Below are 57,001 nucleotides of genomic sequence, written 5' to 3' on the forward strand. Positions count from 1 at the left end.
AGCTAAGCCTGACAGCGCCGATGGTACTGCAACCGAAGGGTTGTGGGAGAGTAGGACACCGCCGGACTAACTTTAAAGAAAAGGGCTCGGGCCCCGGTCGAGAACCATGAGTTCTCCCGGGGCCCGAGCCTTTTTATACCCGGGAACTCCGCAAGTAGGAGACTACTTGCGGAGGCGGGCCGCAAGTAGGTGACTAGTTGCGGGCGGGGGCGGGACGGCGCAGGTGGTAGATGTCCATGATCCAGCCCTTGCGGGACCGCGCCGAAGCGCGGACGGAGCGGATCTCCGCGGCGAGGGCGGCGGTAAGAGGGCCGGAGAGCAAGAGCTCGTCGGGCGTCCCGAGGTACGCGCCCCAGTAGATCTCCAGACCCGTGTCCACGAACCGCGAGAACGTGCACCCCGCGTCCAGCATCACGAACACGTCGTCCACGTCCGCGGGCCAGCCCGCATCGAGGCGGCGGCCGGTGGTCACGAGCACCGGCCGCCCGATCTGGTTCATCGTGGTCCGGTGCCGGGACGTCAGCGCGGCCACGCTGCTGATCCCGGGAACGACGTCGTACTCGAACTCGACGTTCCCCCTGGCGAGCACGGCGTCCAGCAACGCACACGTCGAGTCGTACAGCGCCGGGTCACCCCAGACGAGGAACGCGCCCCGCTCGTCCGGTCCGAGGGAAGCGATCATGGTCTCGTAGACGTCGGTCCGGAGCCGGTGCCAGTCGGCGACGGCCTTCCGGTAGTCGTCCGGAGTACGGTCGCGTTCGGGGTCCGGTGCCCGTACGACGCGGTAGCCGGGCCGTTCGACGAACCGGTCGAGGATCTCCTGGCGCAGACCCACCAGATCCTGTTTCTCCGAGCCCTTGTCGAGGACGAAGAAGACATCGGTCTCGTTCAGCCGCCGGACGGCCTGGACGGTCAGGTGTTCCGGGTCGCCGGCGCCGATGCCGATGGCGGAGATCTTCCTCATTTCCGCAGTCTGCCCACACCCTCCGTGCATGCCCCTACCCCCACGGGGTATAAAGGAAGTGATCGCTTCGCCTGTCCTGTAGAGGAGTTCGTACCGATGGCCGAAACCACCTACACCGTCAAGGGCATGTCCTGCGGGCACTGCGCCTCCTCCGTCACCGAGGAGGTCAGCGGGATCGCGGGTGTCAGCGCCGTGAACGTGGACGTCGCCAGCGGCAAGGTCACCGTCACCAGCGAGTCGCCCCTTGACGTCCAAGCCGTGGACGCGGCCGTCACCGAGGCCGGTTACCAGCTCGTCTCGTGAGCACCGCCGTCAAGGTGTCGGCGTTCGCCGCGGCTCTGGTCGCGGTGTTCGCCGTCGCCTGGGCGATCGGCTCCGCCGTCGGGCCGCTGGACGAGGCACCGGCCCCGCCGGCGCCGACCGGCGTGCACGAGGGGCATCACGAAGGCCACTCGGGAGGTACGCCGTGAGTGCCGGGACATTCCAGCGTGTCGAACTGGCCATCGGCGGGATGACCTGCGCGTCCTGTGCCGCGCGGGTCGAACGCAAGCTGAACAAGGTCGACGGCGTCTCCGCCACGGTCAACTACGCCACCGAGAAGGCGCAGGTCGACTTCCCCGCCGCGCTCTCGGTCGACGACCTCGTCGGCGTCGTCGAGTCCGCGGGCTACACGGCCCAGCCTCCCAAGCCCGACGAGGACGAAGACCAGACCGGGGCGCTTCGAACACGTCTCGTGGTTTCCGCCGTGCTCGCCGTGCCGGTGATCGTGACGGCGATGGTGCCGGCCTGGCAGTTCACCTACTGGCAGTGGGTCTCGCTGGTCCTGGCCGCACCGGTCGTCACCTGGGGCGCGTGGCCGTTCCACCGCCCCGCCTGGACGAACCTTCGCCATGGCGCCGCCACCATGGACACCCTGATCTCGCTCGGCGTCGCCGCCGCCACGCTCTGGTCGCTGTACGCGCTGCTGTTCGGCACCGCCGGGGTGCCCGGTATGCGGCACGGCTTCGAACTGACCATGGAACGCGGGTCCGGCGCGGGCAACCTCTACCTCGAGGTCGCCGCCGGGGTGACCACGTTCCTCCTCGCGGGCCGCTATTTCGAGGCCCGGTCCAAGCGCCGCTCCGGCGCCGCGCTGCGGGCGCTGCTCGAACTCGGCGCGAAGGACGTCGCGGTCCTCAGAGACGGTGTGGAGAGTCGTGTCCCGATCGGCGAGCTGAAGACGGGCGACGAGTTCGTCGTGCGGCCGGGGGAGAAGATCGCCACCGACGGTGTCGTGACCGACGGTGGGTCGGCCGTCGACCTGAGCATGCTGACGGGTGAAGCCGTCCCGGTCGAGGTGACCGCCGGGGACGCCGTCGCCGGCGGGACGGTCAACGCGGGCGGACGGCTCGTCGTCCGTGCCACCCGGATCGGCGCCGACACCCAGCTCGCGCGGATGGCACGGCTGGTCGAGGACGCGCAGAACGGCAAGGCGCGGGTCCAGCGGCTCGCCGACCGGGTGTCGGCCGTGTTCGTCCCGGTGGTGATCGCGCTCGCGGTCGGCACGCTCGGCTTCTGGCTCGGGGCGGGCAGCGGCGCCGACGCCGCCTTCACCGCCGCCGTCGCGGTCCTGATCATCGCCTGCCCGTGCGCGCTCGGCCTGGCCACGCCGACGGCGCTGCTGGTCGGCACCGGCCGAGGCGCGCAACTGGGCATCCTCATCAAGGGCCCCGAGGTGCTCGAGTCCACTCGCGCGGTCGACACCGTCGTCCTGGACAAGACCGGCACGGTGACCGCCGGGAAGATGAGCCTCACCGACCTCCATGGCGCCACTTACAAGGATGCGGCCAAAAGCGGTCCCGACGAGAACAATGCAGCTGAGACCGAGGTCCTGCGGCTGGCGGCGGCGGTCGAACACGCTTCCGAGCATCCGATCGCCCGCGCGATCGTCGCGGCCGCCGAGGAGCGACTGGGCAAGTTGCCTCCGGTCGACGGGTTCCGCAACGTCGAGGGCCTCGGCGTCCTCGGCGAGGTCGAGGGCAAGACCGTCCTGGCCGGGCGGCCGGCTCTCCTCGACCAGCACGGCATCACCGTCGGCGACGAGTTCACCCAGGTCAAGACGGCCGCCGAAGACCTTGGCGCGACCGCGGTCGTCGTCGCCTGGGACGGCGAGGCGCGGGGTGTGGTCGTCGTCGCGGACACGGTCAAGCCGACGTCGGCCAAAGCCGTGGCGGAATTGAAGGCGCTCGGGCTCCGCCCTGTCCTGCTGACCGGCGACAACACCGGTTCCGCGAAGGCCGTCGCCGCCGAAGTGGGGATCGACGAGGTCGTCGCGGAGGTGCTGCCCGCCGACAAGGTCGACGTCGTCAAACGGCTACAGGCCGAAGGTCGCGTGGTCGCCATGGTCGGCGACGGCGTGAACGACGCGGCCGCGCTCGCACAGGCGGACCTCGGCCTCTCGATGGGGACGGGGACGGACGCCGCGATCGAAGCGGGCGACCTGACGCTGGTGCGTGGTGACCTGCGCGCGGCCGTGGACGCCATCCGGCTCTCGCGCCGCACGCTCGGCACGATCAAGGGCAACCTGTTCTGGGCGTTCGCCTACAACGTCGCCGCGCTGCCACTGGCCGCGCTCGGCCTGCTCAACCCCATGATCGCCGGAGCCGCGATGGCGTTCTCCTCGGTTTTCGTCGTCACCAACAGCCTGCGGCTGCGACGCTTCCGTGGGGTGGCCTGATCAGGACCGGACCAGCCGGGCGATGGCGTCGGAGGCCTCCCGGACCTTGAGGTCGGCCTCTTCACCGCCCGCGGCGGCGGCGTGGACCACGCAGGTGGCGAGGTGCTCGTCCAGCAGTTCGAGGGAGAACGACTGCAGCGCCTTGGTGGCCGCGGACACCTGGGTCAGGATGTCGATGCAGTACTTGTCCTCTTCCACCATCCGCTGCAAGCCGCGGATCTGTCCTTCGATCCGGCGCAGGCGCTTGAGATAGGCCTCCCGCTCGGTGCCGTAGCCCGTCATTCCGCACCCGTTCTCTCGTCGTTACCGGTCATCGACCACTATACCCTCCCCGCGTATATGTCCGGGGAAGTGAAATTCGCGGGTGCCAGGATGTCGAGGACGCTCCGGCGGCTCCGACTCCTGTGTGAGCGGTCGGGCACCGGCCGGATGACCAGGAGGAACACCGATGAAGTACATGATCATGATCACGATGAACCCCACCGCCTGGGACGCCCTCCCCGAAGAGGAGCGCAACGAGGTGGTCGCCCGCATCGACCCTTTCATGAAGAAGCTGACCGAGAGCGGCGAACTGCTCGGGACGCAGGCGCTGGGGGAGCCGAAGGAGAGCACGGTGGTCCGGGTGCGTGACGGCGTCCCGGTCGTCACCGACGGCCCGTACGCGGAGTCGAAGGAGTACCTGGCCGGCTTCTACCTGGTCGAATGCGACAGCAAGGAGCGGGCGATCGAGATCGCGGGCCAGATCCCGGACGCGCACATCAACGCGATGGAGATCCGGCCGGTGGTCTATTCCTCGGGGGTGTGATTCAACCAGCCGGGCGCAGCCTGTCCGTTGAGGGTGGCGGCGGGGCGGGGCCCGGGCTAGGTGGCGGCCGCTTCGGTGCCGGTGCGGGCTTCGGGCCTGCTCCGGCGCTGAACGGGCACTTCCGGTTCCGGTGAGTCGGGCACGGCCAGTACCGACCCGGCTTCGGTGAGCAGTTCGCGGCAGCCGACCAGTTGTTTCAGCACGTCATCGCGCAGGCGGAGAGCCACGTCGGCTTTCTGCCGCGCCTCGGCGACGAGCCGCTCGCCCTCCGCGGCGGCGTCGTCGAGCAGTTTCCGCGCCCGCGCCTGCGCGGCTTCGTCCCGTGCGGCGAGCGCGCGCATCGCCTCCGCGCGGCGCAGTGACATGGCGCGCTCGAAGTCCTCGGCGATCCGCTTCCGTTCCGCCTCGGCCTTGGCTGCCTCTTCGGCGGCGCGCGCGGTGATGTCTTCGGCTTCCTCGCGGGTGAGTTCGAGCATCCGGCGCGATCGCTCCTGTAACGCGTCCGGCGCGATCGGCACGCGGCTGATCCGGTCGACGCTGGCCTTCAGTTCGCGATTTTCCTCTTGTGTGGCGGCGAGCTTCGCGGCGAGAGCCTCCCCGTGGCGGCGGGCTTCGTCGCGTTCGGCTGCCACTCGTCGTAGTTCGGCTTCCACCTCGCGAACGAATTCCCGGACCTGCGCGCGATTGAAACCACGCCACGCCAGATCGAAGCCGGGCATCTCCATTGGTCACCTCCACAGTGGTCGATGTGTCGCCGTTGGGCGGTTTCCTTTATCACACAGGGACTTTGCCACACGGGGCTTTCAACGACCAGTGTGCCTGAAGCCGCGACGACACGCGTCACGGGTGGGTGGTCTGTGCGCCGAACGGTCCGCGCAAGCGGGAAGAAGGGTGAAGCCCCCCGGCGATGGGAGAATGGACGACCATCGCTTACCCCTGAGGAGGTGGCTGCGTGACGAGCAGCCGAATTCGGGTCCCTGGCTGGAATACGGCGACAGCGGCCGAAGGATATCGGCAGGTCAGGGAGAACATCGCGATCTTGCTCACGGATCACGCGGGCGCGGACGGGCGGGTCGTACCGGCTTGTCCACAGTGGACCGTGCGCGAGCTGATCGCGCATCTGACCGAGATCTGCGACCGGGTGATCACCCGGTTCGGTGGCGAGGCCTGCCCGGTTCCGGAGAGCGCGTCGGCCGCCGAATTGCTGAAGCTCTGGATCGAACGCGGTCCCGAGGCCGACACCCTCCTCGCCGCCGACGGCGACGGGAAGAGCCGCGGCGACATCATGGTGATGGACGCCTTCACCCACGAACTCGATCTCCGCTACGCGCTCGGCGCCCCGCCGCCCGAGGCGCACGCGGCCTGGCTGCGCGGCTTCGAAGTGCTCGTCAGCGGGCTCGGTGCCTCGCTGGGCAGGCACGGACTGCCCGGGATGCGGATCGAGACCGAGGGCGCGACCTGGATCGCCGGCACCGAGCCGGTCGCCGCGGTGCTTTCGGGCGCGCCCGTGGACCTGTACCGGACGCTCGCCGGGCGCCGGAGCCCGGCCCAGATCGCCGCCATGGACTGGCTGGGTGATCCCGGGCCGTGGATCCGGGCCTTCACCTGGGGACCGTTCGCCCCGCCGGACGAGGCGATCGAGCGGTGATCAGCCGGTGGGGGACATCGAGGACAGTGCCGCGGCGAGCGCGAGCACCGCGGCCACGATCAGCACCTCGACCCCGACGCTGACCCGCAGTTTCCGCAGGTCGGCGGTCACCACGCCGGTGCCGCCGCGACCGGTGATCCCGCGGCGTACCGCGTTGCGGCTCATGTTCGCCACCAGCAGCAACGCGGCGAACCCGGTCAGCTTCAGCAGGAAGACGATGCCGTAGGCCGACGTCCAGAGCGCCTCCACCGACGGGACGAGCCGGAAGCCCAGGTAGGCGCCGCTGACCACCATGATCACGATCGACCAGGTGGCGATCGGGTGGAACCGCGCCAGCGCGGGCTCGGCCTCCGACGCGGAGTACCTGCCGCGCAGGAGCACGGCCAGCTGGATCAGCCCGCCCACCCAGACGGCCATCGCGCCGAAGTGCGCCAGGTCGGCGCTGACCGAGAGGAACATGATCTTGTCGGCCACCGCGTGCCCGGTCGCGGAGAAGCTCAGCATCACGATGAACCCGGCCGCGATGCCGAGGTTCTCGTAGCGCGACCGCAGCCGATCCGGCAGGTCGCCCGCGAGCAGCCGTCGCACGATCACGGCGAGCGCGCCGATCGCGGCCAGGCGCAGGAGCAGGAGCTTCCCGTACGCCACCCGCAGGGTCGCCTCGATCAGAGCCGGGTCGAAGATCGCGCCCGCCCCGCGGCCCGCGACGTACGGGCCTTGCAGCAGGAACCCGGCCACGGCCGTGACGCCCGAGAGCCACAGGCCCGCGGTGATCGGCTTCCGTGCCGCCGGATCGGTCCGGCCCCCCGGGCGGCAGACCAGCATGAACACCAGGCCGCCCAGCAGCGCGACACCGCCGAAGGAACCCCAGCGGAAGGTGGTGAACAGCGCGTCGGTCACCGGATCTGTCCCGGTGGAGGCGGACACCGCGCCCGCCGAGGTGATCAGGGGACCGGTGCCGATCACGAAGGCGATCGTGCCCCGCACCGGATGCGAGTCGGTCGAGACGAAGGCGTACTCGACGAGATAGCTGCCGTCGGGGAGATCGGGTTCGAGTTTGACGGCGACCTCTTCGGCCACCTCGCCCGGCTGGAACACCGGACCGGACACCACGTCGGTGCCGTGGGCGTCGACGACCTTGATCGAGTTCGGCTGGATGCCGATGTTCTCCGACAGGGTGATCGAGACCTGCGCCGGCGCCGAGGTGAGCCGGGCGCCGTCGGCGGGGTTCGAGGAGAGGAGTTCGACATGGGCCGACGCCGGGGCCGCGGCGAGCACCGCGACCCCGAGCCACGCCGCCACCAGGGCCAGGAGCGCGAAGAGCCTCCTGGTCACGACGCCGCGGTCGCCAGCTCACGCCGGCTTTCGGGCGAGCACGTGCAGCCGGTCAGCTCCCGTTCGGCGGCGGAGGCCTTCCGGTGCACGATCATCGCGATGATCATCGGGATGGTGACGATCGTGTTGTAGAACAGGTGCAGTTCCACGCGCGGGATGAACAGCTGGATGATGCTGCTCGGCGCGGTGCCGCCGCCGAGGCGCCAGCCGGTCTGCGCCTGGATCAGCAGGAGCAGATGTTCGATGTGGTGCCAGAACTGCAGGCCGAGCGCCAGGTTCCACCACTGCCGCGAGCGGCCGGCGAAGCCCTTGCGCAGGGCGAACAGCGCGATCAGCATGACGATGGCGTAGCCGTAGTGCAGCCATTCGGAGCTGATCAGCTTGGGGAAGGGGATGCCGAGCACGCCGCGGGCGTCCGCGGTCTTCCAGCCGAGGGCGTAGATCTGGAACGCCTGCACCAGGTGTTCAGTCCAGTGGGCCACCACGACCACCGCGAAGACGGCGAGCGACGCGCGGTGGTACTTCCCGTTGAGCGAGGCGAGCAGACCCGGACGATGGGGATCGAGTGCGGCCATGAAGGGCTCCTAGGGCGAAAGACCGGCCGGTGACGGATGTCGACGATAACCCGCCCGCGGGCCGTTTCCTTACTCCAGATTGCTGATCCGACCAGCGGTATTACGCCGTATGGCTCAGCGGACGACGATTCCGTCGGACACCTTGGGCGCCGAGGGAATGTGGAACAATTCCGTGAACAGTTCCAGATATTCGAAAGCGCCTTCGATGCGGACTTTCCCGGTTCGCGTCGCTTCGGCGGCGGTGAGGTCCCCGCTCAGCAGATCCTTGAAGAACGGGCCGAGCGGTTCGATGATCGCGTCGGCGCCGGGGTGCGTGCCGCCCGCGACCTTGAGCGCGCCGTCTTCGACGATCGCGTGCAAGACCATTTCGCCCGGGTAGTGCAGTTCGTAGGTGACCTGGACGCCCTTGGCCTTTTCGCTCCGGAAGGTCGTGTACAGCGAGAGGATCGCCGAGTCCAGGGTGAGGACGTCCTCGGGGGCCTGCCGTCCGAGTGACCGGGCGCCCCAGAGGCCGAGGTCCAGCACGATCTGATCGAGTTCGCTGCCGTACTCGGTGAGTTCGTAGACCACCGCGGCGTCGAGCTGGGGGAGCAGGCGGCGGCGGAGCACCCCGGACTGCTCGAGTTCGTTGAGCCGCGCGGACAGCGTGCTCGGCGGGATCTTGGGCAGACCCGCCTGCAGTTCGGTGAACCGCTTCGGGCCGAGGACGAGGTCACGGACGATCAGCAGCGACCAGCGTTCACCGATGATCTCCAGCGCGCGGGCCAGACCGCAGAACTGTCCATAGGTACGACTGCTCATCCGTCGATCCTCACTTTCGTTTCCGTGGCGGGAGTGGGTTTCACGCGGGTTCACCCTCGGAAAGCAGGCCGTGGTGCAGTACCTGCAGTTCGTCACAGGGTTCCACGCCCAGTTCGTTGTTGAGCCTCGCTCGCACCTGACGGTACGTGGCGAGTGCGTCGGAGCGCCGCCCGCTGCGTCCGAGCACGCGGATCAGCTGCCCGTGCAAGGCCTCGTCCAGCGGGTTCGCGGTGACCAGGGAACGCAGTTCGCCGATCAGCTCGTGCCGCATCCCGGCCGCGATGTCCGCCTCGATCCGCAGGTGCAGGGTGCTGCGCCGCTGTTCGACGAGGTCGACCGCGTACGCCGACAGCACTGGTCCACAGTGGACGTTCGCGAGCGGCGGCCCGGACCAAAGGTCGAGCGCGGACCGGAAGGCCTTCGCCGCTTCGGCGTGCTCGCCCCGCAGTTGAAGCTCCCGGCCCTTCTGCTGCAGCTTCTGGAACTCGAAGACGTCCACCTGCTCAGGGGCGATCCGGAACACGTACCCCGGCGGTTTCGTCGCCAGCATGGTCTCGCCGTACGGGGCCAGCTCGTTCTCTTCGATGCACTTGCGCAGCTGGTAGACGTAGGTGTGCATGGTGGTGCGGACGCTGCGCGGCGGGTCGTTGGCCCACAGTTCCTGCACGATCGTGTCGATGTGCACGATCTTCCCGGGGCTCATCACCAGCATGGCGAGCACCTGCAGCAGCTTCGGCGTCGTCGGCGCGTAGTCGATCCCCTCCCGCACGAGTTCGAGCGGGCCGAGGAGGGTGAAACGGACGGGGCTTGCGGGCAGGGCTGGAATCGGGTTAGGTGCCGAGCCGTGGTGCGTGTCCGCTACTCGTGATCCGGTGTACATCGCAAGCGCCCTCCGGCTCGATACGCGTCGTGACCTGATTCCCAGTACGTCGACAGTGACAGAGCGGCCGGTCAAGGGCCAGTGAGCCGTCCACCAGGTGCCGCGTGCGTGCGTCCCGGAAGAACATGGGTTTTTCACGCCCGGAGCGTGAATCGCACACTGGCCGGTGCGGGGCTTCGCCCAGCAGGATTCGAGAATCGAATCGACCTACTGGGGGTCTTCATGCGCGAGGCATCGTCCACGTCAGGCTCGATCGGCGGCGGTCTGGGATTCAAGCGGCATCTGCGTGCGGAGATCAGCGAGGGCAACGGTGCCTACCTGTTCTCGGAACAGGGGGTCATCGCGATGCGCGGCGCGCAGGTCGCGTCGGTGGCCGCCCTGCTCGACGGCACCCGTGACCTCGACGGACTCCTGTCCGCCTGCCCGGAGGGGATGAACCCCGAGCAGGTCACCGGGGTGCTGGCCCGGCTGGTCGAGGCCGGTCTGGTCACCGTCCGTGTCCCGGACGAGTTCAGCGGGGACGAACGCGCGCTCGCGTACTGGGACGCGTGCGGTCTCGACGCGTCCGCGGTGGCCTGCCGTCAGAAGCCGGCGACGGCGAGCCTGACCGCGATCGGCCGCGGCGTCGACACCTCGCAGGTGGCGAGCGCGCTGGCCGCGAGCGGCATCGAAGTGGTCGAGACGGCGTCCGAGCTGGCCATCGTGCTGTGCGACGACTACCTCGACCCTCGGCTGGCCGAAATCGACGCCGAGCACCGGCGCACCGGGCGGCCCTGGCTGCTGGCCCGGCCTTCGGGTTCGCAGGTGTGGATCGGCCCGATCATGCAGCCCGGCCGGTCCGGCTGCTGGCACTGCCTGACGAACCGGCTCTGGGGGCACCGGCACGCCGAGGCCTGTGTGCAGGAGGTCCTCGGACACGACGGCCCCGCCTCGTTCCCGATGCCCGCCGTGCCGCCGCTGACCGCGGCCGCGTCGCACCTGATCTCCCTCGAAGCGTCCAAATGGCTGGCGGGACACCGGTACCCGGGGCAGCAGGCCGTGTGGATCCTGGACACCCTCGACCTGCAGGGACGGCTGCACGAACTGCGGCGCCGCCCGCAATGCCCCGAATGCGGTGACGAAGCGATCGTCGCCGCGCGGACGGCCGAGCCGATCGTGCTGCGGGAGGCCAAGAAGGCGACGTCGGGCGGCGGCGGGCACCGGACGCTCACCCCGGTCGAGGTGCTCGACCGCTACGGACACCTGGTCAGCCCGGTCACCGGCATCGTCAAGGAGATCGCCCGCGACCCGAGGGCGCCTGCCTTCGTGAACGCGTACCGCTCCGGGCTGAACGTCGCGCGCCGCGTGCGCGGTGAGGCGGGGCTGCAGGCCGGGCTGCGCGGGGACAACGGCGGCAAGGGCGCGAGCCCGATCGACGCCGAGGTCGGCGCGCTGTGCGAGGCGATCGAACGGTTCTCGGCGAACTACCAGGGCGACGAACTGCGGATCCGCGACACCTTCCGCGCGCTCGGCGACGACGCCGTCCACCCGAACTCGTGCATGCTCTTCGACGAGCGCCAGTACGCCACCCGCGTCGAGTGGAACGCCAAGCACGCGAACTTCCAGTACGTCCCCGGACGGTTCGACACCGAGGCCGCCGTCGACTGGACGCCGCTGTGGTCGCTCTCGCAGCAGCGCCGGAAGCTGATGCCGACGGCGTACCTCTACTACGGTGTGCCGCCGGAGTGCGGGCTCACCGGGATGCGCGCGGACTCCAACGGCTGCGCGGCCGGAAGCAGCATCGAAGACGCGATCCTGCAAGGGCTGCTCGAACTCGTCGAACGCGACGCCGTCGCGATGTGGTGGTACAACCGGCTTCCCGTGCCCGGCGTCGACATCGCGTCGTTCGACGACCCGTGGGCCGAGGAGATGGTCGGCCAGTACGCCAGGGCGGGCCGGGAACTGTGGGTGCTCGACCTGACCGCGGATCTCGGTGTGCCGGTGATGGTCGCGCTGTCCAGGAGTATCGCCGGGCCGCGCGAGAACGTCATGATGGGCTTCGGCGCCCACCTGGATCCCAGGACGGCGCTGCGGAGGGCGGTCAGCGAGCTCAACCAGATGATCCCGGCGGTGCTCGCGAACGATGTCGAACTCGACGATCCCGACGCGTCGCAGTGGCTTCGGTACGCCACGGTCGCGAACCAGCCGTATCTGCTGCCGGCGCCGGGGCGGTCGGCGAAACGCGCCGCGGACTTCAAGTTCGTCCGGCGGCCCGATGTCCGTGACGACGTGGAGTGCTTGGTACGCAAGCTTTCCGCGCTGGGAATGGAGACGCTCGTGCTGGACCAGACCCGACCAGACATCGACCTCCCGGTGGTCCGGGTGGTCGTTCCGGGGCTGCGCCCGTTCTGGAGCCGCTTCGCCCCCGGACGGCTGTTCGACGTGCCGGTGCGGCTGGGCAGACTCGCCGAACCGACCCCCTACGACCGGCTGAACCCTTTCCCCATGTTCTTGTAGATCAAGCTGGAGCAGCAGTTGACGACAGATCCCCCCGGCGGTGTGGCCGAAACGATCCCCTTGTGGTCGCTCACCGACGACAGCCTTGTCGAAATCGGTGAGGACGGGTCGCTGGTGGTCGTCACCCGCTGGGGCGAGTACGAATTCGATCACGCGGAACCGCTGGTCCGGGAATCGTTGCGGCGGATGGCCCTGGGGCCGGTCTCACTGGCGAACGTGACGTCTTCGTGGGAGCCCGTCGAGCGGGAGCCCGATCTCGAAGGCGAGCTCAGCTGGACGGCCGAGGGCGCCGACGCGTTGCGGCAGGCGCTCAAGGAACTCGGCGGTTCCGTGGTGCGCTCGCTCGGTCTCGCCGACGGCCGGGGACCGCTGCTGTCGGTGATCCCGGTCGCGCTCGCGCCGGTGTTCTCGCCGGTGGAGATCCCGGCCACGCGCCCGATCCGGTTGTCCCGCTTCAGCTCCCTGCGTTCCGACGCCGACGGGATGGGGCTGGAGTCGCCGTCCGCGTGCTATCGCGTCGTGCTGGTCCAGCCGTGGGCGGTGCACGTCGCGGCGACACTGGCGACGGCGAAATCGGTCGGGGACATCGTGTCCACGACCGGGATCGATCCTGGGGTGGTCGGCGGGATCGTGTCCTATCTGGTCGCCGCGGGTGTCGTCCAGGTCGCCGGGGAGCACGGCCGGTTCGCCGAGGACGACGATCCCGAGCTGGGCGTGTGGTCCCCGGACGAACTGTCGTTCCACACCACGAGCCGGACCTGGCGCCCGGGCGGCCCGGCCGACCTGCCGGGGCTCGGGAAACCGCCGGTGGTCAAGGCCGCCACCGGCGAGGGGCCGCTCCACCAGCTGTACCGGCCGGATCTGGCCGACCGCGCGGAGACCGATCCGACGTTGACGGCGTTGCTGGAGAAGGACCACACCTGCCCCGAATTCACCGAAGGCGTGCTGTCGGCCGAACAGATCGGCGAGTTCCTGTTCCGCGGTGCGCGGATCCGGTCGATCGGGCCCGCGCACCTGCCGAACGGGCCGGCGCACAGCGCCTCGCAGCGGCCGTACTTCAGCGTCGCCTGCCTGTACGAACTCGAGTTGTACGTCTCGATCAACCGCTGCTCGGGGCTGGACCGCGGGATCTACCACTACGACCCGCTGGAGCACCGGCTCGGCCTGGTCAACGCCGACGAGGCCGATCTCGGCGCGATGCTCGACATGGCCATGATCGGCGGCGGGAACCATCGGCGGCCTTCGGCGCTGATCACCGTGACCGCGCGGATGCCGCGGATGGCGTCCGTGCTCGGCGGTGGCGCGTACGCCACGACCCTGGCGCATGTCGGCGCGCTGCAGCAGACGCTGTACCTCGTCGCCCGCGCCATGGGGCTGGCCGCGCACGCCGTCCCGGTGGACGCCGGCGACCGCGTCGACCGCGCCCTCAAGCTCGACTGGCCCGCCGAAGTGAGCGTCGGCGAGTGCGTGCTCGATCTCCCCGTCTGAACCTCGTGGAACTGGTCGACATGTCGTGACTCGCGTGCTCGGACACGTGACTCACGTGCTCGGACACGTGACTCGCGTGCTTGGGCGCGGAACTCGGTGATCGGCGTCTGAGCACACGAGATCCGCCGTTGAGCACGCGAGTCACGTCTTCGGGCACGCGAGTGCGGCCTTGCGGTCGCCTGCTCGGCCGCCTCTCGATCGCTCGTCGAGCATGCTGAAATCGACAACGCGTTTGCTGACGTACAGAGGAAAAGCGACAGCGAATCCGAGGTTGGTCTGATGCAGCTACGAACAGTCGCCATGGCGGCGAACGAGAAAGGCGTCACCGAACCCGGTCGGCTCCCCGAGCCGGCGTCCCCCCTGCAACCCGCGGTGCTGCAGGCCATCTCATCGATGCACGCGAGGTACTTCGACCCGATCACCTTGGGCGACCTGGCATCGGAAGTCTTCGTCAGCCCGTTCCACTTCTCGCGGATCTTCACCAAGGCGACCGGTGTCACCCCCGGCCGGTACCTCACCGCGATCCGGCTCTTCGAAGCGAAACGACTGCTGCTGACGACATCGCTGACGGTGTCGGACATCGTGTGCAGTGTCGGCTACAGCAGTGTCGGCACGTTCACCAGCCGCTTCACCCGTGCGGTCGGGATGACCCCGACCCAGTACCGCGATCCCGAGGTCGGCGAACTGCTCGTCGCGCTGGCCCCGCACTTCCAGCGGCTCCCGACCCTGGAAGCGTTGCACAGCGCCGGAATGGGCAGCGCCACGATGCGCAGTGGCACCGGCACGATCAGCGTGCGCGTCGAGACCCCGCGCGGGGCCGGCCCGGCGAGTGTCCTCATCGGACTGTTCGCCGAGTCGATCCCGCAGTGCGGGCCGGTCGCCTTCGGTGGCAGGGCGAACGTCCTGTCGGCGGACATCGAGATCCAGAACGTCCCCGAGGGCCGGTGGACCGTCATCGGGGTGGCCGAGCACGCCGCGGGGACCGCGGCTTCCTCGTTCTCCGTGGGCACCCTGCCCGGCCGCGTCGACATCACCCGGTACGGCAGGGTCCACCTTCGGATGCCGATGCGCGCCCCCCGGCCGACCGACGCGCCGATGGCGATCACCCTCGCCGGCGGCCCGGCGTCCGCCGGGAACCGGATGACCATGCCCGCTCCCGAGTATCTCCGCGCGGTCGCCTGACCGAGGCTATTCCCTCGTTCTCCCGGTCTCGCAAACCGGGAGAACCGCGGCGCAACCGCGGAGTAGCCGCGTCATCGCCACGCGTGTGAGCCTTTAAGCAATCCGGAATTCGAATCCACCCGTTAGGGGGAGAGTGCGTTGGGCAATGGTTGGCGCACGATCAGACGTCGCATGATCACGCCGGACGTCTCCGAGACGTCACTGGACAAGCGTGGTTTCCACAAGAAGAGCCCGGCCGCTCAAGAATTGCTGGAGACCGTCGGTGAGAAATTCCTGCTCGGCTACGCGCACGCGGTCGAAGCGCGCTCCGTCGATCAGGCGGAGGAATGGCTCGAACGTATTCCGGTGAAATACCGCGGCTTCGCCTACGAGGGTGCGGGAATGGGTTATGGAATGCTGGACGGGCTGCCGGGCGGCGGGCGCCGTCACATCGAGAGGTTCCTCGACGGCCCCGGCGAGAAGCACGACTACATCATCTACGTCGGTGTCGGCTGGGCGATGGCGCGGCTGCCGCGCTTCCGCTGGCCGTCCGCCGAGGACTTCGACCCCTTGCTGCGCTGGCTGGTGCTCGACGGCTACGGCTTCCACCAGGCGTATTTCAAGACGGCGAAGTACATCGACGGGCAGTTCCAGGACCCGGACTTCTCCTGGCCGCCCGGCAACGACGGGTACGCGCTGCGGGCGATCGACCAGGGCATCGGGCGGGCGCTGTGGTTCATCTGCGGTACCGACGTCGATCTGGTCGCCGACACGATCGCGCGATTCCCCGAGCGGCGGCACGGAGACCTCTACGCCGGCATCGGGCTCGCCTCGACCTACGCGTGCGGTGTCACCGGCGACGAACTGCTGAAGCTGGCCGAGTTCGCCGGTGAGCACCGCGGGAATCTGGCCCAGGGCAGTGCTTTCGCAGCCGAGGCCCGCGTCCGCGCCGGGCTGTTGATTCCCGAGACCGAGGTCGCCACGCAGGCGATCTGCGGGCTGCCGGCCGAGCGCGCCGCGGCCATCACCCAGGAGGTCCGCCCGGCTGTGGTGGTCGACGGCGAACTCCCGGCTTTCGAAACCTGGCGACAGCGCATCGCCACCGAGGTACTCACTTCGGGACAGATAGCGGAGCAGCCAACGGAAGGCGTAAGCGCGCCACTGGCCGAAGGCCCCGCTATCGCGGCGGCAGGGCGCCAGCCGTCGAACCCTCAGGATCAACCAGAAAGAGCGCCCTGGCGACGTGATCGCGGTAGCGCGCTTACCAAGAAACACGGAGGTGCAGGGAAATGACCGCGACCTTGGGCTGGCTCCGCAAGCAGCTTGCGGGCATCGTGGCGCTGTTGCTGATGGCGGGACTGTTCGTGGTGGCGCAGCTGCCCACCGTCTCGACCGCCGAGGCCGACACCATGGCCTCGAAGTACGCGTTCGAACCGTTGACGATCGCCCTGCCGGAAGCGGCGAAAAGCCAGTCGATCCGGACGGTGAACAAGGAGTACGAGCACATCCGCGCCTGGATCTCCTCGGTCGGCGCCGCGATCGCGGTCAACGACCTCGACGGCGACAAGCTCGCCAACGACCTGTGCTTCGTGGACCCGCGCAGCGACCAGCTGGTGATCACCCCGACGCCGGGCAAGGGAGGGGACCGGTACGCGCCGTTCGCGCTCGACGCGGCGCCGCTGCCGATGGGCAAGTACATCGCGCCCATGGGCTGCGTGCCCGCGGACTACAACGAGGACGGCCGCGTCGACCTGCTGGCCTACTACTGGGGCCGCACCCCGATCCTGTTCCTCTCGAAGCCGGGCGCCACGAAGCTGGAGCCGAAGGCCTACGAGCCGGTGGAACTGGTGCCGGGCAACAACTCCAAGAACGGTGAGTACGCCGGTCCACTGTGGAACACCAACGCCGCGACGGTCGGTGACTTCGACGGCGACGGTCACCAGGACATCTTCATCGGCAACTACTTCCCCGACAGCGCGGTGCTGGACGACCGCGTCGACGGCGGGGTCGAGATGAACAAGTCGATGTCGCACGCCGACAACAGCGGCGGCAAGTACATCCTGCGGTTCACCGGCGCCACCCAGGGCGCGAAGCCGAGCGCGACGTTCGCCCTCGACGACAAAGCCATCCCGGCCGACGCCCGCGGCGGCTGGTCGCTGGCGGCCAGCGCGACCGACGTCGACGGGGACAACCTGCCGGAGCTCTACATCGGCAACGACTTCGGTCACGACCGCCTGCTGTACAACAAGTCCCGCCCCGGCCACGTCGAATTCGCCGAGGTGAAGGGTATTCGCGGGCCCAACGAGCCGAAGTCCAAGGTGCTCGGCAACGACTCCTTCAAGGGCATGGGCGTCGACTTCGCCGACCTCGACCACGACGGTCTCTACGACCTGTACGTCAGCAACATCACGACGTCCTGGGGTATCGAGGAAAGCCACTTCCAGTTCATGAACACCGCCAAGGACACCGCGGATCTGCGCGGTCGCCTGCAGGGCGGCGAGGCGCCTTGGGTGGACCGCAGCGCACAGGCCGGCACCGCGTGGTCCGGCTGGGGCTGGGACGTCAAGATCGCCGACTACAACAACAGCGGTGAATCGGTGATCACGCAGGCGACCGGGTTCGTCAAGGGCGACGTCAACCGCTGGCCGCAGCTGCAGGAGCTGGCGACGTCGAACGACGAACTGCTGAAGCACCCGTACTTCTGGCCGAACATGCGTGCCGGTGACGACGTCGGTGGCGACCACACCCTGCACTTCTGGGCCAAGAGCCCCGACGGCCGCTACACCGACCTGGCCCCGCGCCTCGGTCTCGCGGTCCCGGTGCCCACCCGCGGTATCGCCACCGGCGACGCCGACGGTGACGGCAAGCTCGACTTCGCCGTGGCCCGCCAGTGGGAGCAGCCGATCTTCTACCACAACGTCAGCCCCGACTCCGGGGCGTACCTGAACCTGAAGCTGATGCACGACAAGGCTTCGGTCGACGGTCCACTCAAGGCGGCGGGCACCGCGGCGATCGGCGCACAGGTCACCGTCGTCACCCCCGACGGCAAGAAGTACATGGACCGCGTCGACGGCGGCAGCGGCCACTCCGGCAAGCGCAGCCACGAGATCCAGATCGGACTCGGCAAGGTCACCGGGCCGGTGAAGGTCCACCTGCAGTGGCGCGACCTGACCGGGCAGATCCGCACGCAGGAAGTCCAGCTGACCCCGGGCAGCCACACGTTCCAGCTCGGCGCTCAGGCTAAGGAGAAATGACCGTCATGGCTGAGCAGACACTCACGGCACCGAAGAGCAACAAGACGATCACGGCCCTTCGCCGGTTCGCGATCTCGATCACCATCTTCAACATCATCGGCTACACCGTGCTCGGTTTCGAGCAGCCCTACACCTATCCGTTCATCGCGCTGGCGACGGCGTACACCACGGAAATCCTGCTGGAGATCATCGGCGCCCGCGTACAGGGCCGGGATGTCCGCTTCCGCGGCAACGGTTTCAAGGGACTGGTGGAGTTCCTCTTCCCCGCGCACATCACCGGTCTGGCGCTGAACATGCTCACCTACGTCAACGACCAGGTGCTCGTCATGATGTTCGGCGTCGTGGTCGCCGTCGGCGCCAAGTGGGTGCTGCAGGCCCCGGTGCGCGGCAGGCTCCGCCACTACATGAACCCGTCGAACTTCGGCATCACGATCATCCTGCTGGTGTTCCCGTGGGCGAGCATCGCGCCGCCCTACCACTTCACCGAGCAGGTCGACTCGTGGGTCGGCTGGCTGATCGTCGGCATCATCATGGTGTCGGGCACCGTGCTCAACGCGATGCTGACCCAGCGGATGTGGCTGATCGGCGCCTGGCTGATCACCTTCGCGCTGCAGGCGATCATCCGTGGCCTGGTGTTCGACACCGCGATCCCCGGCGCGCTCGGGATGATGACCGGCGTGGCGTTCGTGCTCTACACGAACTACATGGTCACCGACCCGGGCACGACCCCGTCGAAGCCCGCTTCGCAGATCCTGTTCGGCTCCGGGGTGGCGCTGGCGTACGGGTTCTTCATGATCGTGCACGTGGCCTACGGCCTGTTCCTCGCCACCGCGCTGGTCTGCCTCATCCGCGGGATGTTCCTGTGGGGCCTGCACTTCTCCAAGAAGGCTACCGAGAAATGGGAGGCCGAGCAGGCGAAGTCGGCCGAAGTCACGTCCCTGCCGAAGCCGGCCGAGAAGCCGGAGACGGAAACCGGGGCCGTGGCGGCATGACGCAGGGCGCGGAAAACAGCCGGGTGGCGCGTCTCGCGCCGCCCGGCCCGCCGCGCCGGGCGACCTTCGGTCTGCTGAAGAAACTCTTCACCGACCGGCTGGCGCTCATGTCGGACTCGGCCCAGGTGCACGGGGACGTCGTCCGGATCGCGATCGGTCCCAAGACGATGTACCTGGTGAACCATCCCGAACTGGCGAAACACGTGCTCGCGGACAACGCGGCCAACTACCACAAGGGAATCGGCCTCCAGGAGGCGAGGCGGGCGCTCGGCGACGGGTTGCTGACCAGTGACGGCGACGTCTGGAGGAAGCAGCGCCGGACCATCCAGCCGGTGTTCCAGCCCAAGCGGATCGCGCGGCAGGCCTCGGTCGTCGCGAACGAGGTCGAAGGACTCGTGAAACGCCTGCGCGACACCGAAGGACCGGTGGAGATCCTGCACGAGATGACCGGGCTGACCCTCGGTGTGCTCGGCAAGACTTTGCTCGACGCGGACCTCGGCGGGTTCACCTCGCTGGGGCACTCGTTCGAAGCCGTGCAGGACCAGGCGATGTTCGAAGCGGTGACGCTGAGCATGGTCCCGCAGTGGGCCCCGCTGAAGAAACAACTGCGGTTCCGGGAATCGCGGGACGACCTCCGCCGTATCGCCGACGAACTCGTCGAGCAGCGGCTGGCGAACCCGGTCGAGGGGGGCGAGGACGTGCTGTCCCGCCTCATCGCGACCGGCGGGACCCGCGAGCAGATGCGGGACGAGCTGATCACCCTGCTGCTGGCCGGGCACGAGACGACGGCGAGCACGCTGGGCTGGGCGTTCCACCTGCTCGACGAACATCCCGAAATCGCCGGAAAACTGCGTGCCGAGGCCGATTCGGTACTGGGCGACCAGTTGCCGACGCACGAGGATCTGCACCGGTTGCCGTACACGGCGAGGGTCGTCGAGGAGGTCATGCGGCTGTACCCGCCGGTGTGGCTGCTGCCGCGGGTGGCGCAGGCCGACGACGAGGTCGGTGGCTATCACATACCCGCCGGATCCGACGTCGTCGTCGTGCCCTACACGCTGCACCGGCATCCGGCGTTCTGGCCGGAGCCGGAGAAGTTCGACCCGGAACGGTTCGATCCGGACCGGCCGAGCGGGCGGCCCCGCTACGCCTACATCCCGTTCGGCGCCGGGCCGCGGTTCTGCATCGGCAACAGCCTCGGCGTGATGGAGGCCGTTTTCGTGCTGACGATGGTCCTGCGCGACCTCGAACTCAGGAAGCTCCCGGGCTACGACGTGGTTCCCGAGGCGATGCTGTCGCTCCGGGTGCGCGGCGGGCTCCCGATGACCGTGCACACCAGGAACAGGAGGTAGGTTCCGTGGATTCGGACGAACAGATCGAGGTGTCCACTTTGGAGGCCTACGCGGACACGATCGTGCCGGGGGAGAAGCGGTTCCCCGATGACCACGCGATCGCCGGCGCTTCGCCGGGGCCGGGCGCGGTCGTGGCGGGCGCGCTCGAACTGCTGCACACCGAGGCGACCGGCGTGACCGTCGGGCTCCCCTATCTGGCGGAGTCCCTCAACCATCACGCGAAGGTCTACGCCAAGGAACACGACCTCACGCTGGACGCGTCACTGCCGTCGTTCGTCGCACTGTCCTTCGAGGACAGGACGGCGCTCGTGCGGTCGCTGACCGCGCCGGGACATCCGGAGAAGGACGGCTGGGTCAGCCTCGCCTTGTTCTGCAACATGTCCTTCGACAGCGCGGCGCACAAGCACACCGCCGAAGCGATCGCCGAGGGCCACCCCGGTCTGCTGGCGATGGGGTACACCGCGCCGGACGAAGACGGTCTGTGGCGGTTCCCGAAGTTCTCCTACCGCCGCGAGCTGGCGCGAATACACCCTGACACCACGCCTTCCGGGAGTCCCGCATGAACGCCTACGACAAGACCGACGTCGTCATCGTCGGCAGCGGGTTCGGTGGCTCCATCCCCGCCTACCACCTGGCCGCGGGCGGGGCGAAGGTCACCGTGCTGGAACGCGGTCCATGGCTGGAGACGAAGGAGTTCGAGCACGATTACCTGCTCGGCTCGTCCTACACGCGGGCTTTCGACTTCGTCGTCGGCGACGGCATGAGCGTGCTCGGCGGGAACTGCGTCGGCGGTGGCAGTGTCGTGTACTTCGCCGCCATGCCGCGCGCGCCGAAATTCGTTTTCGAACGCCACGGCAGCATCGGCCGCCGTATGTGGCCTTCGGCGCTGACGCGCGACACCCTGGAGCCCTGGTACGACCGGGTGTCGGAATCCCTCCCTGTGTCCAAACAGGACTGGAACGACGTTTCGTACGCGGGTGGGCTGTGGGCGGCGTTCTGCGACCACTCGGGCCGGACCGCCAATCCGGCGCCGGTCGCGGTGGACAACGACCGCTGTGTGAACTGCAACTTCATGATGGCCGGCTGCCGGTTCGACGCGAAACGCTCGCTGCTGACCAACTACCTGCCCGCGGCGCTCGCGCACGGCGCCCGGATCCGGCCGCTGCACGAGGTCCAGCGGATCGAGCGCATCGACGACGGCGACTACCGCGTGCACTTCAACATCGTGGACGACGAGGACTACCGTCTTCAGTCCGGCAGCGGGACGATCGACGCGAAGATCGTCATCATCGCCGCGGGCGCCGGCGCGACCCCGGTGATCCTGCAGCGTTCGGAGGCGGCGCTGGGCACCATGCCGCACGCGGTCGGCCGGTACTTCTCGGGCAACGGCGAGCGGCTCAACACCGCGATCATCAACGAGGAGCGGGTCCGCGAGGTGCTCGGGCTGTCCCGTGAGGACGGGAAGGTCTACGAGGCCAACCACATCGGCAAGGGCCCGACCGTGGCTAACTGGGACAAGCTCGACGGTTCGCTGCCGGAGTACGAGCGGTACTCGCTGGAGCAGCTTTACTTCCCGCCCGGGCTGGGCACGATCCTCGCGCAGGTGCCGGATGGCGACGAACCGCGCTGGTTCGGGGCGCAGAAGAAGGAGATCCTCAAGAAGTGGGCCTCCTGGCTGACCATCTTCCTGATGACCGAGGACGACAACGAAGGCGTCTTCGGCGCGCCGCCGCCCACCGGCAACGCCTACCGCATCTCGCAGCAGATGCTCGGCCGCGGCCCGTTGAAGTACGACCCGACGCCGAACACCCTGCGTGGCTGGTCGCTGGCCGACGCGGAATGCAAGGAGATCCTCGAGAAGGACGGCCTGGCGAAGGTGGCGCCGTGGACCAACGACGTCGTCGGCGCGTACACGGTGCACCCGCTGGCGTCGTGCCGGATCGGTGACGACCCGGCGACCTCGGCACTGCACCCGAACCACGAACTCCGCGATCACCCCGGGATCTTCGTGACCGACAGCGCTTCCGTGCCGGGCGCGCTGACGGTGAACCCGGCGATGACGATCGCGGCGCTGGCCGAGCGTTCGGTGCCGGGCATCGTGCGGGCGCTGCAGGCGCGCGGCGTCGACGTCTCGTACGGCGCTCCGGCGCCGGATGGCTCCATCACCGGGCGGCGCGCGGTCAGCAAGCTGTCCCTGGTGGCCGGGAGCTGACTTACGACGGGTAAGGCAAACCTGTCGTGACCGAGTCTCCTGTTGCGAAGGCCTTCTTCGCCGGCTTCAGGGTGGACAGAGAGTGGTTCGCCGCGCTGTTCTGGACTGGACGACGAGGCCGGCCGTGCGGTCGTGAGTGGTAAAGAGCGTTAGAACGGACCGTTATTTGCCTACCCGCTGCCGACCTGCGCGAGGGCGAGATCCCAGCGGAGGTATCGGGATCGTCGATGAAGGAATTAGGACACTCAACGTCCCGATTCCTTCATCGACGCGAGGTGACCCCCGCCCCGGACCATGATCAACGGAAGATCCGGGACACTCAACGTCCCCAATCCTCCGTTGATCAAGGCTGTGCCACTCAAACCCGGCGGCCGGCACCCCGCCCACCCGCACCAGCTCCACCACGGCACCAAGACGGGGGCAGGTCCAGTAGGTAAGCAAATACCCGTCCACCAGAACGCTCTTTACCACTCACGACCCCGCCCAAAGCCGCGCCGACGTCACACGACACTAGTCCACCGCGGTGATTCGCCATTGCTGGTTCTGCCCGTTGTGGCAGGGCCATTGGATCAGGTGAGCGCCCTCGGCATGCGATGCACCTGACACATCCAGGCATTTGCCGCTATGCCTTGCCACGAGCCGATAGTAGCCGTCAGTGAGGTTCACGAACCGCCACTGCTGGTTCTGCCCGTTGTGGCAGGGCCATTGGATCAGGTGGGCGCCGTCGTCATGCGATGCACCTGACACATCCAGGCATTTACCGCTATTCCTCACCACGAGCCGATAGTAGCCGGAGCCGGCCGACTGAGCGGCCCATTGCTGGTTGTGCTGGTAGCGGCAGGGCCATTGGATCAGGTGGGCGCCGTCGGCCAGCGATGCCCCTGCCACGTCGAGACACTGACCGCTGTGTCGTGCGCTGATCGCGTACCATCGGAACTGCTGAATGTCATCGATCGTCGTCGTGGCCGAGTTGTTCCGTTCGACGATCTGCCCGCCCGATGCGGGTGGGCTTCCCATGACCGCGATGCCCGCGAAAAAGGTTGTCAGAACGATTCCGAATCGTAGTAGCCGGGATTTGCGGGAAAGCATTCCCTTACCTCTTTCCTTCTGCTGGAGAGTGGTTCATAGTCAGTCTGTGCCGATGGTTCTGCCGGTGATAGGTGGCCATATCGATGGCTCCGTCCGGTGAGCGGCCGCCGGTCCCGGATGGTGCGAAAGACTATTCGGCGAAGGCGCGCTTTCGACCACATGAGAGAAGACGCGTCCAGGGCTTCCGCCGCATCCTTGTCCGTACGACGTGTACGGACGTCGGTCTCTCGGATGCCAGGACCGGCATGCGGGAGTGAATGTTCGAGATCCAGAGGAGTGTGCGGTGGTATGAGCGTCGGTGTCGCACCCCGGCCGGCAACTCCGGCGCCGGACGGCCCCGTCACCGTGCGGTGGGTGGTCGACCGGCTTCCGTGGTCATGGGCGACTGATCGGCGCTTTCGCCCCGCATACCGAGGAGGAGGCGCCGGATGGCTCCGAAACCGGTGAAACTCGCGCTACGGCGCGCGTTGCGCGAGATCCGGCACGTCCGGCCGGTTCCGGCCGGCCGGGCGACCGGGCTGGTGCGCGACGTCTACCGTCAGCTCGAGCGGGACTTCGGCATGCTCGCTCCACCTGTGGCATTGCATTCGCCGTCGCCGCCGACCCTCGCGGCGAGCTGGCTGATGCTGCGGGAATCGTTGGTGACGGCGGGCGCGACCAGCCGGGCCGACAGGGAAGTCGTCGCTTCGCTGGTATCGCAAGCGAATTCGTGCCCGTACTGCGTCGAGGTCCATGGGATGGCACTGAGTTCGCTCGGCCGTTCCGAGGCGGCCGAGGCGATCGGGTCGGGGCGGGAGGTGGAGGATCCGCGGGATGCTGCCGGCTTGTCGCCCGCGGCTTCGGCTGAGCTGACCGCTGTCGCGTTCACGTTCCACTACCTGAACCGGGTGGTGAGTGTGTTCCTCGGGCCGTCACCGCTGCCTTCGGCCGTGCCGGATTCCGCGCGAGAGAGGGCGAAGAGTGTCCTCGGCCGGTTTCTGAAACCGGTCGAGGATGCTCTACCCGGTGCTTCGCTCGCCTTGTTGCCTGCCGGTTCCCGGGATTTCTCCTGGGCGGCGGGCAGTCCTGTCGTCAAGGAGGCCTTCTCCCGTGCTGAATCGGCTTTCGCCTCGTTGGCGATTTCTCCTGTGGTGCGGGACGTGGTGGGGCGAGAACTGTCCTCTTGGGATGGTTCCGCGCCTGGGCTGAGCCGTTCTTGGGTGGAGGCTTCGGTGTGCGATGTCTCCGATGGTGAGGTCGCGGCCGCGCGGTTGGCTCTGGTGGTGGCGAAGGCGCCCTACCAAGCGGACGAAGCTCTGGTGGCCGCCGCACGGCTGGGCGACCGGGAGCTGGTCGAGCTGGTGAGCTGGTCGAGTTTCGTTGCGGCGCAAAAGTGTGTGACGGGTCGCGTGAGCGGTGATGACGGTTCCGGTTGACAACCGTCAACACCGCTCACGAGAAGGTGACCCACGCCGTCCGGGAACGCCGTGGCGGCCCCCGGATTCGTTGGCCCGCCTTCAACAACATGAGAGAAGACGTCGGCCCGGCTCTGGTTCATGCTTGACCGGACTGCAATGCGGACGGCGCGTTCCTCCTGGCGCCGAGGCCGGATTCCGTGACTTGAGTGGTTGAGAGCTAGGGGAGTGCGGTGGCATGAGCGTTGAGCGGATTTCGATTGTCGGTATCGGTCTCCGATACCCGGACGCCGGTTCCCCGGAAGAACTGTGGGAGAACGTCCTCGCCGGCCGCCGGGCGTTCCGGAGACTGCCCGACGAGCGGATGAACCGCGAGGACTACTACTCGCCCGACGCGGGAGCGCCGGATCGTTTCTACGCCCAGAAGGCCGCGGTCCTCCGCGACTACGAGTTCGACCGGATCAAGTACAAGGTCGCGGGCAGCACGTTCCGCTCGACCGACACCACGCATTGGCTCGCCCTCGACGTCGCCGCTCAGGCGCTGGCGGACGCGGGATTCCCCGAAGGCGACGGGCTGCCGCGGTCCGCCACCGGCGTGGTCATCGGCAACAGTCTCACCGGCGAGTTCTCGCGCGCCAACATCATGCGGCTGCGCTGGCCGTACGTGCGCCGCACGGTCGCGGCGGCGCTCGCCGAGCGCGGCTGGGCCGAGGGCGACACCGCCGAGTTCCTCCACGATCTCGAAGCGCAGTACAAGGCCCCCTTCCCGGAGATCGACGAGGACACGCTCGCGGGCGGACTGGCGAACACGATCGCCGGCCGTGTCTGCAACTTCTTCGACTTCGGCGGCGGGGGATTCACCGTGGACGGTGCCTGCTCGTCGTCGTTGCTTTCCGTGGTCACGGCGGCGAACGCGCTTTCGGAGGGTGACCTCGACGTCGCCATCGCGGGCGGTGTCGACTTGTCGATCGACCCGTTCGAGGTGATCGGTTTCGCCAAGACCGGCGCGCTCGCCAAACGGGAGATGAAGGTCTACGACGCCGATTCCAACGGGTTCTGGCCCGGTGAGGGGTCCGGCATGCTCGTGCTGATGCGCGAGGAGGACGCGATCGCGCAGGGCAAGCGGATCTACGCCAACATCGGCGGCTGGGGTGTTTCGTCCGACGGCAAGGGCGGCATCACCCGCCCCGAGGCGTCGGGTCACCGCCTCGCGCTCAAGCGGGCTTACGAGAAGGCCGGCTACGGCGTCGAGACCGTCTCCTACTTCGAGGGCCACGGCACCGGGACCGCGCTGGGCGACGCCACCGAGATCGAGGCGCTCTCCACCGCCCGCCGCGACGCCGACCCGCTCGCCGACCGCGCCGCGCTGAGCACGATCAAGGGCAACATCGGCCACACCAAGGCCGCGGCCGGTGTCGCCGGGCTGATCAAGGCGACGCTGGCGGTCTACCACCAGGTCATCCCGCCCGCGACCGGCCACTTCGAACCGCACGAGTCGCTGGTCGGTGACTCCGCGCGGATGTACGTCCCCGCCGAAGCCGGCCTGTGGCCCCCGGACCAGCCGGTCCGCGCGGGTGTCTCCGCGATGGGGTTCGGCGGCATCAACTCGCATGTCACCGTCACTGAAGCGCCGGGCGCGGCCCGGCGCAAGGAACTCGACGAACGGACCCGGTCGCTGGTCGCCGGACGGCAGGACGGCGAACTGCTGCTCCTGGACGCCGACGACGCCGCGTCGTTGCGCGGCCGGGTGACCGGTCTGCTGGAGGTCGTGCCGAAGCTCTCGTTCGCGGAACTCGCGGACCTCGCGGGCACGCTTTCCGCGGAACTGTCCGGGAAACCGGTCCGCGCGGCGATCGTCGCGGCGGGCCCGGACGACGCCGAGCGCAAACTGGCCAAGCTCCTCGACCTTCTCGGTGAGGGGGAGCCGGAAGTCTTCTCCGCCAAAGAAGGCATCTTCGCCGGTTCTCGCTCGAAGGACCCGAAGATCGGATTCCTGTTCCCCGGTCAGGGTTCCGGGCAGGGCAGGGTCGGCGCGATGCGCAAACGCTTCGCCCACGCCGACGACATCTACCGCGCCGCCGGCCTGTCCACCGGCGCAGACCAGGTCGCCACCGACGTCGCACAGCCGCGCATCGTCACCGGCTCGCTGGCCGGGCTCCGCGTGCTGAAAAGCCTCGGCATCGAGGCGGGGACGGTCGCGGGCCACAGCCTCGGCGAGCTCACCGCGCTGCACTGGGGTGGCGCGCTCACCGAACGCGAAGTCCTCAAGCTGGCCAAGATCCGCGGCAAGGTGATGGCGACCGCGAGCGACGGGAACGGCGCCATGGCCGCGATCGCCGCCACTCCGGGGATCGCCGAGAGGCTCGCCGAGGGCGAAGAGGTCGTCATCGCGGGCTACAACGCGCCAGAGCAGACCGTCCTTTCCGGGCCGGCGGAGGCGATCGACCGGGTGATCGCCCGTGCCCGTACGGAGGGGGTCACGGCCGCCCGCATCAACGTCTCGCACGCCTTCCACTCGCCCGCGGTCGTCCCGGCCGCCGAGGCGATGACCGCGGAGCTCGCCGCGTTCGACTTCGCCCGGCTCGACCGGCCCGTCGTCTCCACGGTGACCGGTGACGTCCTGCACGCCGCCGAAGACCTGCGTGATCTGCTGCGCGACCAGGTGGTCCTGCCGGTCCGCTTCCGTGAGGCGGCCGCGAAGGTCGCCGAGCGCAGCGACCTGGTGATCGAGGTCGGCCCCGGCCGAGTGCTCACCGGTCTGTTCGGTGCGATCGCGCCCGGCACCCCGGCGCTCTCGATCGACACCGACAGCCTGACGCTGGCCCCGGTGCTGAAGGTGGCCGGTGCCGCGTTCGCGTTCGGCGCCCCGTTGGAGACTTCCGCGCTGTTCGACGGCCGTGTCGTGCGGCCCCTGCCGGTGGACGGAAAGTTCTCCTTCCTCGCCAGCCCGTGCGAGGCCGCGCCGTCCATCGGAGCCGAACTGGCCCGCGACCGCGTCGCCGAGCCCGCCGGCGCCGCGGCCGGGACGGCCTCGGAAAGCGGTGGCAGCAGCACCCTCGACCTGCTGCGCAAGCTCGCTTCCGAACGGGTCGAACTGCCGCTCGAAGCGGTCACCGCCGACACGCATCCGCTCGACGACCTGCACCTTTCGTCGATCACCGTCGGTCAGCTGGTCAACGACGTGACCCGCGCGCTCGGCCGCCCGGCGCTGGAGGGCATGCCGAACTTCGCGACCGTCTGCCTCGGCGAACTCGCCGAGATGATCGACGAACTCGCGCAGACCGCCAAACCCGCCGACGGCAACCAGGCCGAGGTCGCCGGGGTCGGCCCGTGGGTCCGGCCGTTCGCGGTCGAGTACGTCGTCGCGCCGAAACCGTCGCCCGACCTCACGCCGGGTATCTCCGCGGCCGGTGTTTCGCGAGCGGAGTGGACGGCGTTCGCCCCGGACGGCCACCCGCTGGCGGAGCCGCTGCGCGCGGCCCTGGCCGGCGCCGGGGTCGGCGACGGTGTCCTCCTCTGCCTGAACGCGGACAGCGGTTCCGGCGACGTCGGACTGTTCCTGGACGCCGGCCGCGCGGTGCTGGCCGCGCCCAACGGCACGCGGTTCGTCGTGGTGCAGCACGGCCTCGGTGCTTCCGGTCTGGCGAAGACGCTGCGGCTGGAGGACCCGTCGGCCCGCACCACGATCGTCGATCTCGCCGATGTCGATCCCATCGACCCCGAGGCGATCAGTGCCGCGGTGTCCACTGTCGTCGCCGAGGTGGCGGCGACCAACGACTTCAGCGAAGTCCGCTACGACACCGCCGGGGTCCGCACGGTGCCGAAGCTCGCCGCCCTGACCCCGTCCGAGGCCGAAGGGACCCCGCTGGGCACCGGCGACGTCCTGCTCGTCACCGGCGGCGGCAAGGGAATCACCGCCGAGAGCGCGTTGGCGCTGGCCAAGGATTCCGGCGCGAAACTGGCGCTGCTCGGCCGGAGCGACCCGGCCGATGACGCCGAGCTGTCGGAGAACCTCGGCCGTATGGCGGCGGCGGGCATCACCTACCGCTACGAGCGCGCCGACGTCACCGACGGGAGGCAGGTGGCCGACGCGATCGGCCGGATCCAGGCCGGATTCGGCCCGGTCACCGCGGTGCTGCACGGCGCGGGCCGCAACGAGCCCGCCGCGCTGTTCTCCTTGACCGAGGAGAGCTTCCGCAAGACGCTGGCCCCGAAGATCGGCGGCCTCAACGCTGTCCTCGATGCCGTCGACAAGGACAAGATCAAGCTGCTGGTGACCTTCGGCAGCATCATCGGACGGGCTGGCCTGCGCGGTGAGGCGCACTACGCCACGGCCAACGACTGGATGACCGAACTGACCGTGCGCTTCGGCCGCGAGCACCCCCAGGCCCGGGCGATCGCCCTCGAATGGTCGGTCTGGTCCGGGACGGGGATGGGCGAAAAGCTCGGTGTCGTCAGCGCTTTGATGCGCGACGGCATCACCCCCATCCCGACCGAGGAGGGCATCGAGATCCTCCGCCAGGTCGTCGGCGATCCGGCGGCCCCGTCGGTACTGGTCGTCTGCGGCCGGACCGCGGGGCTGGCCACCCTGCCGGTGGAGAAGCGCGAACTGCCGCTGACCCGCTTCGTCGACCGCGCCGTCGTGCATTACCCGGGTGTCGAGCTGATCACCGAGGCCGACCTTTCCGCGGGCAGCGACCCGTATCTGGCCGACCACCTGCTCGACGGCCAGTTGCTGTTCCCGGCGGTGATCGGCATGGAGGCGATGACCCAGGTCGCCAAGGCCGCGCTGGCCGCGGAAACCCTGCCGGCGCCGGTGTTCTCCGACGTCGAGTTCCTGCGCCCGATCATCGTCTCGCCGGGCGGGTCGACCACGATCCGGCTCGCCGCGCTGGCCAGGGACGCCGAAACGGTGGACGTGGTCCTGCGCAGCGGGGAGACCGGGTTCAGCGCCGACCACTTCCGCGCCCGGTTGCGGTTCTCCCGGCCGGATCCGCTCGGCGAGACCGTCGTCCGCGACGTCGCGCTGCCGCCCGTCCCGGTCGACCCGACGACCGAGCTCTACGGCACGGTTCTGTTCCAGGGCAAGCGATTCCAGCGGGTCACCGGGTACCGGCGGGCCAGCGCGCGGCACGCGGTCGCGGAGATCGCGACCGGCGCCGAGGTCGACTGGTTCGCGCCGTTCCTCCCGCAGGAACAGCTCCTGGCCGACCCGGGTACCCGCGACGCGATGATGCACGCGATCCAGTGCTGCGTCCCGGACGCGACCCTGCTGCCACAAGGGATCGAGCGGCTGTACCTGGCCGAACCCGGAGAGCAGGACCCCGAGTACGTGCTTCTCGACGCGCGCGAGCGTTCGCAGGACGGTGACAGCTACCTCTACGACCTCGACGTCCGCAACCCCGACGGGAAGCTGGTCGAGCGGTGGGAAGGGCTGAAGCTGCGCGCGGTGCGCAAGCGTGACGGCGAAGGACCTTGGGTCCCGTCGATGCTCGGGTCCTATTTGGAGCGTTCGGTCGAACGGCTGCTCGGCTCGTCCCGCGCGATCGTCGTCGAACCGGACCCGGTGGGCGTTTCCGTGGAGACCACGCCGGAACGGCGGGCGCAGACGGCATTGGCCGCCGGCCGCGCGGTCGACGCCCCGCTCGAGATCCGCTACCGCCCGGACGGGAAACCGGAGGCCGACGGAGCCGAGGTGAGCGCATCGCACAGCGCCGGCCTCACCCTGGCGATCGCGGGCACCGGCCGGATCGCGTGCGACGTCGAAACGGCGATCGAACGGACATCGGAGGACTGGGCGGGCTTGCTCGGCGAGGACCTGCTCGCGGTGGGCGAACTGCTCGCCGCGGACGCCCGCGAGCCGCTTTCGGTCGCGCACACCAGGGTCTGGAGCGCGCTGGAATGCGTGCGCAAGACCGGGGACATGACACAGGCGCTCACCGTGCACCGGGTCGACCCGGACGGCTGGGCGGTGCTTTCCCACGGCGGTGCCCGCATCGCCACCTGGGTGACGACCGTCAACGACCGGACCGATCCCGTCGTCTTCGCGGTGCTCCAGGGAGAGGAGAACTGACATGGCCGACTACTACGAGATCCTCCACACGGTCGGGTTCGAAGAAACCAACCTGGTGGGCAACGTCTATTACGTGAACTACGTGCGCTGGCAGGGCCGGTGCCGCGAAATGTTCCTGAAGGAGAAGGCGCCCGCGGTGCTCGAAGAGGTCCGTCACGACCTCAAGCTCTTCACACTCAAGGTCGACTGCGAGTTCTACGCGGAGATCACCGCGTTCGACGAGCTGTCCATCCGGCTGCGGCTGGAAGAGCTGACCCAGACCCAGATCCAGTTCACCTTCGACTACGTCCACCTCACCGCGGAGGGCGAGCGGCTGGTGGCCCGCGGACGGCAGCGGATCGCGTGCATGCGCGGCCCGAACACGGCCACGGTGCCCAGCCGGGTACCCGAACAGCTGCGTGAGGCGCTGGCCCCGTACGCGGTCGACGGCAAGGGGGAATGACGTGGGCACGGTGGAGGAGCCCTCGCGGCCGGTGCTGAAACGCCTGCCGACACCCGCGACACGGCGCCGGTTGTCCGCGCAGGCCGGGCTGCGGGAGGTGATGGGCCAGTTCGCCACCGGGGTCACCGTGTTGACCGCCGGGGGTGAACGGGCCCACGGGATGACCGCCAACGCCGTCACGTCGGTGTCACTGGAGCCGCCGATGGTGCTGTGCTGTGTTTCCCGCGCGGCCCGGATGCACGAGGCGATCGTGACGGCGGGCTCGTACGCGGTCACGGTCCTGGCGTCGGACCAGAAGGAATTGGCGAAGTACTTCGCGGACTGGCGCCGCCCGGCCGGGCTCGCGCAGTTCGACTCGGTGGACTGGACGGCGGGGCCGCAGACCGGCGCCCCGCTGCTCGACGGCGCGCTGGCCTGGCTGGAATGCGAGCTGGCGGAGGTCTACGAAGGCGGTGACCACTCGATCTTCCTCGGCAAGGTGGTCGCCTCCAGCCGCGGCACGGCACAGGACTCGCTGGTCTTCTACAGCGGCGGCTACCACCAGATCGACGGCCGGGTACGGGCATCGGCCTAAGGGAGAGGAACTGTCATGACCATCAACGAATCCACCACGCCTGCCCCGGCTCTCTCGCCCGAGCGGCCGCCGGTGGTCACCACGATGCCTCGGCTCGGGCGGGGGGTGTGCTGGCGCGACATCGTGCGCGAGATCGAACTCGACGAGCTCGAGCGCGAGGCCCGCATGAAGGAGGCGGCGTGACCCTGCAGGGCGATCCGGGCGCCCAGCGCACGGAGGACTCCGAGGTGGTGCCGCTGCCGGAAGACCGGCTGCGGCGCCCCCGGATCCCGAGGGCGACCGACGGGCGGGTGATCCCGCTCGCCCGCGGCGCCGAACCGGTCTGGAAGTCTCCCGGACCGACGATGCCGTTGCTGCGCGCCCAGCGCGACGAACTGCGCGAGCACATCGTCGACGGACGGCTCGACGGCGTCCGGCGGCAGCACTCGCTCGGCAAGCACACCGCGCGTGAACGGCTGGACCTGTTGCTGGACCCCGATTCCTTCACCGAGGTCGAGCTGTACCGGCGGCATCAGGCGAGCGGTCTCGGGCTGGCGGAGAACCGGCCGTACACCGACGGGGTCATCGCCGGCTCGGGCACCATCGACGGGCGGCGCGTGTTCGTCTACGCGCAGGACTTCACCGTCTTCGGCGGTTCGCTCGGCGAGGCGCACGCGGCGAAGATCCACAAGGTGATGGATCTGGCGATCGCCACCGGCTCGCCGCTGATCGGCCTCAACGACAGCGGGGGAGCGCGGATCCAGGAAGGCGTCATGGCGCTCAACGGCTACGGCGGCATCTTCCGCCGCCAGGTCGAGGCGTCCGGCGTCATCCCGCAGATCAGCGTGGTGCTGGGGCCGTGCGCGGGCGGGGCGGCGTATTCGCCCGCGCTCGCGGATTTCGTCTTCATGGTGCGCGACACCGCCCGCATGTACCTGACCGGACCGGACGTCGTCGAGACCGTGACCGGGGAACGGGTCAGCCACGACGAACTGGGCGGCGCGGACGTGCACGGCGCGTCGTCCGGTGTGGCGACCGTGGTGCACGACGACGAGGAGAGCTGCCTCGCCGACGTCCGCTACCTGGTGTCGCTGCTGCCCTCGAACTACCTGGAGCCCGCGCCCCGCGAGCCGTCTCAGGACGCGGCCAAGGACCGGCGGCCGCGGTTCGCCGAACTCGTCCCGGTGGAGCCGAACAAGCCGTACGACATGCGTGACGTGTTCTCGGAACTGGCCGACGACGGCGAGTTCTTCGAACTGCACGAGCGATGGGCACGGAACGTGCTGTGCGCCCTCGCGCGGGTCGACGGGCGCGTGGTCGGCCTGGTCGGCAACCAGCCGGTGGTGTTCGCCGGCGTGCTCGACGGCCCGGCTTCGCAGAAGGCGGCGCGGTTCGTGCGGTTCTGCGACGCGTTCAGCATCCCGCTGGTGACGCTCGTGGACGTCCCCGGCTTTCTGCCGGGGGTCGAGCAGGAGCACTCCGGGATCATCCGGCACGGGGCGCAATTGCTGCACGCCTACTGCGAGGCGACCGTGCCGCGCGTCCAGGTCATCCTGCGGAAGGCGTACGGCGGCGCGTACATCGTGATGGACTCGCGGTCCATCGGGACCGACCTTTCGCTCGCGTGGCCGACCAACCAGATCGCCGTGATGGGCGCCGAGGGCGCGGTCAACGTGCTGTTCCGCAAGGATCTCGCCGCGGCGTCCGATCCGGACGCGTTGCGCGCCCGCCTGGTCGCCGAATACACCGAGGAGTTCATGAATCCGCAGTACTCGGCCGAACGCGGGCTGGTCGACGACATCATCGACCCGGCGGACACCCGTTCCGCCGTCGCCAGGGCGCTGGACATGCTGCAGGACAAGCGAAAGGCTGCGCCGCGGCGCAAGCACGGCAACCACCCGATCTGAACGGGGGAACCATGTCACCGTCCGGAATGGACACCGTGCCGGTCTTCCGGGTCCTGCGAGGGGACCCGGAAGACGCCGAACTGGCGGCGCTCGTCGCCGTCTTCACCGCGTTGGCTTCGGCCGCGCCCCCGTCCCCGGCGCCGGTGCGTTCCGCTTGGTCGCCCCGAACCTCGAAGACCTGGCGTACGTCGACGCTGCGCTAGGTCCTGCGCGTAAGTCCGTGAAGGCCTCCTTGAGAGACCCAGAGTCCCTCAAGGAGGCCTTCACGGACTTACGCGTCTTCACTGCCGGTCCCGCTGCTCGGGGATCGCGGGCTCGGGCCACGACAGGCCCAGCAAGTCGACGTCGAGTTCGTCGTCGGCGTAGATCTCGTACGGGTCGAGGCGTTCGGTCATGGCGCGCTCCTTGGCTTCCGGGGTACCACAAGGGCACTACCGGCGGCCCTTCACCGGCGACTTTTCCTTTGCTCATCGAGCGCTCCGGTGTCCTCGATCGCGCCACGATCGGCTCCCGAGCGGACGGGTCCATCCTTGTTGTCAAGTGAGTCGTTCATCGAAGGCCGGGAGGAACGTCATGACGGCACAGGTGCGAATTTGGGTCGTGACCGATGACCTCGACCCGTGTGGGACCACCGAGGCCGACGCGACGGCGTTCGTCCCGGAGCCGAGGCGGGCCGCCGAAAACGAGTTCCCGGCCGAGCACATCGTCCTCGGCTACAACTAGGCCGGGACCGGCACGGACAGCACGGACAAAGAAGACTACCTGGTATCGCGCGCGCGAGAATGAAGATCGCCCGCGAACCGGCCAGACCACGAGGAGGCCTCCGGATGGCTATGCGCCTCCAGCTCACGTCGGGTTTGCAGGTGCTGGAAGAATGGGCGATCAATGCCCCGCAAGCCGACCGCAATGTTGTCTACGAAGCGCTTTTCGCGGTGGCCGACGGATCTGCTTTCCTCATCTACGACATTTTCGGCGACGGTCGCGATCCGCACCAATTCATTATTCTGGTGAAACACGATCTCGTCATCCGGATAGGTCTCAAGCGGACCGATTCCTCGTTCGAGATCGTCTACATCGGCGCGCTGGAACACGGCACCCCCGCCGCGGCATGGGCCGACGACGTCGACGGTTCCTGATCCGGTACCGCTGAACGGCCCAGTTTCCGCACCGGTACCGGCAGCCTTTCGTACCAGTGGATCATGTGTTCCTCATCTTGACATCGTCCAGTTCCGCGTGAAATTCTTCGGGTGTTTGCGGATGGGGAAATTCTGCCGGTCTGGAATTGCGGTTATCGAGGTCTGGAGGCATGAAAGATGTCATCTCCTGAATTCCCGGGATTGGATGTTTCCACGCGGGTGCGCGCGCGTGACATCCAGATGGCCGGGGTCGCCGACGTCCGCCGACGGGTGCTGATGATCTCCGGGGCGATCGACACCACCGAGCACGACATCTCGGTCAGCGTCAACCTCCCCGAACCGGGCCGCTGGCAGGTGATCAAGTCCGAGACCAACCTGACCGACAAGACCTGGGTCGCGATGCAGGTCGTCACCGACGAGGACTCGACCTTCGTCAACGACGCCGACACCCTCGTGCTTTCCCGCCAGTTCTCGAAGTCCTTCATGACGCCGGATCAGCGCCGTCTCACCTTCTACGACGGTGAAGTCCGGCCCGGCGAGGCCGTGCTGAAGGTGTACTCTTTGGACGCCGGCGGGCGGAAGCCGACCTACTCCTACTCCCGCTACAGTCCGATCGCGACCGACACCGCCGAACAGTCCCGGCAGACACTGGACGAACTGATCGGCAACGGGATGAAGCAGCGCCCCGTGATCGAGCTGATCGTCCCGGTGACCGTGATCGGCTGAGTACGCCGGTGATCACCTTCGTCCCGGAACCCCATCTGCTCGAATCGCCGCGCGGACGTGAGTGGCCGGTTCTCCCAGGTACCCGCGCGGCGGTCACCCCCGGACCGCCGTCCGGCGCCGACGTGGTCATCGTCGGGGCCGGCCCGGCCGGGCTCGCGGTCGCTTCCGCGTTGTGGCACCACGGGGTACGCGACATCGTCGTCGTCGACCGCGACGGCCGCCCCTGCGGCCGGTTCTTCGACCGCGTCGATCTGCTCGGCCAGCGCGTGCTGCGGTCGCCGTACGAACACCACCCCGGCGTCGAGGGCTACCGCGACTGCGAACTGCTGGACTTCGCCCGGCTGCACTGGTCGGTGCTGACCCCGGTGGAGCGCCGGGAGATCCGCATGGCGCAGGCCGGGCACCGCTCGGTCGTCCCCGTCGACGTCTTCGAGGCATACTGCCGGCACCTGGCGGCGAGCCACCACGTCACCGAACGGACCTGGCGCGGTTCGGTCCGTGAGGTGCTGCCGACTTCGGCCGCGGTCACCGTGCGCGCCGACCGGTTCTCCGTCACCGCGCGCCACGTCGTGCTGTGCCTCGGCGAGGAGCGCCGGTCCGCCCCGGACACCTGGTGGGGCGGCGGCCATCCGCCGCGTGGCGTGAGCTACTGGGACGAACCCGTTCCCGGCGGCGGGAAGCGCCTCGCCGTCGTCGGCGCCGGCCTCACCGCCGCGCACCTGATCTCCAGCGGGCTCGCCCAAGACCGCGAGGTGCACTGGGTGGTCCGCGAAGCGGGCGAACGCTATCAGTGCGCCGATGTCAACTCGTCGTTCTTCCGTCCCGAAGGCCGCGCACGCTTCGACGGGGTGAGCTGGTCCGACAGGCTCGAACTGATGGGCCGCTTCCGGCGAGCGTCGATCATGTTCGAGTTCCGGCCGATGCTCGAGGCGGCCGAAGCCGAAGGGCGGCTGATCGTGCATCGCGGCAAGGCGATCACGAAGGTGACACCGGGTGTCGGCCTCCATCTCGAAGACGGTTCGCGGGTTTCCATCGACCACGCCGTGCTGGCGCTCGGCACCACGCCGTCGATCGGTGACGGCCTGATGCCCGACGAGGCCGTTCTCGACCGCGGTGGCTGGCCACAGCTGGACGAACGCACTTTCGCCTACCTCGGCGCGCCCCGGGTCTTCGCCGTCGGCGCGGCCGCGGGGATGGCGCTGGGCCCGGCCGCCCGCAACATCGACGGCCACCGCGTCGCCACCGCGCGGGTCGCGGCCGCCGTCGCCGAGAACCTGCGCCGGGACGCCCCGTCGAGGATGGCCGCGAAGGACGTCGCCCGTGTCTGAGCCCTACGACTCCCGCTTCACCTTGCCGTCGATCGACGACGCGCCCTCGACCGAGTCGGGGGTGATCCTGATGGGATTGGACGCCGAACGCCTGCTCGCCGGCGTCGGGCTCGCTCGTCTCGCCGACGAGCCCGCGCTGGTCGCCCTCGCCGTGGACCAGGCCCGGCACGACGCGCTCGACCTCGGCACCGACGCGCTGATCGAGGCCGGGATCCTCCGCTGGCGCGCGGTCCGCCCGCTGATCGAAGCAGGTCCGGAGATGACAGCGGTGGGTTCGCTGCGCCGAGAATGGGAACACGCCACCGCGCGGGTCGCCGCCACGGTGACCGGACTGGGACCGGCATCGGTGGCCTGCCTCGCGGCCTGCTGGCTGCGTCGCGATGACATCGACGACATGGCCGAGTTCGCCGAGCACGGGCGGGCGCCGAAAAACGGGAGCGATACACAGGATGTCCTATCTCGGGTCTTTGCCGACTGACGCCACGTTGCTGCAGGTGTTCCAGAAGTTCCCCGCCCCGGCGGCGAAGCTGCTGGACCTCCACGAACTGATCATGCGGGCGCCGTCGGCGTTCGGCGCCGGGGAGCGGGAGCTGATCGCGGCCTACGTCTCCGGCGTCAACGATTGCCGGTACTGCCACGGGGTCCACACCGTCACCGCGGAGGCTTTCGGTGTGCCGGAAGGACTTCTGGCCGCCGCACTGGCCGATCTCGGCTCCTCGCCAGTGGACGACCGCATGAAGCCCGTGCTGGCCTACGTGGGCAAGCTGACCCGGACGCCGTCCCGGATGACCCAGGCCGACGCCGAAGCGGTCTTCGCGGCGGGTTGGGACGAGGCCGCGCTGCACGACGCCGTCCTCGTGTGCGCGTTGTTCAACTTCATGAACCGGATGGTGGAAGGACTCGGGATCCGCGCCGATTCCGCCTATGCGAAGACCTCGGGCGAGCGGTTGAAGGAGGGCGGGTACGCCGGACTGGCGACGCTCCTCGGAGAGGCCTCCGTCGAGCGAGCCCACTGACTGCGCCATTCGGGTCGGATAGGCGCCCGGTGACCACAAGCGGTCACTGTGTCGCACGGAGATCACCCTGACACTTTCCGTTACCGGCAGCGGCTCGTATTACTCCATTCGATAGCACGGTCGCGGAAGTGGAGCAGTCGAAGAGAACCTTCTGGCGTAGGCGAAAAGCACATCCTCACGATGATGCATGGCACTGGTCGCGCACCGGCCCCGAGCAGCACGATCTCCTCATCGAAGGAACACCACCGAACAGCCTGGGAGCCATCGATGATGAACGCTGTGACCGACGACGTCCGCTCGCTCTTCGCCGTCCGGGGGATCGACACCGGTTTCGCCGGAAACCAGGTCGAGCTGGTGATCGACCGGTTCGACCACTGGACCAATCAGCCCCGTGGTGAGGTTTTCAACTGTTTCACCGGCGCCTGTTGTACCGCCCCGCCGCTGGCCGAGGCGAGCTGAAAGCACCCGCCGGCCGTCACTCGCACCCCGAAGGCGAGTGGCGGCCGGTTTCGCGTGTGGGGCAGGTCGACGGAAAGTAGCCGACCGAGTGTGGGATCCGTCGCCGCGTGACCCTTTCGCCATGCCGTCCCGGTGAGGGGACGAGCCGACTCATCACCCGAACGGTGGAACGCGTTCTGTGCGGGCGTGTTTATGTTGGGGCCATGGGGGTGCGCGTGAGGGGACGGCGCGATGGTGATCAGAGTTCTCGTGGCCGAAGACATGCATATCGTCAGGGGGGCGCTCGTCGCACTGCTGCGTTTGGAACCGGACATCGAGGTGGTGTCCGAAGTGGCGTCCGGTGACGAGATCCTCTCCGCCGCGCGGATTTCCCGCACCCAGGTCGCGGTCATCGACATCGACCTCCCCGGGAAGGACGGGCTCACCGCGGCCACCGAACTCCACGAGCAGCTCCCCGAGGTCAGGACCCTGATCCTGACCAGCCTCGGCAGGCCCGGCACGCTCCGCCGGGCACTGGCGGCCAAAGTGAGCGGATTCCTGTTGAAGGACGCCCCCGCGGAGAAACTCGCCAACGCCGTGCGCGGGGTGGCGGCCGGGCGGCGGATGGTCGACGGCGATCTGGCACTCGCCGCCTGGGACACCGTGGAATGCCCGCTGACCCCGCGGGAGATCGACGTCCTGCGGCTGACCGCCGAAGGCCGCGACACCCTGGAGGTCGCGGCGAAGGCCTTTCTCTCCACCGGAACCGTGCGCAACTACCTGACCACGATCGTTTCGAAGCTCAACGCGCGCAACCGGGTCGACGCGATCCGGATCGCCAAAGAGTCCGGCTGGATCTAGGGCGTGTTTCATAAGCCAAGTTCGCGGTCTTCGCGCCCAGGCGGTCCCTGACGGCACGGGCGGATGCGGCCGAGTACGACCCGGTACGAGGCCGATCCGCCCGCACCGTCAGGAACCACCTGGATCACGAAGCCCATCGAACAGGCTTATGAAACACGCCCTAGCGCCGCGTGTCGTCCGGCTGGACACCCTAGACCGGGACCACGGCACGCAACCGGAACCGCCCGTCGGCCTCGACCCCGGCGGTCAGCTTCCCGCCGAGTCCGGCGACGCGGTCGGACATGTTCGTGATGCCGCTGCCGGGGGCTTCCACCCGCACCGGCTGCTCCGGCTTCGGTGGCCGCCCGTGCACGACACCGTCGTTGACGATGTCCAGCGCGACGCCGTCACCGGTCCGCCGCACGGCGATCTCGCAGCGTTCGACCTTGCTGTGCCGCAACACATTCGTCACGCCCTCGCGCAGCACCACGGCCAGTACCGTCCGCACCGTCGTCGGCAGGTCGGCGTGCTCGATCTCCAACCGCACCTTGACGTCGGCGGCCACCAGCACCGCCTGCGCCGACCGGGACTCCTGATCCAGGGACAGTTCCCGGTAACCGCTGGCCACCGAGCGGACGTCGGCGAGCGCCTGCCTGGTCAGCCCGAGGATCTCCAGCAGCTCATCGGAGGCGCGGCCGGTGTCGATGTCCATGATCCGGCTGGTCAGCTCGCTCTTCAACGCGATCGCCGACAGGCTCATCCCCAGCAGGTCGTGCAGGTCGCGGGCGAACCGCAGCCGCTCCTCCGCGACCGCGACCTCGGCGAGGCGTTTCCTCGTCTCGCCCAGTTCGGTCACCAGCCGGATCAGCCAGATGAGACCGAAGACCATCAGCCCGGTGTTCAGGATGGAGGCGAAGGTGTAGAAGCCACCGAGGAAGTCGGTGCCGTAGGCGATCCGGATCAGCACCACACCGGCGGCGGTCACGGCGAACGCCGTCCACCCGGCCAGCGGCGGCAGCACCAGCAGCGCGGTGCCGGCGAACAGGCTGGGCAGGCTCACCCAGGCGGTCCCGAGCGGGATCAGCGGCAGGAAGATCAGGCAGGCCTGGACGAACAGCAACGCGTAGCTCTGCCGCGAGCGCAGCCGGACGTTCGGGCGAGCGAAGTAGGACAGCTGCAGCGTGGTCAACGCGGTGAGATACCCGGCGATGAGCGCGAGGGACCAGCCGTCGGTCAGCATGAACGCCCGGGTCATCGCGGAGAGGCCGAAGATGATGAAGACCGCCGTCAGCATCCCTTGGACTTTCCTGGCGTCGATCCGGGACCAGTGGCCGGATCCTTCGGTCAGCGCCGTCTCGGTGGGCTCGATCCGGTCGGGCACCGGGAGTTCGGCGTGCAGCCGCCATCGACCGGCCGCGTCGGGGCCCGCGCTGAGCTTCCCGCCGTGCGCGGCGACCTCCTCGGTCACCCGGCGCAGGCTCTCGGCCGTTTCCTCCGGGACGTCCTCGTGCGCCGTCCCGTCGTGGACGATCTCCAGCGCGACCCGGCCCCCGTTCTCGCGCACGGTGATCTCGCAGTGCTCGACGCCGGTGTAGCGGAGCACGTTCGTGACCCCCTCCCGCAGCACCTTCGCCAGCAGGGTGCGCAGCTTCACCGGGAGCTCGACCTGCGCGAGATCGACCCGCACCGCGACGTTCGACGCCGAGAGCAGCGACACCGCGGTCCGCGATTCCTTGTCGAGCGACAGCTCCCGGTAGCCCCTGGCCACCGACCGCACGTCGGACAGCGTCCGCTGGGCGATCCCGGTGATCTCGGCGAGTTCCTCACGCGCCCGGTCCAGGGACTTCCGCAGCAGCCGGTGCACCAGTTCGCCCTTGAGCGCGATCGCGGACAGGCTGAGCCCGAGCAGGTCGTGCAGGTCCCTCGCGAAGGCCAGCCGCTGTTCGGCCACGGCCCGCCTCGCCAGTTCGGTCCTGGCCTGGTGCAGTTCGGTCACCAGCCGCGCGAGCCAGGTCAGCAGGTACACGACGAGGGCGTAGAAGATCGCGGTGACGCTGTCGAACACCGCTCCGAGCCAGGTCTCGTCGTAGGTCCACAGGATCCACGTCGTGCCCGCCATGAACACGGTGAACACGGTCCAGCCCGTCCGCGGCCGGAACAGCAGCAGCGCGCTGCCCGCCGCGAGGGTGGTCAGCGAGCTCAGCGCCGCCTCGAACTGCAGGGTCGGCAGGAACGCCAGGCATGCCTGGACCGCGAGCATCGCTTTCGCGAGCCTGGTGTCCAGCCGGACCGCCGGACGGCTGAAGTACAGCAGCTGGATCGCCAGCACGGGCCCGACGTACAGCACCGCCAGCAGCCCCTGCCAGAAGTCCACCCCGGGCCGCAGCAGTACCGCGAGGAGACCGAACAGGCAGGAGTTGACGAAGACGACGGTGATGATCAGCCCGGCGAGGAACAATGCCCGCCGTGGGCGCCGGTCGACCCCGGCGGTACCCAGAGGTTCGGCGGTGACCGCGAGCTGTTCCGGCACAGGCACCCCAGTGGTAACAGAAGACGTCTTGATCCTTGTCGTGCTGCCCCCTTGCGACGGCCGAGGCCGCCGCACGACCTGCATCGTGGTGTGATTCGGATCCTAACCCATCTTCGTTACCCCGGTTGCCTCTTCCGAGTAAGGGAAGACGATGATCAAGGAGACGATTTCCCCGCCGGGGACAGGGAAACGCCGGAGGTCACCCGCGCGGGTGTGGGGCGTTCGGACCACGCGGGCGATCGCGGAACACGCCACGATGGGAGACGTGTATCGGACCGGGGTTCCATTGTGTACGCCACGCCGGGCGGGCTCTCGCGGCGGGCGGGCGGCGGTGGCCTTAAGCTCGGCGCATGGCCAGGTATTTCGACGTACATCCGGAAAATCCGCAACGGCGCGCGATCGGACAGGTCGTCGACATCCTGCGCGAAGACGGGCTCATCGCGTACCCGACGGACTCCTGTTTCGCCCTCGGCTGCCAGCTGGGGAACAAACAGGGCATCGACCGCATCCGGAGCATCCGCAAACTGGACGACCGCCACCATTTCACCCTGGTGTGCCAGGACTTCGCCCAGCTGGGCCAGTTCGTGCACGTGGACAACGCGGTCTTCCGGGCGGTCAAGGCGTCCACGCCGGGCAGTTACACGTTCATCCTCCCGGCCACCAAGGAGGTTCCGCGCCGTCTGCTGCACGCCAAGAAGAAGACCGTCGGTGTGCGAATCCCGGATCACGTGGTCACCCAGGCGCTGCTGGGCGAACTCGGCGAACCGCTGCTGTCGAGCACGCTGCTGCTGCCCGACCAAGAGGAGCCGATGACCCAGGGCTGGGACATCAAGGAACATCTGGAGCACGTGGTGGACGCGGTGATCGACTCCGGAGACTGCGGGGTCGAACCCACCACGGTCATCGACTTCTCGTCGGGCGAGCCGGAGATCGTGCGCCGGGGCGCCGGCGACACCTCGCGCTTCGAGTGACGCGATTCGGCGCCTGCTCGCGGTCGTTGCGTGTGCATGGACCGCAAGCAGGTGCCGAATGGCGGAGGCCGTCTTCAGTGCGTGACGAGCCCTTCGGCCTTCGACGGGGCCGAGGGGATGTGGAACAGCCGGGTGAACAGCTCCAGCTTCGCCGGCTCGCCCTTGATGGCCACCGCGCCGCAGGTGAGCGCGCTCGTGGCGTCCATCTCGCCGTTGAGCAGCTTGAGCACGACCGGGCCGCGCGGCTCGATGACGAGGTCCGCGTCCGGATGCGGGCCCTCCCCGGCCGTCATCGCGCCGCCCTCGACCACGGCGTGGACGATCATCTGGTCGCCCATCCGGTCGACGCCGTAGTGGAGTTCGAACGAGCAGTCGACGCCGCGGGCCGCGTCCGGCTGGAACGTCGTGTACAGCGACAGGATGGCCGCGTCGAGGGTGAACAGGTCGTCGGCCGCCGGGTCGGTGAGCGAACGGGCGCCCCACAGGCCCAGCTGCAGCAGGATCTGGTCGAGGTCGTTGCCGTACTCGGTCAGCTCGTAGACCACTCCGGCGTCGAGCTGCGAAAGGACCCGGCGCTGGACGACGCCGTGCCGTTCGAGTTCGTTCAGCCGGGTCGACAGGATGCTCGTCGGGATCTTCGGCAGGCCGTGCTGGAGCTCGTCGAAGCGCTTCGGTCCGAGCACCAGGTCGCGGATCACGAGCAGGGACCAGCGTTCCCCGATGATCTCGAGCGCGCGGGCGAGGCCGCAGAACTGGCCGTAGGTGCGAGCGGTCATGCTTGACTCCTCAGTTTCCTTGATCTGGTGGTGGCGGGTGAGGCTCGTTCAGCGGATCGGGTGTCCCTCGGAAAGCAGTTCGCGGTGCAGCTCTCGCAGTTCGGCGCAGGGTTTCACCCCCAGTTCGTCCTCGAGCCTGGTTCGCAGCCGCTCGTAGGACGCCAGGGCGTCGCTGCGCCGTCCGCTGAGCCCCAGCGCGCGGATCAGGTGGATGTGCAGGGTCTCGTCGAACGGGTTCGCGGTGGTCAGCGACCGCAGCACGCCGAGCATCTCCCGGTGCCGGCCGGCGCGGATCTCGGCGTCGATCCACAGGTCACGGGCGTTGCGCCGATGCTCCAGCAGGTAGACGGTGTAGGCGGCCAGGGTCGGTCCACAGTGGATGTTCGCCAGCGGGGGACCGGACCACAGGTCCAGCGCGGTACGGAAGGCGTGCGCGGCCGCCGCGTTGTCGCCTTCGTCCAGCAGGTCCCGGCCGAGCCGGTGGAGCCGGTGGAACTCCGACACGTCGACCACGCCCGCGTCGATCTCGAGCCGGTAACCGGGAGAGCTGGTGACCAGCAGGCCACCGTTGCCGTCGGGATCGAGGTGACGGCGGAGGTGGTGGACGTAGGTGTGCAGGGTCCGGCGCACACTGCGCGGGGGCGCGTCGTTCCACAGCTCGTGGACCAGGGAGTCGACGTGGACCGTCTTGCCGGGACGGATGAGCAGCATCGCCAGCAGTTGCAGGAGTTTCGGTGTGCTCGGTGCGCGATCGGCGTCGCCGATGTGCAGTTCGAGTGGGCCGAGGAGTCGCGCGCGCACCCCGTCCGGCACCCTGGTCGAGGTGACCGGTGCGGTGGCCGTGTCACCCGGTTCGATGATCATCGCGTGCATCCCCTGCCCCTTCGGCGGACTCCCCCTCGATGACGGTGACAGAGGCGGAACCTTCGGAACAGTGCCGGAAGCACCCGGTGGGTCATGATTTCTTCGTTGCCCCGTATGCGATCGTCACGACCTGGAGCGGTGAACCGGTTGTGACAAAAGAGAAGACGCGGACCGGATCAGAGCCAGTCCGAATCGGTGGCGATGCGGATGGCGTCCACCCGGTTGCGGGCGTTGAGTTTCGTGACCACCGTGGCGAGATAGTTCCGCACGGTTCCCGGTGAAAGGAAAAGTTCCGCCGCGATGTCGGCGACCGTGCGCCCGTTCGCGGCGAGGCGGAGGATCTCGGCTTCCCGTGGTGTCAGCGGGCAGTCTTCCGTTTCCCAGGCGGACAACGCGAGTTCGCTGTCGATGACGCGGCGGCCGATGGCGACCGAGCGGACGGCGTTGGCGAGTTTGTCGGCGGGCGCGTCCTTGAGCAGGAAGCCGTTGACCTTCGCGTCGAGCGCGCGGCGCACGGTGCCCGGGCGGCCGAGCGACGTGAGGATCAGGGTGCGGACGCTCGGAAGTTGCTGGCAGAGTTCGGAAGCGGCCGCGAGCCCGTCCTTGGCGGGCAGGTCGATGTCGATGATCGCGACGTCCGGGAGGTACTCCGCGGCCATCGGAAGGATCTTGTCGCCCGAACAGACCTCCGCGACGACCTCGATGTCCTGTTCGAGGTTCAGCAGAGCGACCAAGGCGCCGCGGACCATGTGCATATCCTCGGCCAATAGGACTCGGATCACTCCGACCTCCTCTTCCCCAGAAACACGCTAACTCTCAGTGTACATAGCAAACCCGGAAGAGTGAATCTGAATCGCACGATTCAAGGTTGTGCTTTTTTCGGCGGCCTGATCGACATGATCAATGTCCGGGTGAGCTGCGACGATGACGCGGCTTCGACTGTAGTGAAACTGCAAGCGATCGATTACTCGCTGTCAGGTCAGAAGACGGTAAAAAGGCCGCCTTCAGTGGTTTTCATTTCCCGTTGAGTACGTTCCATTCCGGTGAATTCGTCCGGCGAACGGGTGAACTCGCCCTTTTCCCGGGGCAGGGATGGGCCTGTTCGGCGGTACCGGCGCCGACCTCGATCGGCTGTCGAGCGGGCGGCGATCACGCCGTGGTCTCCTCGGCACGAGCCGGTTCGCGCGCGAAGCCGCCACTATCCATAAAGGACGTATGTGATGAGCTCATTGCTGGGTGCCCTGCGCAAGGTCATGTTCGCGCCTTCGCTGGCTTCGGTCGGCTTCGAGGGGCGCGGCTTCGGAGTGCCGCCGACGCCGGCGACCGCCCGCCTGGAGTCGATCCCGCAGTCGGTGGTGTGCGGCTTCGAGTGGGGGATCGACGCCCCGGCGCTGTGGGAGGCCGAACGGCGGCTGGACATGGTCGAGCCGGAGATGCGCGGGTTCGCCTACGAGGGCGCGGCGATGGCGTTCACCATCCTCGACGTCATGCCCGGCGGCCGGAAGGACCGCACGGCCGAACTGATGAGCGGCCCGGGTCTCCCGCACGTGTTCCTGACCTACATCGGCATCGGGTTCGCGATGGCCCGGCTGCCCCGGCCGCTGTGGAAGAAGGTGCTGCCGGAACTGGACGGCGTCCCGTTCCACCCGACGATGAGCTGGCTGGCGGTCGACGGCTATGCCTTCGACCGCGCCTACTTCGACACGCGCAAGTGGGTCGGTGAGCAGTTCGTCCCCAAGCCGTACCCCTGGGCGGGCGCCCCCGCGTACTTCCCGCGCGCGTGCGATCAGGGCATCGGGCGGGCGCTGTGGTTCATCAACGGCGGCGACCCGGTCAAGGTCGCGGCGGCGGTGAACCGCTTCCCCGCCGGACGCCGTCCGGACCTGTGGAGCGGGGTCGGGCTGGCCTCGACCTTCGCGGGCGGCTGCGATCGGCCGGGGCTGGTGAGGCTGCGCGAGGCGGCGGGGGAGCACCAGGACGAACTCGGGCTCGGCGTCGTGTTCGCGGTGAAGGCGAGGACGTTCTCGTCGTTCGTCCCGCCGCACACCCGCCGCGCCGCACGGGCGCTCGCCGGGCTGAGCATCGAGGAGGCCGTCGACCTGGCCGACTCGACCGAAGTCACCGAGGACGCCGAGGACGGAACACCCGCCTACGAACTGTGGCGGCAGAACATCCGTGACGGTTTGGCCCCTTCGGCGGGCCGCCTGTCCGCCTGAGGGCCCGTGGACGTCATGAAAGGGGCGTTCAAGACGGCTTTCGTCCTGAACGCCCCTTTCATTGCACCCGGGTGAGGGTCAGGCCGCGTGTTTGAACGGCTGCGGCCGATGCCGCAGATCGGGCAGCGCGAGCAGGACGGGTGGGTCGAACAGCCGCTGGGGGCGCATCCGCAGGTCCGCCAGCCGCGCGGTGACGCCCGGCTCGACGGTGATCGGCCCGTGGTGCCCGGTGTACCCGGTGCCGCGGCGCGTGAGCGGGCCGGTCACGCAGTGCGCGACGAGGTGCCAGTCGCCTTCCGGGACCTCGGTCAGCTGGTAAGGGCCGGGGGCGTCGATGACCGTGTAGCGCACGGGCGCGCCCTCGGGGATACGCGTCGGGAAGAGACCGACGAAGACGAGGCCGGGCGAGATCTCCGGCGGTGCCGACACGAATCCCCGGACGATCGCCCGCTTCGCGCCGGGGCGGGGTTCGCCGGCCAGGTGGCGCTGGAAACCGCCCTGCCGGCGGTACGCCGAGGGGGAGAGGCCGACGCGGCCGCTGAACCGCGTGCTGAACGTGCCGACGCTGTTGTAGCCCACGCGGCGGCTGATGTCGGCGACCGTGATCGAGGTGGTCAGCAGCAGGCGTTTGGCCTCGTCGAGCCGCAGCGCGGACAGGAACCGGCCGGGTGAGACGCCGGTGGCCTGCTGGAACACTCTGGTGAAATGGAATTTGCTGAACGTCGCGGCGCGGGCGATGTCGTCGATAGTGAGCTCTTCGCCCAGTTTCTCGTTCATGGCCCCAATGGCTCGCTCCACGGCTCGCCGGACAGTCTCATCCATTGTGCCGTCCTTTCGCTCGAGGAATTCTGGCATGCTTCGCGGTTTCCGACAGTAGTGTTCGCCGCCGCTTCTCCTGAAGTGCTTGATTCACCGCCGGATATGGATTCATGTGTGCGATGACGTGAAAATTTCACGGTAGGCCGACCATGCGAAAACCACGGCCTCCCGGTGGTGTGCACACTGGATCTCCGTGTCCGGTGGCCGCAGAATTCCTGGTAGCGCATTCACGCCGGAACCTCCCCGGCCGTGTTGGCGCGGTCCGAAGAACGTATTCCCGCGGCAACACAGAACCGGCCCTTGACCGCGTCCCCCTCGGCGGTCAAGGGTCGGTTTCCATTTCGTGGAACGTGTGTGTGAGGATAGTATCGTCGGCTCGTGGGCGAGACGCAGGCGAAAGGCAGATGGGGTCGATGATCAAGGTCCTGGTGGCCGAGGACATGCACATTGTCCGTGGGGCCCTGGTCGCGCTGCTCGGCTTGGAAGCCGACATCGAGGTCGTCGCCGAATGCGCCAGCGGCGACGAGATCCTCCCGCTCGCCCAGTCCGCGCGTCCCGACATCGCGCTCATCGACATCGACCTGCCCGGCAAGGACGGCCTCACCGCGGCCGCCGAACTGCATGAACAACTGCCCGGGGTGCGCACGCTGATCCTCACCTCGCTCGGCAGTCCCGGAACCCTGCGGCGGGCGTTGGCCGCGAAGGTCAACGGTTTCCTGCGCAAGGACGCGCCCGCCGACAGGCTCGCCAACGCGGTCCGCGGGGTCGCGGCCGGGCGGCGCGTCGTCGACGGCGACCTGGCGCTCGCCGCCTGGGACAGCGAAGAATGCCCGCTCACCACCCGCGAGATCGAGGTGCTCCGGCTGGCGTCGGTCGGCTCCGACCCAACCGAGATCGCCGCCGAACTGTTCCTGTCCGCCGGTACCGTGCGGAACTACCTGACGACGATCGTTTCGAAGCTCAGCGCCCGTAACCGGGTCGACGCGGTCCGGATCGCCCGGGAGTCCGGCTGGCTGTGACCCCGGTTTCGCCTACCGGGTCAGGACGTTCGTCGTCGCGTGGGCGAGATCCGCGGCGAACTCGCCAAGGGAACCCGCTTCCGCGAACAACCGGCGTTGCCGGGCCGCGCCGGTCCCGTGTTCGAACAGTGAGTCCAACCCCCGATCGACCTCTTCCGCGTCGCCCGCGGCCTCGAGCGCCGGCCGGATGAACTCGACGAGTTCGCCGAGCAGGTCGCGCTGATCGGTCTCCCTGCCGGTGAAGACGTCGATGCCCGGCCCGTCGAGACCCCGCCGCGCGGCGGCCGTCAAGGCGGCGCCGATCCGCGTGCCGCGGGCCCGTGGCGGGTTCTGCGTCCCGGCGCAGGTCGCGACCAGTCCACGCACCAGTGCCGCGAGCAGCACCGCGTCGTCGACGGCCAGGCAGACGTCGGCGATCCGCACCTCGACAGTGGGATACCGAGGGGAAAGGCGGGCGTAGAAGTACACGCCCGCCGCGTCGAGCGCGGCGCCGTGGCGCAAGGCCTCCCCGATGCTCCGGTCGTACGCGGCCGCGCCGGACCATTCGTCGGGTGGTTTCGCCGTCGGCCACCGGTCCCAGATCGGGAAGCGCCTGCTCGACCATCCGGAGTCGGCACCGTTCTCCACCGGGGAGTTGACACTGAGCGCCAGCAACGGGGCGAGCCACGGCCGCAGCCCGGCGAGGACCCGCGCTCCGAGATCCCGCGACGGCAGGCCGACGTGCACATGACAGGCGCACGTCCCCGCCTTGTCGATCAGATCCGGGAACGCCTGGGCCATCCGCCGGTACCGGGGCTCGGGCGTGAGCGTGTCTTCCCGCAGGTCGCCGGGTGGGATCCCCGCCGCCACCATCAGGCAACCGTCGGCCTCCGCCGCCGTCGCGACGGTCTGCCGCAGTCGCGCCAGTTCCGAGCGCACCTCGTCCAGGCCGAGGCAGACGCCGGTCGCGGTCTCGATCTGGAACCGCATCAGCTCACCGGCGACGTCCGGTCCGGGGCCGAGGCTTTCGAGAAGATTTGGGGCGCGCAACGCGACCGAGCCGTCCATCGGGTCGAGCAGGACGAACTCTTCCTCCACACCAAGAGTGAGGTTCCCGCCGTCAACCGCCATGGTTCTCCCATCCGTGGATTTTCGCCGGTATCAATGAATCTCCCCCTTCGGCCACGGCGAGGAAAGGGCCGGTGTGCTGAACTTCGTTGCGGCGAAAGTGTTTCGTGGCCTCACTGACGGTCTAGCCTGGGTTCATGATCGATCTGTATCCACCTGTCGAACCGTACGACCAGGGGCTGCTCGATGTAGGTGACGGCAACGTCCTCTACTGGGAGACTTGCGGGAACCCGGCCGGGAAGCCGGCGGTCGTGCTGCACGGCGGCCCCGGACAAGGCTGTACGCCGGGCATGCGGCGGATGTTCGACCCGGCCCGCTACCGCGCGGTGCTCTTCGATCAGCGCGGCTGTGGCCGCAGCACCCCGCACGCGAGCGATCCGGCGACCGACATGCGGCACAACACGACGGATCATCTCGTCACCGACATGGAACGAGTGCGGGAACACCTGGGTATCGACCGCTGGCTCGTCACCGGAGGTTCGTGGGGTACGACGCTCGCGCTCGCCTACGCCGAACGGTTTCCGGAGCGGGTCACCGAGATCGTCGTCAGTTCCATCAGCACGACACGGCAGTCCGAGATCGACTGGTTGTATCGCGGCGTCGGCAGGTTCTTCCCCGAAGAATGGGCACGCTTCCGCGGTGACCTCACCGGTGACCTGGTCGCCGCCTACGCGCGGCTCATGGACGACCCCGACGCACGTGTGCGGACCGAGGCCGCCCGTTCTTGGTGTGTCTGGGAGGACACCGTGCTGTCACTGGAGCCCGGTGCGACCGTCCACAATGGTCCGATCGGCGAGTGGGAACTCGCTTTCGCGCGCATCGTCACGCACTACTACTCCCACGCGGGCTGGCTGGAACCCGGTGCGCTGATCCGCGACGCCGGTCTGTTGCGGGACATTCCCGGAGTGCTGATCCATGGACGCCGGGACCTGAGCTGCCCGGTGGACACGGCTTGGGAACTCGCCCGCGCCTGGCCCGGAGCGGAGTTGCTGATCGACGACGGCTCGGGGCATCGCTCGAGCGATGTGAAGCGGGCCTGGAAGCTGGAGGCGCTGGACAGGTTCGGGTCATGAGGGTCGGAGACTTCGTGGTCTCAGGAAAGCAGGCGATCCTTTACTTGCCTCAGCTGAGTAAGGCTCGCTCCACCCTTCATCAGGTAAGCGTGCACGCCTCCGTGACGGTTCTCCAGGTGACTCAGAGTTCGGAGGATCGTGTCGCCGCTACAGCCTTCCGTGAGCGCGTAATCCGCGGCGATCGAAGCGGGTGGAACGTCCGCGACGCTCAGCGCGAGCGCGACGAGCACTCCCGTCCGGTCTCGGCCCGCGCTGCAGTGCACCGCGAGCGGGCCGGGCGGTGCATCGGCCAGCTGTACGAAGACGCCGGTGATCTGACGTCGGTTGTCGTCGAGCATGGTTCGGTAGGCGTCCGGCATGGTCGTGCCTTGTTCCGCCAGTTCGGCGATCAAGGGCGCGTTGCGGTACGCGGGATCGTCCTCGAATGGGCTCGGTTCCCGAGCGGTCTCTCGCGCCCATCGGAGGTCCAGGATGCGACCGATCCCCGCGCCGCGGACCGCCGCGATCCCGTCGGCGGTCAACCGGTTGTGGCTGTCCGATCTGAGAAGCGCGCCGAAACGGATCCGCCGACCATCGGCCGAGGGCAGTCCGCCTACGTCGCGGCCGTTGAGGCAGCCGTCCCAAGCCAGCTTCATCAAACGACTCCAAGGTGAGTTGTCGTCAAGATCCGCGGTTCCCGAGCTTAGCGATCTCCCGCCGGGCATGACGTGAGCAACCGGGGTCTGTCTATGTCGTTCCACCATTGGCGCCGTTGACGGCCGAAGCTGCCGCGGAGGGTGCGATCGGCGGCAGTCAGTCGAATACAGAGGGAGAGGTGGTCGCAATTAGTCGACTAATTGCGACCACCCCGTAGTTTCGGATTCAGGCGGCACGGTGGATGACGATGTCGTCGAGCCGCGTGCGGGCGTAGACCTTGACGCCGCCCTCGCCGTTGTCCGTGGCGAAGGAGTTGCGCACGGATCCCTTCGTGCTCTTGGCATCCACCGACGCGGCGTCGCCCACGACGCCGACCTCGATGCCGCCGGACGCGTTCGTCAGTTCGGCCTCGCCGCGCGACAGCCGTCCGACGCGGATCGGGCAGTTGGCGGCCTGCGCGACGACGTCGCCGTCGGCGCGGTCGATGTCGAAACTGCCGCTCGAACCGGAAAGGTCGACGCCGGACCGGGCGTGCCCGATCCAGACCTTGCCGGTCGCGCCCGAGTACTTGACGGTGCCTTCGACATCACCGATCCGGACTCCGGCCGAGCCGCCTTCGAGGTCCACGGTTCCTGCGACGTGCCCGATCGCGATCTCGCCGGCCGCGAGATTGCCTCGCACCGCCGCGACGCGGTCGATCCGGACCTGCCCGGACGAAACCTCCAGCGCGCAGTCACCGAACTGCCCGTCGGCACTCACCTCCGACCAAGCCGTGTTCAAGACCAGCTGAGAACCGGTGGGCACCTCGACGGTGATCGCGACCGAGCCGTTCTTGCCGCCCGCCTTCTTCGTCTCGATCGACAGCGTTCCGCCGTCGAAGCCGACCTTGGTGCTCTCGGCGACCTTCACGTCCGACTTGCTCGCGGCGTCGATCGGCTCGACCAGCACCACCGTGTCGAGGCGTTCGCTCGCGGTGACGCGCACCCGGGCACCCGCGGTGGTCAGCGTGGCGGTGATCGGCTGCGGGGTGGGGAAAACAGACATCTCGAACTCCTTCGCGGTGGTGATCTCTCGGTGTTGAAAGCAACGATCACCGACCGGCCTGACACCGGACCGCCACGGCGCTGACACGCGAGGGACACGGTCTGGCCGGTACAGGCCACGACGGCCCCACCCTCGTGGACTGGCCGGACGATGTCCTGAAGGGAAGGGAGGCCCGATGTCCGTCGACATGGATATCGCCACGGTGAACCGGATCGGGGCGCAACTCATCGCGATCGGCGACGACATGGAACGCGAATGGGGCAAGTTCCGGCGGACCGTCGAAACCAAGCGGACCGGAATCGGCGTCGATCCACTCGGCACGGCCTTCCTGGGCGAATACCGGCCGGCGGAGAGCTCGGTGCTGAGTCATGCCGATCCGCTCCCGGAGCAGTAGCCGAACAACGCCCACGGGTTGTGGGTGGCCGTCAGAGCCGAGATCGAGACGGTCCGGGGGAGCCGCGAACCCGCGATGGCGTGGCTCTACACCGACGAGGACAAAGTCCAGGCGCTCGCGGTCGCCTGGCGTGTCGCCTCGCTGGCCTTCACGCCGGTCCGGGTCGAGCCGAACGACATTCGATACGCCTGGCGGGACAAGGCCGACCAGGCGTCCGTGCAACTGGGGATCGATCTCGCGCACGAGTACGGTCCGGGTGCACTGACCCCGGAGGCCGTCACCAAGGCGCTCCTCGATCGCCGCGACAGCTTCGAACAGGCAGGCGCCATCCGGCCGCTGTGAGCCGCTGTCATGGCAGTTCGACGTCTTCGGGCGTCTTGTCCGCCCGCAGCCCCCGCCAGGTCGTATGCCGCAGGCGGCCGTCCGGGGTCCAGTTCCGGTGCACGACCTCCCCGACGAGTTCGGGCTCCACCCAGTGCGCTCGCCGCGCCCGATCGCGCGGGACCTCCGAAGCGAAGGGCGGTTTCTTCCGCTCCAGCGGCGTGAGCCGGGCGTGCAGATCATCGAGGACCTTGTCGCTGAACCCGGTCCCGACGTCGCCGATGTACCGCAGGTCACCGGAGGCGTCGTGCGCGCCCAGCAGCAGCGCGCCGAGTGTCCCCGAGCGCCGTCCGTCACCGGGACGCCAGCCGCCGATCACGACTTCTTGGGTGTGCCACAGCGCCTGTTTGATCCATTGCCGGGTCCGCTTGCCGGGGTAGTACCGGCTGTCGAGTTTCTTCGCGATCAGCCCTTCGAGCCCGTGTTGCCGGACGACGTCGAGCAGCTGGCCGGGGGAGATGTCGTCGTCGGTGTAACCCGGAGGGATGGCGATGCGGCCGCCGGCGCTCAAGGAGGTCAGCAGCTCGCGCCGGGCCGCGTATGGCTCGTCGAGCAGGACATCGCCGTCGAGAAACAGCACGTCGAAGGCGAAGAAGTGCACCGGGCTGCGTTCCAGCAGCGACGCGTCCGGCGTGCGCAGGTGCCGGGTCTGCAGCAGCGGGAAGCTGGGGCGCCCCTGGTCGTCGAGGACGACGATCTCGCCGTCGAGGACGGCTTCGCGGCCGCCGAGCGCCTCAGCGGTCACATCCGGATACGTCGCCGTGATGTCGAGGCCACGGCGGCTGGTCAGACGCGTCTCGCCGCCCCGTGCGACACGCAGACAGCAACGGTAGCCGTCCCATTTGTATTCGTAACCCCACCCGCCGGTGGGCAGTTCGCCGTCGGTCGCCAGCATCGGGGCGATCGCGTCCGGCACGGTGCTCATGCCTCACGGTACCCCGGAAACCCCGCCGGTGATCTATCGTCGAAGGGTGCCTGAGGAGCGGATAACGGTCGAGGTCGAGGGACGGCGGCTGGGGCTGTCCAATCTGGACAAGGTGCTCTACCCCGCGCACGGTTTCACCAAACGTGAGGTCCTCGACTACTACCGCCGGATAGCCCCTGTCCTGCTCCCGCATCTGCGCGACCGCGCCGCCACGTTCCGCCGGTTCCCCGACGGCGTCGACGGCGAACCGTTCTACGAGAAGAACGTTTCCCGCCACGCGCCCGACTGGGTGCGCACGGCGCGGCTCACCAACCGCGGCCGCCGCGGCGGGGAGGAGACGCTCGACTATCCGGTGGTCGGCGACCTGCCGACGCTGATGTGGGCGGCCAATCTCGCCGCGCTGGAACTGCACGTTCCACAGTGGACGGTCGGCCCGCGCGGCGCGCGGAAATCACCCGATCTGCTGGTGTTCGACCTCGACCCGGGCCCGCCCGCGGACGTCGTCGACTGCTGCCGGGTGGCCGAGACGCTCAGCGACCTCCTCATCGGAGACGGTCTCACGGTGTACGCGAAGACCAGTGGCAACAAGGGAATGCAGCTGTACTGCCCGGTGCGCACGCGGTCCGACGAGCGCACCTCCGAGTACGCCAAGGCCGTCGCGGAGGAGCTCGCGCGCCGGTCGCCGGAAACCGTGGTCGCCCGGATGGCGAAGGCCATCCGCCCCGGTCGCGTGTTCATCGACTGGAGCCAGAACAACACCGCCAAGACCACGATCGCGCCGTACTCGCTGCGCGGCCGCGCCATCCCGACCGTCTCCACGCCGGTGACCTGGGAGGAGGTCGAAGCCTGCCGCAAGGCCGCCGACCTGCTGTTCACCGCCGAGCAGGTGCTCGAGCGCGTGGAGGAGATGGGCGACCTGTTCGGTGACATCGCCGAACATCGCGCACCCGTCCCCGCGCGGTGACCGGCGTGATGTTTGAACCGCGGCGCACGGGAAACTCCCAGGTCAGAGGAGTGAACCCGAATGACAGAAACCACCAGAGACCCCGAAGGCCTCTCATACCGGGCCCTGGCCATGTTGCGAGCCGTGGCACAGGGCAGGGCTGAGATCACCGTCAGCCTGGAACCAGACCTCTACGTCGACGGCCTGCCGTGCAGCGACCAGAGCACGGCACACCGCCTCGCTCACGCCGGGCTGATCCGGATGCCCGCCGGCGGGGTTCGCGGTAGCCGGGTACCCGCGCGATTGTCCGAAACAGGACAGGATCTGCTGGCACCCTTGGCGCCCGCCGCTTAGTGGAGAGCAACCCGGAAAGACCACTGTGGACGCCCGCCGTTCCGCATACGATCGGCGGAGCGGGTGCGCGGGGGGTGCGCGCCCACCGGGCTGGTACCTCCGGGGCCGGTGAGGATGTGGCTGTTGACCGGGTATCACACACTGGCCGAGACAGAGAACGCCGTACGGGCCAAACTGGGCGGGATCCCACTGCTGTGGGAGCGGATGGAGGCGGTGGCCAACCTCCATCGGACCGCGACGGCGGTCCGGTTGCACTTCGAGAACTCGGTCCTGCGCACCGCGGGGCTCACCTGGACCGCGTTCGTGGTGCTCTGGGTGGTGTGGATCTTCGGCGAGAAGGAGACAAGGCACGTCGCCGCGGAGTCCGGGATCACCAAGGGCACGCTCACCGGGGTCATGAAGACCCTGGAAGCGCACGGCCTGGTCACCCGGCGCAAACATCCCGTCGACGGGCGGCTGGTGCTGCTCGCGCTGACCCCGGAAGGGGAGCGGCTGATGCGGGAGCTCTTCCCGGAGTTCAACCAGGAAGAAGCGTTCGTCACCGAACGGCTCAGCCCCGCGGAGTGCACCGAGCTGGCCGCCTCGCTGCGGGAGATCGTCAGGCAGCTCGAGGAGAAGGGCGAAGAACGGCGTCAGGCGGCGGTGACCCGCGGGAGCTGACCCCTACCGAAGACGGTTGCGCGAGGCCTCCGGCGACTCCTAGATTTTTTGGAGCCGAACGAAGCGAAGGGCGCCCTTGATGGACTTCCGGTACTGGCTCGGTCAGGCGTTGACGTCGAACGAGGCGTGGGCGGAGACGTTCACCCCCGTCCGGCCGCATCCGTCACTGGAGATCTCCGACGGGCGGTTCGAGACCGCGTTCGAGGAGCTCACCGAGCGGCTGAAGGACAACTACCCGTTCTTCCACCCGTCCTACGTCGGCCAGATGCTCAAACCGCCGCATCCGGCCGCGGTGGTCGGCTACCTGACCGCGATGCTGGTCAACCCCAACAACCACGCGCTCGACGGCGGCCCCGCGACGGCCGAGATGGAACGCGACGTCGTCCGGCAGCTGGCCACGATGTTCGGCTACACGGAGCATCTGGGGCATCTGACCACCAGCGGCACGGTGGCGAACCTCGAGGCGCTGTTCGTCGCGCGGGAAACGCATCCGGGCAAGGGGATCGCGTACAGCGCCGAGGCGCACTACACGCACGGCCGGATGTGCGGCGTGCTCGGCGTCGAGGGACATACGGTGCCTGTCGACGCCCGCGGCGCGATGGATCTCGACGCGCTCGAAGACCTGCTGCGCACCGGGAAGGTCGGCACCGTGGTGCTCACCGCGGGCACGA

General features: G+C 68.7%; 55 protein-coding genes and 1 pseudogene (1 of these 56 cut by a window edge). 39 read left to right on the plus strand and 17 right to left on the minus strand.

What is annotated here, in order from left to right; genetic code table 11:
- Window positions 1-193 precede the first annotated feature (193 nt).
- Window positions 194-964, minus strand: a complete 771-nt coding sequence (gene cobF, locus H074_RS33970; RefSeq protein WP_007034628.1) for a precorrin-6A synthase (deacetylating) — start codon at window positions 962-964, stop codon at window positions 194-196.
- 96 nt (window positions 965-1,060) lie between these two features.
- On the opposite strand from cobF, the gene H074_RS33975 reads away from it, so the two are divergent.
- Genes H074_RS33975 through H074_RS33980 form a run of 3 tightly spaced genes read left to right on the plus strand, consistent with a single transcriptional unit; the run spans window position 1,061 to window position 3,680 of the window.
- Window positions 1,061-1,267: a heavy-metal-associated domain-containing protein gene (locus H074_RS33975; protein WP_007034629.1), complete on the plus strand. Its 207-nt coding sequence runs from the start codon at window positions 1,061-1,063 to the stop codon at window positions 1,265-1,267.
- A complete protein-coding gene (locus H074_RS41190; RefSeq protein ID WP_167333190.1) occupies window positions 1,264-1,434 on the plus strand; it encodes a hypothetical protein in 171 nt (56 codons plus the stop codon). Before H074_RS33975 ends, H074_RS41190 begins: the two co-directional genes overlap by 4 nt.
- Window positions 1,435-1,475: 41 nt before the next feature.
- Window positions 1,476-3,680: a heavy metal translocating P-type ATPase gene (locus tag H074_RS33980; protein WP_051072075.1), complete on the plus strand. Its 2,205-nt coding sequence runs from the start codon at window positions 1,476-1,478 to the stop codon at window positions 3,678-3,680.
- On the opposite strand, the gene H074_RS33985 is transcribed toward H074_RS33980, so the two are convergent.
- Window positions 3,681-3,962 (minus strand): metal-sensitive transcriptional regulator, encoded by a 282-nt coding sequence (locus H074_RS33985; protein ID WP_007034631.1) that lies wholly within the window; start codon window positions 3,960-3,962, stop codon window positions 3,681-3,683. It abuts the gene before it with no gap.
- A gap of 166 nt (window positions 3,963-4,128) precedes the next feature.
- Here H074_RS33985 and H074_RS33990 point away from each other — a divergent pair, with 166 nt between their 5' ends.
- Window positions 4,129-4,485: a YciI family protein gene (locus tag H074_RS33990; RefSeq protein WP_007034632.1), complete on the plus strand. Its 357-nt coding sequence runs from the start codon at window positions 4,129-4,131 to the stop codon at window positions 4,483-4,485.
- 56 nt (window positions 4,486-4,541) lie between these two features.
- On the opposite strand, the gene H074_RS33995 is transcribed toward H074_RS33990, so the two are convergent.
- Window positions 4,542-5,210 carry a M protein gene (locus H074_RS33995; protein ID WP_007034633.1) on the minus strand — a complete coding sequence of 223 codons (669 nt, stop codon included), beginning with the start codon at window positions 5,208-5,210 and terminating at the stop codon, window positions 4,542-4,544.
- Between the two features lie 227 nt (window positions 5,211-5,437).
- Between H074_RS33995 and H074_RS34000 the strand changes: the two genes are divergently transcribed.
- Window positions 5,438-6,133: a maleylpyruvate isomerase family mycothiol-dependent enzyme gene (locus H074_RS34000; protein WP_007034634.1), complete on the plus strand. Its 696-nt coding sequence runs from the start codon at window positions 5,438-5,440 to the stop codon at window positions 6,131-6,133.
- Here the strand turns inward: H074_RS34000 and H074_RS34005 are convergent, their stop codons facing one another.
- The 4 genes from H074_RS34005 to H074_RS34020 all read right to left on the minus strand — a co-directional run bounded on the left by H074_RS34005 (window position 6,134) and on the right by H074_RS34020 (window position 9,724).
- The gene (locus H074_RS34005; protein WP_007034635.1) at window positions 6,134-7,468 is read right to left on the minus strand and encodes a copper resistance CopC/CopD family protein; all 1,335 of its coding nucleotides are present in this window, start codon (window positions 7,466-7,468) and stop codon (window positions 6,134-6,136) included.
- Entirely contained in the window at window positions 7,465-8,043 is a 579-nt protein-coding gene (locus tag H074_RS34010; protein WP_007034636.1) for a hypothetical protein, read from the minus strand. The genes H074_RS34005 and H074_RS34010 overlap by 4 nt, the downstream gene beginning before the upstream one ends.
- 114 nt (window positions 8,044-8,157) lie before the next feature.
- Window positions 8,158-8,844, minus strand: coding sequence for a winged helix-turn-helix transcriptional regulator (locus H074_RS34015; RefSeq protein ID WP_007034637.1), 687 nt, complete (start codon window positions 8,842-8,844; stop codon window positions 8,158-8,160).
- A gap of 40 nt (window positions 8,845-8,884) precedes the next feature.
- A complete protein-coding gene (locus H074_RS34020; RefSeq protein ID WP_152521550.1) occupies window positions 8,885-9,724 on the minus strand; it encodes an AfsR/SARP family transcriptional regulator in 840 nt (279 codons plus the stop codon).
- A 222-nt stretch (window positions 9,725-9,946) separates the two neighbouring features.
- Here H074_RS34020 and H074_RS34025 point away from each other — a divergent pair, with 222 nt between their 5' ends.
- The 9 genes and pseudogenes from H074_RS34025 to H074_RS34065 all read left to right on the plus strand — a co-directional run bounded on the left by H074_RS34025 (window position 9,947) and on the right by H074_RS34065 (window position 22,676).
- A complete protein-coding gene (locus H074_RS34025) occupies window positions 9,947-12,220 on the plus strand; it encodes a TOMM precursor leader peptide-binding protein (protein ID WP_007034639.1) in 2,274 nt (757 codons plus the stop codon).
- Window positions 12,221-12,262: 42 nt separating this feature from the next.
- Complete coding sequence (locus tag H074_RS34030) at window positions 12,263-13,708, plus strand: SagB family peptide dehydrogenase (RefSeq protein ID WP_007034640.1); 1,446 nt, start codon at window positions 12,263-12,265, stop codon at window positions 13,706-13,708.
- A 279-nt stretch (window positions 13,709-13,987) separates the two neighbouring features.
- Window positions 13,988-14,890 carry a helix-turn-helix domain-containing protein gene (locus tag H074_RS34035; RefSeq protein ID WP_420805409.1) on the plus strand — a complete coding sequence of 301 codons (903 nt, stop codon included), beginning with the start codon at window positions 13,988-13,990 and terminating at the stop codon, window positions 14,888-14,890.
- A 159-nt stretch (window positions 14,891-15,049) separates the two neighbouring features.
- Window positions 15,050-15,991 (plus strand): annotated as a pseudogene (locus tag H074_RS34040) (DUF1702 family protein); the annotation flags it as partial.
- Window positions 15,992-16,158: 167 nt separating this feature from the next.
- Window positions 16,159-18,123, plus strand: coding sequence for a CRTAC1 family protein (locus tag H074_RS34045; protein ID WP_007034643.1), 1,965 nt, complete (start codon window positions 16,159-16,161; stop codon window positions 18,121-18,123).
- Window positions 18,120-19,115, plus strand: coding sequence for a hypothetical protein (locus tag H074_RS34050; protein ID WP_007034644.1), 996 nt, complete (start codon window positions 18,120-18,122; stop codon window positions 19,113-19,115). The genes H074_RS34045 and H074_RS34050 overlap by 4 nt, the downstream gene beginning before the upstream one ends.
- Window positions 19,112-20,464: a cytochrome P450 gene (locus tag H074_RS34055; RefSeq protein ID WP_007034645.1), complete on the plus strand. Its 1,353-nt coding sequence runs from the start codon at window positions 19,112-19,114 to the stop codon at window positions 20,462-20,464. Before H074_RS34050 ends, H074_RS34055 begins: the two co-directional genes overlap by 4 nt.
- A gap of 5 nt (window positions 20,465-20,469) precedes the next feature.
- Window positions 20,470-21,027, plus strand: coding sequence for a DUF5987 family protein (locus H074_RS34060; protein ID WP_007034646.1), 558 nt, complete (start codon window positions 20,470-20,472; stop codon window positions 21,025-21,027).
- The gene (locus H074_RS34065) at window positions 21,024-22,676 is read left to right on the plus strand and encodes a GMC family oxidoreductase N-terminal domain-containing protein (RefSeq protein WP_007034647.1); all 1,653 of its coding nucleotides are present in this window, start codon (window positions 21,024-21,026) and stop codon (window positions 22,674-22,676) included. The genes H074_RS34060 and H074_RS34065 overlap by 4 nt, the downstream gene beginning before the upstream one ends.
- A gap of 510 nt (window positions 22,677-23,186) precedes the next feature.
- On the opposite strand, the gene H074_RS34070 is transcribed toward H074_RS34065, so the two are convergent.
- Window positions 23,187-23,765 (minus strand): RICIN domain-containing protein, encoded by a 579-nt coding sequence (locus tag H074_RS34070; protein WP_007034648.1) that lies wholly within the window; start codon window positions 23,763-23,765, stop codon window positions 23,187-23,189.
- A gap of 428 nt (window positions 23,766-24,193) precedes the next feature.
- Here H074_RS34070 and H074_RS34075 point away from each other — a divergent pair, with 428 nt between their 5' ends.
- The 15 genes from H074_RS34075 (at window position 24,194) to H074_RS34130 (ending at window position 39,639) form a co-directional block, all read left to right on the plus strand.
- Window positions 24,194-25,180 (plus strand): carboxymuconolactone decarboxylase family protein, encoded by a 987-nt coding sequence (locus H074_RS34075; RefSeq protein ID WP_007034649.1) that lies wholly within the window; start codon window positions 24,194-24,196, stop codon window positions 25,178-25,180.
- A 217-nt stretch (window positions 25,181-25,397) separates the two neighbouring features.
- On the plus strand, window positions 25,398-31,232 hold the full coding sequence (locus H074_RS34080; RefSeq protein ID WP_007034650.1) for a type I polyketide synthase: 5,835 nt from the start codon (window positions 25,398-25,400) through the stop codon (window positions 31,230-31,232).
- Between the two features lies 1 nt (window position 31,233).
- Complete coding sequence (locus H074_RS34085) at window positions 31,234-31,674, plus strand: acyl-CoA thioesterase (protein WP_005154182.1); 441 nt, start codon at window positions 31,234-31,236, stop codon at window positions 31,672-31,674.
- 1 nt (window position 31,675) lies between these two features.
- A complete protein-coding gene (locus H074_RS34090) occupies window positions 31,676-32,248 on the plus strand; it encodes a flavin reductase family protein (protein WP_007034651.1) in 573 nt (190 codons plus the stop codon).
- A 15-nt stretch (window positions 32,249-32,263) separates the two neighbouring features.
- Window positions 32,264-32,431: a DUF6222 family protein gene (locus tag H074_RS41195; RefSeq protein ID WP_167333191.1), complete on the plus strand. Its 168-nt coding sequence runs from the start codon at window positions 32,264-32,266 to the stop codon at window positions 32,429-32,431.
- Window positions 32,428-34,134: an acyl-CoA carboxylase subunit beta gene (locus H074_RS34095; RefSeq protein ID WP_007034652.1), complete on the plus strand. Its 1,707-nt coding sequence runs from the start codon at window positions 32,428-32,430 to the stop codon at window positions 34,132-34,134. Before H074_RS41195 ends, H074_RS34095 begins: the two co-directional genes overlap by 4 nt.
- Before the next feature lie 11 nt (window positions 34,135-34,145).
- Window positions 34,146-34,337 carry an acyl-CoA carboxylase subunit epsilon gene (locus tag H074_RS38870; protein WP_051072066.1) on the plus strand — a complete coding sequence of 64 codons (192 nt, stop codon included), beginning with the start codon at window positions 34,146-34,148 and terminating at the stop codon, window positions 34,335-34,337.
- A 370-nt stretch (window positions 34,338-34,707) separates the two neighbouring features.
- Complete coding sequence (locus H074_RS41200; protein ID WP_167333192.1) at window positions 34,708-34,857, plus strand: hypothetical protein; 150 nt, start codon at window positions 34,708-34,710, stop codon at window positions 34,855-34,857.
- Between the two features lie 104 nt (window positions 34,858-34,961).
- Complete coding sequence (locus tag H074_RS34100) at window positions 34,962-35,270, plus strand: DUF6235 family protein (RefSeq protein WP_039924068.1); 309 nt, start codon at window positions 34,962-34,964, stop codon at window positions 35,268-35,270.
- Between the two features lie 240 nt (window positions 35,271-35,510).
- Window positions 35,511-35,996, plus strand: coding sequence for a DUF6423 family protein (locus tag H074_RS34105; protein ID WP_039924158.1), 486 nt, complete (start codon window positions 35,511-35,513; stop codon window positions 35,994-35,996).
- A gap of 8 nt (window positions 35,997-36,004) precedes the next feature.
- Window positions 36,005-37,324, plus strand: coding sequence for an FAD-dependent oxidoreductase (locus H074_RS34110; RefSeq protein ID WP_007034656.1), 1,320 nt, complete (start codon window positions 36,005-36,007; stop codon window positions 37,322-37,324).
- Entirely contained in the window at window positions 37,317-37,802 is a 486-nt protein-coding gene (locus H074_RS34115; protein WP_007034657.1) for a DUF6187 family protein, read from the plus strand. Before H074_RS34110 ends, H074_RS34115 begins: the two co-directional genes overlap by 8 nt.
- A complete protein-coding gene (locus H074_RS34120) occupies window positions 37,774-38,340 on the plus strand; it encodes a carboxymuconolactone decarboxylase family protein (protein ID WP_039924070.1) in 567 nt (188 codons plus the stop codon). Before H074_RS34115 ends, H074_RS34120 begins: the two co-directional genes overlap by 29 nt.
- A 267-nt stretch (window positions 38,341-38,607) precedes the next feature.
- A complete protein-coding gene (locus tag H074_RS34125; RefSeq protein WP_007034659.1) occupies window positions 38,608-38,799 on the plus strand; it encodes a hypothetical protein in 192 nt (63 codons plus the stop codon).
- A 234-nt stretch (window positions 38,800-39,033) separates the two neighbouring features.
- Window positions 39,034-39,639, plus strand: coding sequence for a response regulator transcription factor (locus tag H074_RS34130; protein WP_039924160.1), 606 nt, complete (start codon window positions 39,034-39,036; stop codon window positions 39,637-39,639).
- 190 nt (window positions 39,640-39,829) lie between these two features.
- Here the strand turns inward: H074_RS34130 and H074_RS34135 are convergent, their stop codons facing one another.
- Window positions 39,830-42,148, minus strand: a complete 2,319-nt coding sequence (locus H074_RS34135; RefSeq protein ID WP_007034661.1) for a sensor histidine kinase — start codon at window positions 42,146-42,148, stop codon at window positions 39,830-39,832.
- Between the two features lie 350 nt (window positions 42,149-42,498).
- Between H074_RS34135 and H074_RS34140 the strand changes: the two genes are divergently transcribed.
- Window positions 42,499-43,119, plus strand: a complete 621-nt coding sequence (locus H074_RS34140) for an L-threonylcarbamoyladenylate synthase (RefSeq protein ID WP_005154159.1) — start codon at window positions 42,499-42,501, stop codon at window positions 43,117-43,119.
- A gap of 74 nt (window positions 43,120-43,193) precedes the next feature.
- Here H074_RS34140 and H074_RS34145 read toward each other — a convergent pair whose 3' ends face one another.
- The 3 genes from H074_RS34145 to H074_RS34155 form a co-directional block, all read right to left on the minus strand.
- Window positions 43,194-43,895: a winged helix-turn-helix transcriptional regulator gene (locus H074_RS34145; protein ID WP_007034662.1), complete on the minus strand. Its 702-nt coding sequence runs from the start codon at window positions 43,893-43,895 to the stop codon at window positions 43,194-43,196.
- 48 nt (window positions 43,896-43,943) lie between these two features.
- Window positions 43,944-44,768 carry an AfsR/SARP family transcriptional regulator gene (locus tag H074_RS34150; protein ID WP_007034663.1) on the minus strand — a complete coding sequence of 275 codons (825 nt, stop codon included), beginning with the start codon at window positions 44,766-44,768 and terminating at the stop codon, window positions 43,944-43,946.
- Window positions 44,769-44,935: 167 nt separating this feature from the next.
- Window positions 44,936-45,541, minus strand: a complete 606-nt coding sequence (locus H074_RS34155) for a response regulator transcription factor (protein ID WP_037347757.1) — start codon at window positions 45,539-45,541, stop codon at window positions 44,936-44,938.
- Between the two features lie 438 nt (window positions 45,542-45,979).
- On the opposite strand from H074_RS34155, the gene H074_RS34160 reads away from it, so the two are divergent.
- On the plus strand, window positions 45,980-46,975 hold the full coding sequence (locus H074_RS34160; RefSeq protein ID WP_007034665.1) for a DUF1702 family protein: 996 nt from the start codon (window positions 45,980-45,982) through the stop codon (window positions 46,973-46,975).
- Window positions 46,976-47,053: 78 nt separating this feature from the next.
- Here the strand turns inward: H074_RS34160 and H074_RS34165 are convergent, their stop codons facing one another.
- Window positions 47,054-47,752, minus strand: a complete 699-nt coding sequence (locus H074_RS34165) for a helix-turn-helix domain-containing protein (protein WP_007034666.1) — start codon at window positions 47,750-47,752, stop codon at window positions 47,054-47,056.
- A 455-nt stretch (window positions 47,753-48,207) separates the two neighbouring features.
- Here H074_RS34165 and H074_RS34170 point away from each other — a divergent pair, with 455 nt between their 5' ends.
- Window positions 48,208-48,813, plus strand: a complete 606-nt coding sequence (locus H074_RS34170; RefSeq protein ID WP_039924162.1) for a response regulator transcription factor — start codon at window positions 48,208-48,210, stop codon at window positions 48,811-48,813.
- Window positions 48,814-48,825: 12 nt separating this feature from the next.
- Here the strand turns inward: H074_RS34170 and H074_RS34175 are convergent, their stop codons facing one another.
- Window positions 48,826-49,923 (minus strand): carboxylate-amine ligase, encoded by a 1,098-nt coding sequence (locus H074_RS34175; RefSeq protein WP_007034668.1) that lies wholly within the window; start codon window positions 49,921-49,923, stop codon window positions 48,826-48,828.
- A 134-nt stretch (window positions 49,924-50,057) separates the two neighbouring features.
- On the opposite strand from H074_RS34175, the gene pip reads away from it, so the two are divergent.
- Entirely contained in the window at window positions 50,058-50,993 is a 936-nt protein-coding gene (gene pip, locus H074_RS34180) for a prolyl aminopeptidase (RefSeq protein WP_007034669.1), read from the plus strand.
- A 20-nt stretch (window positions 50,994-51,013) separates the two neighbouring features.
- Here pip and H074_RS34185 read toward each other — a convergent pair whose 3' ends face one another.
- Window positions 51,014-51,628, minus strand: a complete 615-nt coding sequence (locus tag H074_RS34185; protein WP_007034670.1) for a tyrosine-protein phosphatase — start codon at window positions 51,626-51,628, stop codon at window positions 51,014-51,016.
- A gap of 226 nt (window positions 51,629-51,854) precedes the next feature.
- Window positions 51,855-52,673, minus strand: coding sequence for a DUF4097 family beta strand repeat-containing protein (locus tag H074_RS34190; protein WP_007034671.1), 819 nt, complete (start codon window positions 52,671-52,673; stop codon window positions 51,855-51,857).
- Between the two features lie 175 nt (window positions 52,674-52,848).
- On the opposite strand from H074_RS34190, the gene H074_RS34195 reads away from it, so the two are divergent.
- Together H074_RS34195 and H074_RS34200 are read left to right on the plus strand one after the other, a co-directional pair.
- Window positions 52,849-53,067: a hypothetical protein gene (locus H074_RS34195; protein WP_007034672.1), complete on the plus strand. Its 219-nt coding sequence runs from the start codon at window positions 52,849-52,851 to the stop codon at window positions 53,065-53,067.
- Between the two features lie 24 nt (window positions 53,068-53,091).
- The gene (locus H074_RS34200) at window positions 53,092-53,409 is read left to right on the plus strand and encodes a hypothetical protein (RefSeq protein WP_007034673.1); all 318 of its coding nucleotides are present in this window, start codon (window positions 53,092-53,094) and stop codon (window positions 53,407-53,409) included.
- Window positions 53,410-53,416: 7 nt separating this feature from the next.
- Here H074_RS34200 and ligD (H074_RS34205) read toward each other — a convergent pair whose 3' ends face one another.
- Window positions 53,417-54,373 (minus strand): non-homologous end-joining DNA ligase, encoded by a 957-nt coding sequence (gene ligD, locus H074_RS34205; RefSeq protein ID WP_007034674.1) that lies wholly within the window; start codon window positions 54,371-54,373, stop codon window positions 53,417-53,419.
- 46 nt (window positions 54,374-54,419) lie between these two features.
- On the opposite strand from ligD (H074_RS34205), the gene ligD (H074_RS34210) reads away from it, so the two are divergent.
- The 4 genes from ligD (H074_RS34210) to H074_RS34225 form a co-directional block, all read left to right on the plus strand.
- Window positions 54,420-55,337, plus strand: a complete 918-nt coding sequence (gene ligD / locus H074_RS34210; protein ID WP_007034675.1) for a non-homologous end-joining DNA ligase — start codon at window positions 54,420-54,422, stop codon at window positions 55,335-55,337.
- Between the two features lie 60 nt (window positions 55,338-55,397).
- Window positions 55,398-55,670: a hypothetical protein gene (locus H074_RS34215; protein ID WP_007034676.1), complete on the plus strand. Its 273-nt coding sequence runs from the start codon at window positions 55,398-55,400 to the stop codon at window positions 55,668-55,670.
- Between the two features lie 114 nt (window positions 55,671-55,784).
- Complete coding sequence (locus tag H074_RS34220) at window positions 55,785-56,330, plus strand: MarR family winged helix-turn-helix transcriptional regulator (RefSeq protein ID WP_085941061.1); 546 nt, start codon at window positions 55,785-55,787, stop codon at window positions 56,328-56,330.
- Between the two features lie 79 nt (window positions 56,331-56,409).
- Window positions 56,410-57,001 carry the 5' portion of a pyridoxal phosphate-dependent decarboxylase family protein gene (locus tag H074_RS34225; protein WP_007034678.1) on the plus strand. Its footprint extends 773 nt past the window's final position, so only the first 592 of its 1,365 coding nucleotides appear in the window; its start codon is at window positions 56,410-56,412; its stop codon lies beyond the right edge, outside the window.

This window comes from Amycolatopsis decaplanina DSM 44594 (assembly GCF_000342005.1).
GTDB lineage: Bacteria > Actinomycetota > Actinomycetes > Mycobacteriales > Pseudonocardiaceae > Amycolatopsis > Amycolatopsis decaplanina.

Coding starts and splice junctions, on each gene's coding strand:
- H074_RS34145 (WP_007034662.1), bottom strand. CDS start 43,895: ATGACCGCTCGCACCTACGGCCAGTTCTGCGGCCTCGCCCGCGCGCTC.
- H074_RS34165 (WP_007034666.1), bottom strand. CDS start 47,752: ATGAACGAGAAACTGGGCGAAGAGCTCACTATCGACGACATCGCCCGC.
- H074_RS34185 (WP_007034670.1), bottom strand. CDS start 51,628: ATGAAGCTGGCTTGGGACGGCTGCCTCAACGGCCGCGACGTAGGCGGA.
- H074_RS34120 (WP_039924070.1), top strand. CDS start 37,774: ATGTCCTATCTCGGGTCTTTGCCGACTGACGCCACGTTGCTGCAGGTG.
- H074_RS34045 (WP_007034643.1), top strand. CDS start 16,159: ATGACCGCGACCTTGGGCTGGCTCCGCAAGCAGCTTGCGGGCATCGTG.
- H074_RS34195 (WP_007034672.1), top strand. CDS start 52,849: ATGTCCGTCGACATGGATATCGCCACGGTGAACCGGATCGGGGCGCAA.
- H074_RS34105 (WP_039924158.1), top strand. CDS start 35,511: ATGGCCGGGGTCGCCGACGTCCGCCGACGGGTGCTGATGATCTCCGGG.
- H074_RS34100 (WP_039924068.1), top strand. CDS start 34,962: ATGGCTATGCGCCTCCAGCTCACGTCGGGTTTGCAGGTGCTGGAAGAA.
- H074_RS34160 (WP_007034665.1), top strand. CDS start 45,980: ATGAGCTCATTGCTGGGTGCCCTGCGCAAGGTCATGTTCGCGCCTTCG.
- ligD (WP_007034674.1), bottom strand. CDS start 54,373: ATGAGCACCGTGCCGGACGCGATCGCCCCGATGCTGGCGACCGACGGC.
- H074_RS34035 (WP_420805409.1), top strand. CDS start 13,988: ATGCAGCTACGAACAGTCGCCATGGCGGCGAACGAGAAAGGCGTCACC.
- H074_RS41195 (WP_167333191.1), top strand. CDS start 32,264: ATGACCATCAACGAATCCACCACGCCTGCCCCGGCTCTCTCGCCCGAG.
- H074_RS34175 (WP_007034668.1), bottom strand. CDS start 49,923: ATGGCGGTTGACGGCGGGAACCTCACTCTTGGTGTGGAGGAAGAGTTC.
- H074_RS34010 (WP_007034636.1), bottom strand. CDS start 8,043: ATGGCCGCACTCGATCCCCATCGTCCGGGTCTGCTCGCCTCGCTCAAC.
- H074_RS33975 (WP_007034629.1), top strand. CDS start 1,061: ATGGCCGAAACCACCTACACCGTCAAGGGCATGTCCTGCGGGCACTGC.
- H074_RS33990 (WP_007034632.1), top strand. CDS start 4,129: ATGAAGTACATGATCATGATCACGATGAACCCCACCGCCTGGGACGCC.
- pip (WP_007034669.1), top strand. CDS start 50,058: ATGATCGATCTGTATCCACCTGTCGAACCGTACGACCAGGGGCTGCTC.
- H074_RS34215 (WP_007034676.1), top strand. CDS start 55,398: ATGACAGAAACCACCAGAGACCCCGAAGGCCTCTCATACCGGGCCCTG.
- H074_RS38870 (WP_051072066.1), top strand. CDS start 34,146: ATGTCACCGTCCGGAATGGACACCGTGCCGGTCTTCCGGGTCCTGCGA.
- H074_RS34220 (WP_085941061.1), top strand. CDS start 55,785: ATGTGGCTGTTGACCGGGTATCACACACTGGCCGAGACAGAGAACGCC.
- H074_RS34065 (WP_007034647.1), top strand. CDS start 21,024: ATGAACGCCTACGACAAGACCGACGTCGTCATCGTCGGCAGCGGGTTC.
- H074_RS34015 (WP_007034637.1), bottom strand. CDS start 8,844: ATGAGCAGTCGTACCTATGGACAGTTCTGCGGTCTGGCCCGCGCGCTG.
- H074_RS41200 (WP_167333192.1), top strand. CDS start 34,708: ATGACGGCACAGGTGCGAATTTGGGTCGTGACCGATGACCTCGACCCG.
- H074_RS34150 (WP_007034663.1), bottom strand. CDS start 44,768: ATGCACGCGATGATCATCGAACCGGGTGACACGGCCACCGCACCGGTC.
- H074_RS33995 (WP_007034633.1), bottom strand. CDS start 5,210: ATGGAGATGCCCGGCTTCGATCTGGCGTGGCGTGGTTTCAATCGCGCG.
- H074_RS34075 (WP_007034649.1), top strand. CDS start 24,194: ATGGCTCCGAAACCGGTGAAACTCGCGCTACGGCGCGCGTTGCGCGAG.
- H074_RS33980 (WP_051072075.1), top strand. CDS start 1,476: ATGACCTGCGCGTCCTGTGCCGCGCGGGTCGAACGCAAGCTGAACAAG.
- H074_RS34055 (WP_007034645.1), top strand. CDS start 19,112: ATGACGCAGGGCGCGGAAAACAGCCGGGTGGCGCGTCTCGCGCCGCCC.
- H074_RS34190 (WP_007034671.1), bottom strand. CDS start 52,673: ATGTCTGTTTTCCCCACCCCGCAGCCGATCACCGCCACGCTGACCACC.
- H074_RS34020 (WP_152521550.1), bottom strand. CDS start 9,724: ATGTACACCGGATCACGAGTAGCGGACACGCACCACGGCTCGGCACCT.
- H074_RS34025 (WP_007034639.1), top strand. CDS start 9,947: ATGCGCGAGGCATCGTCCACGTCAGGCTCGATCGGCGGCGGTCTGGGA.
- H074_RS34070 (WP_007034648.1), bottom strand. CDS start 23,765: ATGCTTTCCCGCAAATCCCGGCTACTACGATTCGGAATCGTTCTGACA.
- H074_RS34140 (WP_005154159.1), top strand. CDS start 42,499: ATGGCCAGGTATTTCGACGTACATCCGGAAAATCCGCAACGGCGCGCG.
- H074_RS33985 (WP_007034631.1), bottom strand. CDS start 3,962: ATGACGGGCTACGGCACCGAGCGGGAGGCCTATCTCAAGCGCCTGCGC.
- cobF (WP_007034628.1), bottom strand. CDS start 964: ATGAGGAAGATCTCCGCCATCGGCATCGGCGCCGGCGACCCGGAACAC.
- H074_RS34085 (WP_005154182.1), top strand. CDS start 31,234: ATGGCCGACTACTACGAGATCCTCCACACGGTCGGGTTCGAAGAAACC.
- H074_RS34080 (WP_007034650.1), top strand. CDS start 25,398: ATGAGCGTTGAGCGGATTTCGATTGTCGGTATCGGTCTCCGATACCCG.
- H074_RS34125 (WP_007034659.1), top strand. CDS start 38,608: ATGATGAACGCTGTGACCGACGACGTCCGCTCGCTCTTCGCCGTCCGG.
- H074_RS34050 (WP_007034644.1), top strand. CDS start 18,120: ATGACCGTCATGGCTGAGCAGACACTCACGGCACCGAAGAGCAACAAG.
- H074_RS34170 (WP_039924162.1), top strand. CDS start 48,208: ATGATCAAGGTCCTGGTGGCCGAGGACATGCACATTGTCCGTGGGGCC.